This window comes from Microbacterium sp. NPDC087868 (assembly GCF_044900755.1).
Taxonomy (GTDB): Bacteria; Actinomycetota; Actinomycetes; order Actinomycetales; family Microbacteriaceae; genus Microbacterium; species Microbacterium galbinum.
Genome location: NZ_JBJDNO010000002.1, coordinates 44,951 through 99,833, shown reverse-complemented (window position 1 = coordinate 99,833; position 54,883 = coordinate 44,951). Strand labels below are relative to the sequence as shown.

General features: G+C 69.9%; 53 protein-coding genes (1 of these 53 only partly in view). 27 read left to right on the top strand and 26 right to left on the bottom strand.

The window, feature by feature from the left end:
• Positions 1–1,243, bottom strand: partial view of an alpha-galactosidase gene (locus ACI2JZ_RS05960; protein WP_404596861.1) — the 5' portion only. 911 nt of this gene lie to the left of the window's left edge; the window shows 1,243 of its 2,154 coding nt (coding positions 1–1,243); the start codon lies at positions 1,241–1,243; its stop codon lies beyond the left edge, outside the window.
• Between the two features lie 51 nt (positions 1,244–1,294).
• Between ACI2JZ_RS05960 and ACI2JZ_RS05955 the strand changes: the two genes are divergently transcribed.
• Entirely contained in the window at positions 1,295–1,825 is a 531-nt protein-coding gene (locus ACI2JZ_RS05955; protein WP_336641294.1) for a cytochrome C5, read from the top strand.
• A 97-nt stretch (positions 1,826–1,922) separates the two neighbouring features.
• Here ACI2JZ_RS05955 and ACI2JZ_RS05950 read toward each other — a convergent pair whose 3' ends face one another.
• From ACI2JZ_RS05950 to ACI2JZ_RS05930, 5 genes are all read right to left on the bottom strand, one after another.
• Positions 1,923–2,651 (bottom strand): SGNH/GDSL hydrolase family protein, encoded by a 729-nt coding sequence (locus tag ACI2JZ_RS05950; protein WP_404596860.1) that lies wholly within the window; start codon positions 2,649–2,651, stop codon positions 1,923–1,925.
• Between the two features lie 138 nt (positions 2,652–2,789).
• The gene (locus ACI2JZ_RS05945) at positions 2,790–3,791 is read right to left on the bottom strand and encodes a magnesium and cobalt transport protein CorA (RefSeq protein WP_404596859.1); all 1,002 of its coding nucleotides are present in this window, start codon (positions 3,789–3,791) and stop codon (positions 2,790–2,792) included.
• A gap of 542 nt (positions 3,792–4,333) precedes the next feature.
• On the bottom strand, positions 4,334–5,350 hold the full coding sequence (locus ACI2JZ_RS05940; RefSeq protein WP_404596858.1) for a Gfo/Idh/MocA family protein: 1,017 nt from the start codon (positions 5,348–5,350) through the stop codon (positions 4,334–4,336).
• Positions 5,347–6,351, bottom strand: a complete 1,005-nt coding sequence (locus tag ACI2JZ_RS05935) for a Gfo/Idh/MocA family protein (protein WP_404596857.1) — start codon at positions 6,349–6,351, stop codon at positions 5,347–5,349. Before ACI2JZ_RS05935 ends, ACI2JZ_RS05940 begins: the two co-directional genes overlap by 4 nt.
• Positions 6,348–7,514: an ROK family protein gene (locus tag ACI2JZ_RS05930; protein ID WP_404596856.1), complete on the bottom strand. Its 1,167-nt coding sequence runs from the start codon at positions 7,512–7,514 to the stop codon at positions 6,348–6,350. The genes ACI2JZ_RS05935 and ACI2JZ_RS05930 overlap by 4 nt, the downstream gene beginning before the upstream one ends.
• Positions 7,515–7,704: 190 nt before the next feature.
• Here ACI2JZ_RS05930 and ACI2JZ_RS05925 point away from each other — a divergent pair, with 190 nt between their 5' ends.
• The 7 genes from ACI2JZ_RS05925 to ACI2JZ_RS05895 all read left to right on the top strand — a co-directional run bounded on the left by ACI2JZ_RS05925 (position 7,705) and on the right by ACI2JZ_RS05895 (position 16,235).
• Positions 7,705–8,940 carry an ABC transporter substrate-binding protein gene (locus ACI2JZ_RS05925; RefSeq protein WP_247633276.1) on the top strand — a complete coding sequence of 412 codons (1,236 nt, stop codon included), beginning with the start codon at positions 7,705–7,707 and terminating at the stop codon, positions 8,938–8,940.
• 69 nt (positions 8,941–9,009) lie between these two features.
• A complete protein-coding gene (locus ACI2JZ_RS05920; RefSeq protein WP_247633275.1) occupies positions 9,010–9,915 on the top strand; it encodes a carbohydrate ABC transporter permease in 906 nt (301 codons plus the stop codon).
• Entirely contained in the window at positions 9,912–10,826 is a 915-nt protein-coding gene (locus ACI2JZ_RS05915) for a carbohydrate ABC transporter permease (protein ID WP_247623874.1), read from the top strand. Before ACI2JZ_RS05920 ends, ACI2JZ_RS05915 begins: the two co-directional genes overlap by 4 nt.
• 32 nt (positions 10,827–10,858) lie before the next feature.
• Positions 10,859–11,893 (top strand): NAD(P)-dependent oxidoreductase, encoded by a 1,035-nt coding sequence (locus ACI2JZ_RS05910; protein ID WP_247633273.1) that lies wholly within the window; start codon positions 10,859–10,861, stop codon positions 11,891–11,893.
• A complete protein-coding gene (locus tag ACI2JZ_RS05905) occupies positions 11,893–12,978 on the top strand; it encodes a dihydrodipicolinate synthase family protein (RefSeq protein WP_404596855.1) in 1,086 nt (361 codons plus the stop codon). Before ACI2JZ_RS05910 ends, ACI2JZ_RS05905 begins: the two co-directional genes overlap by 1 nt.
• Entirely contained in the window at positions 12,975–13,970 is a 996-nt protein-coding gene (locus ACI2JZ_RS05900; RefSeq protein WP_404596854.1) for a hydroxyacid dehydrogenase, read from the top strand. Before ACI2JZ_RS05905 ends, ACI2JZ_RS05900 begins: the two co-directional genes overlap by 4 nt.
• A 102-nt stretch (positions 13,971–14,072) precedes the next feature.
• Positions 14,073–16,235 carry a peptidase C14 gene (locus ACI2JZ_RS05895; protein ID WP_404596853.1) on the top strand — a complete coding sequence of 721 codons (2,163 nt, stop codon included), beginning with the start codon at positions 14,073–14,075 and terminating at the stop codon, positions 16,233–16,235.
• Positions 16,236–16,338: 103 nt separating this feature from the next.
• On the opposite strand, the gene ACI2JZ_RS05890 is transcribed toward ACI2JZ_RS05895, so the two are convergent.
• The 3 genes from ACI2JZ_RS05890 to ACI2JZ_RS05880 are packed head-to-tail and all read right to left on the bottom strand — an operon-like array spanning position 16,339 to position 18,524.
• On the bottom strand, positions 16,339–17,004 hold the full coding sequence (locus ACI2JZ_RS05890) for an SDR family oxidoreductase (protein ID WP_247623869.1): 666 nt from the start codon (positions 17,002–17,004) through the stop codon (positions 16,339–16,341).
• Between the two features lie 30 nt (positions 17,005–17,034).
• The gene (locus ACI2JZ_RS05885; protein WP_404596852.1) at positions 17,035–17,868 is read right to left on the bottom strand and encodes an SDR family NAD(P)-dependent oxidoreductase; all 834 of its coding nucleotides are present in this window, start codon (positions 17,866–17,868) and stop codon (positions 17,035–17,037) included.
• Entirely contained in the window at positions 17,865–18,524 is a 660-nt protein-coding gene (locus ACI2JZ_RS05880; protein WP_404596851.1) for a GntR family transcriptional regulator, read from the bottom strand. The genes ACI2JZ_RS05885 and ACI2JZ_RS05880 overlap by 4 nt, the downstream gene beginning before the upstream one ends.
• Positions 18,525–18,641: 117 nt before the next feature.
• Between ACI2JZ_RS05880 and ACI2JZ_RS05875 the strand changes: the two genes are divergently transcribed.
• Genes ACI2JZ_RS05875 through ACI2JZ_RS05860 form a run of 4 tightly spaced genes read left to right on the top strand, consistent with a single transcriptional unit; the run spans position 18,642 to position 22,699 of the window.
• Entirely contained in the window at positions 18,642–20,060 is a 1,419-nt protein-coding gene (locus ACI2JZ_RS05875; RefSeq protein ID WP_404596850.1) for a hypothetical protein, read from the top strand.
• The gene (locus ACI2JZ_RS05870; protein WP_247623865.1) at positions 20,057–20,812 is read left to right on the top strand and encodes an SDR family NAD(P)-dependent oxidoreductase; all 756 of its coding nucleotides are present in this window, start codon (positions 20,057–20,059) and stop codon (positions 20,810–20,812) included. Before ACI2JZ_RS05875 ends, ACI2JZ_RS05870 begins: the two co-directional genes overlap by 4 nt.
• Positions 20,809–21,906 (top strand): mandelate racemase/muconate lactonizing enzyme family protein, encoded by a 1,098-nt coding sequence (locus tag ACI2JZ_RS05865; protein ID WP_404596849.1) that lies wholly within the window; start codon positions 20,809–20,811, stop codon positions 21,904–21,906. Before ACI2JZ_RS05870 ends, ACI2JZ_RS05865 begins: the two co-directional genes overlap by 4 nt.
• On the top strand, positions 21,899–22,699 hold the full coding sequence (locus tag ACI2JZ_RS05860) for an SDR family NAD(P)-dependent oxidoreductase (protein ID WP_404596848.1): 801 nt from the start codon (positions 21,899–21,901) through the stop codon (positions 22,697–22,699). Before ACI2JZ_RS05865 ends, ACI2JZ_RS05860 begins: the two co-directional genes overlap by 8 nt.
• Positions 22,700–22,810: 111 nt before the next feature.
• Here the strand turns inward: ACI2JZ_RS05860 and ACI2JZ_RS05855 are convergent, their stop codons facing one another.
• From ACI2JZ_RS05855 to ACI2JZ_RS05840, 4 genes are all read right to left on the bottom strand, one after another.
• Positions 22,811–23,158, bottom strand: coding sequence for a nuclear transport factor 2 family protein (locus ACI2JZ_RS05855; protein ID WP_404596847.1), 348 nt, complete (start codon positions 23,156–23,158; stop codon positions 22,811–22,813).
• On the bottom strand, positions 23,151–23,900 hold the full coding sequence (locus ACI2JZ_RS05850; RefSeq protein ID WP_404596846.1) for an SDR family NAD(P)-dependent oxidoreductase: 750 nt from the start codon (positions 23,898–23,900) through the stop codon (positions 23,151–23,153). The genes ACI2JZ_RS05855 and ACI2JZ_RS05850 overlap by 8 nt, the downstream gene beginning before the upstream one ends.
• A 40-nt stretch (positions 23,901–23,940) precedes the next feature.
• A complete protein-coding gene (locus ACI2JZ_RS05845; protein ID WP_404596845.1) occupies positions 23,941–25,572 on the bottom strand; it encodes an amidohydrolase in 1,632 nt (543 codons plus the stop codon).
• Between the two features lie 78 nt (positions 25,573–25,650).
• Complete coding sequence (locus ACI2JZ_RS05840; RefSeq protein ID WP_404596844.1) at positions 25,651–26,937, bottom strand: MFS transporter; 1,287 nt, start codon at positions 26,935–26,937, stop codon at positions 25,651–25,653.
• 162 nt (positions 26,938–27,099) lie between these two features.
• Between ACI2JZ_RS05840 and ACI2JZ_RS05835 the strand changes: the two genes are divergently transcribed.
• The gene (locus ACI2JZ_RS05835) at positions 27,100–27,984 is read left to right on the top strand and encodes a LysR family transcriptional regulator (RefSeq protein WP_404596843.1); all 885 of its coding nucleotides are present in this window, start codon (positions 27,100–27,102) and stop codon (positions 27,982–27,984) included.
• A gap of 26 nt (positions 27,985–28,010) precedes the next feature.
• Positions 28,011–28,979: a C-terminal binding protein gene (locus tag ACI2JZ_RS05830; protein ID WP_404596842.1), complete on the top strand. Its 969-nt coding sequence runs from the start codon at positions 28,011–28,013 to the stop codon at positions 28,977–28,979.
• A 284-nt stretch (positions 28,980–29,263) separates the two neighbouring features.
• On the opposite strand, the gene ACI2JZ_RS05825 is transcribed toward ACI2JZ_RS05830, so the two are convergent.
• Both ACI2JZ_RS05825 and ACI2JZ_RS05820 read right to left on the bottom strand, forming a co-directional pair.
• Complete coding sequence (locus ACI2JZ_RS05825; RefSeq protein ID WP_404596841.1) at positions 29,264–30,109, bottom strand: SMP-30/gluconolactonase/LRE family protein; 846 nt, start codon at positions 30,107–30,109, stop codon at positions 29,264–29,266.
• On the bottom strand, positions 30,106–30,936 hold the full coding sequence (locus tag ACI2JZ_RS05820) for a hypothetical protein (RefSeq protein ID WP_404596840.1): 831 nt from the start codon (positions 30,934–30,936) through the stop codon (positions 30,106–30,108). Before ACI2JZ_RS05820 ends, ACI2JZ_RS05825 begins: the two co-directional genes overlap by 4 nt.
• Before the next feature lie 63 nt (positions 30,937–30,999).
• Here ACI2JZ_RS05820 and ACI2JZ_RS05815 point away from each other — a divergent pair, with 63 nt between their 5' ends.
• Both ACI2JZ_RS05815 and ACI2JZ_RS05810 read left to right on the top strand, forming a co-directional pair.
• On the top strand, positions 31,000–31,839 hold the full coding sequence (locus ACI2JZ_RS05815; RefSeq protein ID WP_404596839.1) for a Gfo/Idh/MocA family protein: 840 nt from the start codon (positions 31,000–31,002) through the stop codon (positions 31,837–31,839).
• Positions 31,840–31,909: 70 nt separating this feature from the next.
• On the top strand, positions 31,910–32,494 hold the full coding sequence (locus ACI2JZ_RS05810; RefSeq protein ID WP_247623848.1) for a TetR/AcrR family transcriptional regulator: 585 nt from the start codon (positions 31,910–31,912) through the stop codon (positions 32,492–32,494).
• 20 nt (positions 32,495–32,514) lie between these two features.
• Here the strand turns inward: ACI2JZ_RS05810 and ACI2JZ_RS05805 are convergent, their stop codons facing one another.
• From ACI2JZ_RS05805 to ACI2JZ_RS05795, 3 genes are all read right to left on the bottom strand, one after another.
• Complete coding sequence (locus tag ACI2JZ_RS05805; protein WP_404596838.1) at positions 32,515–32,952, bottom strand: VOC family protein; 438 nt, start codon at positions 32,950–32,952, stop codon at positions 32,515–32,517.
• Between the two features lie 32 nt (positions 32,953–32,984).
• Positions 32,985–33,344, bottom strand: a complete 360-nt coding sequence (locus tag ACI2JZ_RS05800) for a TraR/DksA C4-type zinc finger protein (protein ID WP_247623846.1) — start codon at positions 33,342–33,344, stop codon at positions 32,985–32,987.
• 98 nt (positions 33,345–33,442) lie between these two features.
• A complete protein-coding gene (locus tag ACI2JZ_RS05795) occupies positions 33,443–36,001 on the bottom strand; it encodes an MMPL family transporter (protein ID WP_404596837.1) in 2,559 nt (852 codons plus the stop codon).
• A 69-nt stretch (positions 36,002–36,070) separates the two neighbouring features.
• Here ACI2JZ_RS05795 and ACI2JZ_RS05790 point away from each other — a divergent pair, with 69 nt between their 5' ends.
• The gene (locus ACI2JZ_RS05790) at positions 36,071–36,643 is read left to right on the top strand and encodes a TetR/AcrR family transcriptional regulator (RefSeq protein ID WP_404596836.1); all 573 of its coding nucleotides are present in this window, start codon (positions 36,071–36,073) and stop codon (positions 36,641–36,643) included.
• A 342-nt stretch (positions 36,644–36,985) separates the two neighbouring features.
• Here the strand turns inward: ACI2JZ_RS05790 and ACI2JZ_RS05785 are convergent, their stop codons facing one another.
• From ACI2JZ_RS05785 to ACI2JZ_RS05775, 3 genes are all read right to left on the bottom strand, one after another.
• Complete coding sequence (locus tag ACI2JZ_RS05785; RefSeq protein WP_404596835.1) at positions 36,986–37,180, bottom strand: hypothetical protein; 195 nt, start codon at positions 37,178–37,180, stop codon at positions 36,986–36,988.
• Complete coding sequence (purL, locus tag ACI2JZ_RS05780; protein WP_404596834.1) at positions 37,180–39,507, bottom strand: phosphoribosylformylglycinamidine synthase subunit PurL; 2,328 nt, start codon at positions 39,505–39,507, stop codon at positions 37,180–37,182. Before purL ends, ACI2JZ_RS05785 begins: the two co-directional genes overlap by 1 nt.
• Positions 39,508–39,758: 251 nt before the next feature.
• The gene (locus ACI2JZ_RS05775; protein ID WP_404596833.1) at positions 39,759–40,712 is read right to left on the bottom strand and encodes a helix-turn-helix transcriptional regulator; all 954 of its coding nucleotides are present in this window, start codon (positions 40,710–40,712) and stop codon (positions 39,759–39,761) included.
• A 99-nt stretch (positions 40,713–40,811) separates the two neighbouring features.
• Here ACI2JZ_RS05775 and ACI2JZ_RS05770 point away from each other — a divergent pair, with 99 nt between their 5' ends.
• On the top strand, positions 40,812–41,249 hold the full coding sequence (locus ACI2JZ_RS05770) for a VOC family protein (protein WP_404596832.1): 438 nt from the start codon (positions 40,812–40,814) through the stop codon (positions 41,247–41,249).
• 216 nt (positions 41,250–41,465) lie between these two features.
• Here the strand turns inward: ACI2JZ_RS05770 and ACI2JZ_RS05765 are convergent, their stop codons facing one another.
• Positions 41,466–41,759 carry a hypothetical protein gene (locus ACI2JZ_RS05765; RefSeq protein ID WP_404596831.1) on the bottom strand — a complete coding sequence of 98 codons (294 nt, stop codon included), beginning with the start codon at positions 41,757–41,759 and terminating at the stop codon, positions 41,466–41,468.
• 104 nt (positions 41,760–41,863) lie between these two features.
• Complete coding sequence (locus tag ACI2JZ_RS05760) at positions 41,864–42,454, bottom strand: biotin transporter BioY (RefSeq protein ID WP_247623838.1); 591 nt, start codon at positions 42,452–42,454, stop codon at positions 41,864–41,866.
• Positions 42,455–42,508: 54 nt separating this feature from the next.
• On the opposite strand from ACI2JZ_RS05760, the gene ACI2JZ_RS05755 reads away from it, so the two are divergent.
• Positions 42,509–43,138, top strand: a complete 630-nt coding sequence (locus ACI2JZ_RS05755; RefSeq protein WP_404596830.1) for a TetR family transcriptional regulator — start codon at positions 42,509–42,511, stop codon at positions 43,136–43,138.
• Positions 43,139–43,405: 267 nt separating this feature from the next.
• Here the strand turns inward: ACI2JZ_RS05755 and ACI2JZ_RS05750 are convergent, their stop codons facing one another.
• Positions 43,406–45,856 carry a M1 family metallopeptidase gene (locus ACI2JZ_RS05750; RefSeq protein WP_404596829.1) on the bottom strand — a complete coding sequence of 817 codons (2,451 nt, stop codon included), beginning with the start codon at positions 45,854–45,856 and terminating at the stop codon, positions 43,406–43,408.
• Positions 45,857–46,111: 255 nt separating this feature from the next.
• On the opposite strand from ACI2JZ_RS05750, the gene ACI2JZ_RS05745 reads away from it, so the two are divergent.
• The 3 genes from ACI2JZ_RS05745 to ACI2JZ_RS05735 all read left to right on the top strand — a co-directional run bounded on the left by ACI2JZ_RS05745 (position 46,112) and on the right by ACI2JZ_RS05735 (position 47,181).
• A complete protein-coding gene (locus ACI2JZ_RS05745; protein ID WP_404596828.1) occupies positions 46,112–46,354 on the top strand; it encodes a hypothetical protein in 243 nt (80 codons plus the stop codon).
• A 228-nt stretch (positions 46,355–46,582) separates the two neighbouring features.
• Positions 46,583–46,738, top strand: coding sequence for a hypothetical protein (locus tag ACI2JZ_RS05740; RefSeq protein WP_247623834.1), 156 nt, complete (start codon positions 46,583–46,585; stop codon positions 46,736–46,738).
• A complete protein-coding gene (locus ACI2JZ_RS05735; RefSeq protein WP_404596827.1) occupies positions 46,735–47,181 on the top strand; it encodes an NUDIX domain-containing protein in 447 nt (148 codons plus the stop codon). Before ACI2JZ_RS05740 ends, ACI2JZ_RS05735 begins: the two co-directional genes overlap by 4 nt.
• A 10-nt stretch (positions 47,182–47,191) precedes the next feature.
• Here ACI2JZ_RS05735 and ACI2JZ_RS05730 read toward each other — a convergent pair whose 3' ends face one another.
• A complete protein-coding gene (locus tag ACI2JZ_RS05730) occupies positions 47,192–47,485 on the bottom strand; it encodes a hypothetical protein (protein WP_404596826.1) in 294 nt (97 codons plus the stop codon).
• Positions 47,486–47,633: 148 nt separating this feature from the next.
• Positions 47,634–48,626: an SDR family NAD(P)-dependent oxidoreductase gene (locus ACI2JZ_RS05725; RefSeq protein ID WP_404596825.1), complete on the bottom strand. Its 993-nt coding sequence runs from the start codon at positions 48,624–48,626 to the stop codon at positions 47,634–47,636.
• 84 nt (positions 48,627–48,710) lie between these two features.
• On the opposite strand from ACI2JZ_RS05725, the gene ACI2JZ_RS05720 reads away from it, so the two are divergent.
• The 5 genes from ACI2JZ_RS05720 (at position 48,711) to ACI2JZ_RS05700 (ending at position 54,747) form a co-directional block, all read left to right on the top strand.
• Complete coding sequence (locus ACI2JZ_RS05720) at positions 48,711–49,283, top strand: TetR/AcrR family transcriptional regulator (RefSeq protein WP_404596824.1); 573 nt, start codon at positions 48,711–48,713, stop codon at positions 49,281–49,283.
• 263 nt (positions 49,284–49,546) lie between these two features.
• On the top strand, positions 49,547–49,951 hold the full coding sequence (locus ACI2JZ_RS05715) for a VOC family protein (protein WP_247623829.1): 405 nt from the start codon (positions 49,547–49,549) through the stop codon (positions 49,949–49,951).
• Positions 49,948–50,247: a winged helix-turn-helix transcriptional regulator gene (locus ACI2JZ_RS05710; protein ID WP_404596823.1), complete on the top strand. Its 300-nt coding sequence runs from the start codon at positions 49,948–49,950 to the stop codon at positions 50,245–50,247. Before ACI2JZ_RS05715 ends, ACI2JZ_RS05710 begins: the two co-directional genes overlap by 4 nt.
• 103 nt (positions 50,248–50,350) lie before the next feature.
• Positions 50,351–51,901: a hypothetical protein gene (locus ACI2JZ_RS05705; protein ID WP_404596822.1), complete on the top strand. Its 1,551-nt coding sequence runs from the start codon at positions 50,351–50,353 to the stop codon at positions 51,899–51,901.
• Positions 51,902–51,939: 38 nt separating this feature from the next.
• Positions 51,940–54,747: a LamG-like jellyroll fold domain-containing protein gene (locus ACI2JZ_RS05700; RefSeq protein WP_404596821.1), complete on the top strand. Its 2,808-nt coding sequence runs from the start codon at positions 51,940–51,942 to the stop codon at positions 54,745–54,747.
• Positions 54,748–54,883 lie beyond the last annotated feature (136 nt).

Below are 54,883 nucleotides of genomic sequence, written 5' to 3'. Positions count from 1 at the left end.
GGTTCTCGCCGAGCAGCCAGTCCGGATGCTGTCGCGCCAGGTCGGAGTCGGGGTTCACCATCTCGGGCTCGAACCACAGGCCGAACTCGAGGCCGAGGTCGTGCACGCGCGCCGAGAGCGGTGCGAGCCCCTCGGGCCACACGTCGTCGTCGATGAACCAGTCGCCGAGGCCCGCATGGTCGTCTCGGCGTCCGCGGAACCAGCCGTCGTCGAGCACGAACCGCTCCACGCCCAGCTCGGCGGCGGTCGTCGCGAGCGCGGTGAGGGTGTCGAGGTCGTGGTCGAAGTACACGGCCTCCCACGTGTTGAGCAGCAGCGGCCGCGGCGTCTTCGGGTGGCTCGGGCGCGACCGGATCGACGCGTGGAACCGGGCGGTCACGCCGTCGATCCCCTCGTCGCTCCAGGTCGAGAGCAGCTCGGGCGAGCCGTACGTCTCGCCGGGCTGCAGACGCACCTCGCCCGCATCGACGAGTTCGCCGCCGCCGAGCACCGAGCGGTGGGCTCCGGCGCCCTCGGGCAGACGCTCGACCAGCATCTCCTGGTTGCCGCCCCACGCGAGGTGCGCGGCCCAGACCTCGCCCGAGCGGAAGCGGAAGCCCTCGGTGCCGGTCAGGGTCAGGAACGAGGAGTCGTGGCCGGGGCGTCCGCGACGCGACGATCGCAGCCAGGTGCCGTCGTGGATCGCGGCGCGCTGCGACACCTTCTCGTTCGTCCAGCGGCCCGTGAAGTCGACGACCTCGGCGGCGCGGGCGGGCAGCGGCAGCAGCGAGCGCACGGCGCCGACGTCGACCGGATGCTCGGCGCCGATGTTCTCGAGAACCACGGAGGAGTGCAGCACGCCGGCGTCGTCGAGCACGAACGTGAACGTCGCCTCGACGGTGGCGCGCGCATCCACCAGCACGAAGCTCGCGCTCGCGGCATCCGTCTGCACCGTCCGCGTCAGCGCGAACCCGTCGATCACGGCATCCGCTGCGGTCGCCTCGATCGCCGGGGTGCCCGACCATCCGTGCGCGCGGCCGGGCGCGATCGAGAACGAACGGGCGACGTCGAGGGAGCTGTTCATCACGGCGGGGGTGGCGGTCGCGAGGAGGCCGGGGATATCGGCATCCGTCAGCGGCGCACCCCAGTGCGCGATGGTCGGGGCGCCGAACAGGTCGGTCGTGACGACGAGGCTCACGCCTCCGTTGCGCAGGTGCGTGGCTTCCGGAACGGCGCTGTCCGGAACGGGGTTACTTGACGACATGAATTAATCATAGCCAGACCGGAGCGAGGAGTTGTCGGCAAGGATGGGAACATGACCACTGCACTCGACGAACTCCTGGCCGCCGTCATCGAGAGCGGCCACCTCGACGAACCGGTCGCCGAGGACGGCATCGTGCACGGCCGCGCCCACCTCGAGGCCGCCGGCACCGACGTCACCGTCAACATCGACCCCGAGATCGAAGACGGCGATGCGGATGCCGAGGCCGACGTCGAGGAGCTGGTCGCGGGAGTCGAGCGCATCCTCTCGATCACCGAGAAGCGCTGGCGGGCCATCGTCGACGAGGCCGCGTCCGACATCGAGGAGGCCGTCGGCGAGTCCGAGGTCAGCGAGCGCATCGACCTGCGCGATGACATGGAGGCTGCGTCGGTCGTGGTCTTCGCGGATGCCGTGCTCGTGTCGTTCGATGCCCCGCGGCAGTTCCCCGACTCGCGCATCCTCGTGCAGCTCGACGAGGAGCTCGAGGTCGACGGCGTCGAGGTCGCCGAAGACGACGGGGTCGAGACGATCTCCTTCGCCTCGGGCGACGCGCTGCTCGACCACATCAGCCGCGACGACGCCTGAGGTTCTTGCCGCGGGACGCTTCGACAGGCTCAGCGACCCGGTTTCTTCCGGATCACGGGGTCCCTGAGCCTGTCGAAGGGCCGCCCCGCGCGACCGCTCAGCTGTAGATGCGCGCCGCGCCGACCTGCGCCTCGAGCAGCGGCAGCGTGCGTGAGCGCTCCGGCTTCGGGCGGATGCCGAGCACTGTTGCGATCTCGAGCGCGAGGGCGGCGTGCCCGGCCGCGTTCGGGTGGAACGGGTCGCCCATCAGCCCCCACGGGACTCCGCCGGCGCCGAGCTCGATGAGCCGGGCGTACTGATCCACGAGGATGACGTCCTCGCCCGCGGCGACCTGCCGCACGGCATCCGCGAATTCGGCGACACGGGCCCGCTCCGGAGCGTTGGCGACGTCGATCGGCGGCGGGGTCTGCAGCACCGCGATCGCGCCGAGCGCCCGCACCCGTGCGACGAACTCGCGCAGCGAGGCGGCGTACTCCTCGGGCGAGATGACCGGCTGCGGTCCACCGGTCGAGAGGTCGTTCGTGCCGATCATCAGCGTCACGACGTCGGGCCGCCACGACGACACCCGGCGCTCGAAGTCTCCGAGGATGTCGACGATCCGGTGCCCGCTGATCGCCGAGTTCACGACGATGTCGCGCACCCGCTCGAGCTCGCCGCGAACGAGTTCGTGCAGGTGCTCGGCGTAGCTGCGGCCGCCCTGCGTGAAGACGAGGCCGTGGGTGATCGAGTCTCCGGTGATCACCCAGGTCAGCGGGTCGCCGCCCGCGAGCAGGTCGGCGAGGCGGGCGAGATCGGATGCAGCGGTGGGGGCGGTGGTGTCGGACACGCCTCCGACCCTATCCACAGCATCCGACGTCGTGCACGCGGGCGCGCAACGGGAGGAGATCTCACGCTCCGCAGGATCGAAACAGCGGATGCCTCCTGCGGAAGCCGAGTTCTCCTCCCGGGGCGTGCGGCGCCGCGCTCAGAGCCAGCGCTTGTACTTGAAGATCCCGAAGAGACCGATCGCGAACGCCGCCATCGCGCCGAGAGCGAGCGGGTAGCCGAACGCCCAGTGCAGCTCGGGCATGACCTCGAAGTTCATGCCGTAGACGGTGCCGACGAGGGTGGGGGCGAAGATGATCGCCGCCCACGAGGAGATCTTCTTGATCTCGTCGTTCTGCGCGATGCTCGTGTCGGTCTGACGACGGGCGACGAGAGCGGAGTGCACACGCAGCGCGTTCTCGAGGATCGCGCGGAACGAGTCGACCCGCTCGTTCACGCGGATCGTGTGGTCGAGCACGTCGCGCAGCGACCGCTGCAGCTCCTCGTCGATGCGGTACTTGTCGGACCCTCGGCGCAGCCACTCGAGCATGCCGGTGAGCGGGTGCACCGCCCGCTGGAAGTTGATGACCTCGCGCGAGAGCTCGTAGATGCGCCGGGAGAGCGCGTCGTCGTCGCTGTCACCGAAGAGCTGGTCCTCGATCTCGTCGATGTCGTTCTCGAGCCCCGCGACGATCGGCTCGTACTCGTCGACGACCTCGTCGAGGATCGCGTAGAGCACCGCTTCGGGTCCCATCGCGAGCAGCTCGGGGTGCGCCTCCATCCGCCGCCGCACCGCCGCGAGGTCGGGCGACTCGGCATGGCGGATCGTCACCACGAAGTCGGGGCCGACGAACAGGTGCAGCTCGCCGAACTCGACGGACTCCTGCTCGTCGCGGTAGCGCGCCGGCCGCAGCACCGCGAAGAGCGTGTCGCCGTAGCGCTCGACCTTGGAGCGCTGGTGGCCCGAGAGCGCGTCTTCGACGGCGAGCGGATGCAGATCGAACTCGCGCGCGACCGAGGCGACCTCTTCGGAGCTCGGTCGGTAGAGGCCGATCCACGCGATGCCGCCGACGGAGTCGAGGATGCGGTAGGTCTCGTCGAGGTTCTGCGGGGTCTCCACGCGACGTCCGTGGACGTACACGCCGTTGTCGATCAGGGCCATGGGAGTGCTTCTTCTCTCGCAGGCGCGCACCGACCGGGGTCGGGCGCGCGCAATCGTCAGGATGCGGAGGACGCCACCCGGGACTGCGGAGATCGACGTGCGAACGCGGAGCGAATGCTCAACGCGCGAGCGCAGGGAGTCGCGACGCAGCGAGGGCGGCGTCGTTACTATCGTCGGACATCGCCATCACCGCCTTTCGGGACTCATCGGGTCACTCGACCCAAGGGGAGAGCATACTCCTCGGTTCTGGCAGGTTTCTGCGTGCTGAGCCTGTCGAAGCATCCCCGCCCGCGCGCTCGGGAGGAGTTCTCGCGCAACGGAGGAGTGTGTGCGGCATCCGCTCCTGTGCTGCGGGAGAACTCCTGCGTTGTGCGCGGGGGAGGGGCGACGTCTCGGGCGGAGAACTCGGCGTTGGGCGGAGGAATCTGGTGGATGCTTCCGCCCAACACGATGATCTCCGCCCGGAGCGGGGTGGGGGCCGCAGGAAAGGCTCAGGGACCCAGTTCAGCGAAGGGCCAGCCGGGGTACAGGGTCCAGCCGGGCTACAGGGTGACGACCTCGCCCGCGCGAGCGGCGGACGCCTGGGCGGCCTTCACGATCTCGACGGTGCGGATGCCGACACCGGCGTCGGGCTGCGGCTGACGCCCGGCGTGCACGGACGCGACGAACTCCTCGAGTAGCAGGGCGTCGAGGTCGGCGCCGATCGGGTCCCAGGTCTCTCCCGCGGCGTCGTGACCGGCCACACCCTTCGCGAACGGGCTGACGGTGACGGTGCCGCGCTCGGCGACGACCTGCAGGGTGAGTCCGCCCCAGGTCGCCGAACTCATCGGCCAGCTCCACGAGCAGTCGATCGTGGCGATGACGCCGCTCGGGTACTGCAGGGTCACGAGCCCTCCGGTCTCGACGGCGAGGTCGCGCTGGCCGTGCAGGATGCCGTTCGACACGGCCCTCACCGACGCGGCGCGCTCACCCAGGAGGTCGTCGAGCAGATCGGCGCAGTGCACGACGTGGTCGACGAGAGCCCCGCCGCCGGCCAGCGACGGATCGGTGAACCACGCGCGATCCTGCGGCAGCTTGCCGTTGTTGATGCCGGTGACACCGAGCACCCGGCCGAGGCGCCCGCTGCGCAGCTCGGCGATCGCGTCGCGCACGGCGGGCGCGAAGCGCACGGGGTAGGCGACCATGAGGATCACTCCGGCGTCGTCGCAGGCGGTGCGCATCGCGACGGCATCCTCGACCGTCGTCGCGAGCGGCTTCTCGCACAGCACGTGCACTCCTTCGGCGGCGGCGCGCTCGACCAGCGCCCGGTGCCGGGAGTTCTCGGCCGCGACGACGACGGCATCCGGCTTCCAGGCGAACGCCTCGTCGTAGCTGTCGACGTACGCGACGCCGAGCTCGGCGGCCAGCGCGGCCCCGCGCGGCACGGCATCCGGCGCCGATGCCCCGTCGGGGTCGGTCGCGATCAGCTCGATGTCGGGCATCGCCGACAGGGCGTGCACGTAGCTGAGGGCGTGCGTATGAGCGAACGACAGCACGGCGATCCGCAGGGGCGTGGTCATCGGACGACCTCCTCGGTCGGCGAAGGAACAGGGGAGACGGGCGTCCCGGCGGCGATCGACGCGATCGCCGCCTCGGCGACGGCGACCGCGCGGATGCCGTCGGCCGGTGTCACCCGCGCCTCCCGCCCTTCGCGCAGCGCTGCCACGAAATCGGCGATCTCGGCGTAGTACGGGCTGTCCTGCGGTGACATCGGCGGCAGGTAGTCGGTGGCACCGGGGAGGGCTGCGGCATCCGTGCGCAGCGTGCGGTCCTCGGCGCTGTCGTATCGCAGGCGTCCTTCGGAGCCCGCGACCTCGACGCTCGTACGGAACGGGATGCCTGGGGCGACCCAACTGCCGTGGATGTGGCTGATGACCCCGTTCGCGTGCGTCAGCACGATGTGCGAGGTGACGGGAGCGGGCACGCGGTCGTCGATCGTCGGCGGGTTCTGCACCGCGAACACCTGCGACACGTCTCCCGCGAACCACAGGGCCTGGTCGATGTCGTGGATCATGAGGTCGCGGATCAACCCGCCTCCCGCGCTCTCGGAGAAGAACCACGGCGACTGCGGCGCGGCACCGGCCCGGCTGAACCGCTGCACGGCGAGAGTTCCGATGCGCCCCGCGTCGATGGCGGCCTTGATCTGCGCGTACTCGCTCATGTAACGCACGACGTGCGCGGGGAAGAGGCGCACACCCGCGGCGGCCGCGGCATCCGTCACCCGTGCGGCGTCGATCGACGTCGCCGCCAGCGGCTTCTCGCAGACGACGTCGCGGCCGGCGGCGATGGCGCGCAGCGCGAAGTCGGCGTGCGTGCTGCTGGGAGTCACGAGGTCGACGAGGTCGACCAGGTCGATCAGCGTGTCGACATCGGCGACGAGCTCGAACCCGTACTCCTCGGCGATCTCCTCGGCGCCCGCCAGCGAGGTCACGTAGCCCTGTGCGCCCAGCGCCCTCCAGGCGTCGGCGTGCACGCGCGAGATGCCGCCGGCTCCGATGAGTCCGACCTTCAGGGTGCTCACTTCGTCTCCTCGGGGGTGGGGGATGCCGTGTCGTGCGGCAGCGGGGTGATGGGCGGCACCGGCATGTCGTCGATGCCGTAGATGTCGGCGGCGTGCCGCTGGAAGGCGTGCACGACCGCGCCGTGCGCCGCGGCCTCGCCGCCGAGGCGCGCTTCGGCGAGGGGCACCTGGAACGGCAGTCCGAGATGCCGGGGGAGCGCCTGGCGCAGTGGATCGAGCAGCTGCTCGTGCGCCGCCGACAGACCGCCGCCGATCACGATCATGGCGGGGTCGACGGTCATCGTGAGGGTCGCGATGCCGTGCGCGAGTTCCTCGATGAAGGCGTCCAGCTCGTCCTGCGCGGCACCGTCCCCGGCCCGCGCGGCGGCGAACACCTCCGCGGCCGTCGGGGCGGTGCGCCACGAGATCTGCCCGGTCTCGGTGTTGAGGCCGCGGAAGGCGAGGCGGCCGATGTCGCCGGCGGCGTTGTGGATGCCGCGCCGCGGGCGCCCGCCGAGGATGAGTCCCATCGAGATGCGGTTACCCACCGAGAGGTAGATGACGTCGTCGACGAGCTGTGCCACCCCGAGGTGGTGCTCGGCGACCGCGGCGAGTCGGACGCCGTTGTCGACCGAGACGGGGCAGCCGAACGCCTGGCGCAGCTGCGCACCGATGTCGGCGCCCGACCACTCGGGGATCACGACCGAGAGCACCACGCGGCCAGCGTCGTCGACCAGGCCGGGGAGCGAGACGCCGATGGCCGGCACGCGGGACGAGGCGACGGATGCTCCGCCCAGTGTCTGCCGCACGTCGTCGATCACGGCCGCGAGCTTGGCGGCGCCGTCGGGGTGCGCTTCGACCCCGGGGAAGCTGCGCTGGGCGATCACGTGGCCGGCGAGGTCGGAGAGGAGCACGCGCACGCTCGCGACCCCGATGTCGACTCCGACGACGGTGCCCGCCTCGGCGTGGAACGAGTAGTGCCGCGCGGGGCGGCCGGCTCCGCCGACGCTCGCGACGGGGGCGTCGACGATCAGCCCGGAATCGCTCAGCACCGACACGGCGTTCTCGACCGAGGTGCGCGAGATCTCGAGCGACCGGGAGAGGTCGTTGACCGTCGAGGGCCCGCCATCGCGGAGCTGCAGCGCGGATCGCGCGACGATCGACAGCTGGCCTGACACGCCCATGTGCGGTCCTCTCTTCATCGACGTGGTCGGTGTGCGAACAAGTTAGCACACCGAATTCTCAGATCAGGCTCGGACGTTCTCGAGCCGGAAACACCGCGGAAACAACCGTCTGAGAACTTGTCCTTGACGAATTATCCCATCCCGATGTCATAATGAACCGTACTCAGCACGGTTCAAGCAAAGGAGCACCATGCGCGTCAGCAAGATCACCGGCGTCGTCGCGGGAGTCGCGACCGCCACCCTGTTGGCCGGATGTTCGGCCGGCGGAGGAAGCACCGCTGAAGGAGACCAGAGCATCACGGTCTGGCTCTACCCGGTCATCGCCGACGAGGCGGTGCACAAGGACTTCTGGGACTCGACGATCGAGGCCTTCGAAGCCGAGAACGACGGCATCGACGTGAACTACGAGATCTTCCCGTGGGCCAACCGCGACGAGTCCCTGCAGACGGCGATCGCCGCGGGCAAGGGTCCGGACGTCGTCTACCTCATCCCCGACCAGCTGTCGGCGTACCAGTCGTCGATCGCCCCGCTCAACGACCTGCTCAGCGAGCAGCGGCAGGACGACCTGCTCCCCAACGTCAAGGAGTCCGTCACGATCGACGGCGACATCCTCGGGGCGCCGATCCTGACCAGCGCCCAGCCGCTCATCTGCAACGCCGCCGCCTTCGAGGCCGCGGGCGTGACCGAGTACCCCGAGACCTGGGACGACATCATCGACATCGCGCCGGAGTTCACGGCGGCCGACATGTACGTGCTGAACTACCCGGCGTCGGCCGAGAACACCCTCAACCTCACCTTCTACCCGCTGCTCTGGCAGGCCGGGGGACAGGTGTACGACGACGGCGAAGTCGGCTTCGACAGCAAGGCCGGCGAAGAGGCGCTCACCTTCATCACCGATCTGGCCGAGGCGGGGGCCCTCGACCCCGAGGCGCTCACCACCAACGTGCCGCTCGAGCAGACCGCGATCGCTCAGGGCAAGGTCGCCTGCACCTGGAACAACGGCGTGACCGAGGTCGCTCCGTTCTGGGGCGAGGAGAACGTCAAGGTGCTCGCTCCGCTCACCGATGAGAAGTCGGTGGCCTACGGCACGGTCGGTTCGCTCTCGGTGCTCAAGGGATCGAAGGCGCAGGATGCCGCGGCGAAGTTCGCCGAGTACGCCACCAGCGCCGAGGTCGTCGAGCCCTACCTCACCGCCGCCGGGTACTTCTCGGCGCTCAGCACCACCGAGCCGCTCTACGCCGACGACCCGCTCCTCGGCGAGGTCGAGAAGTACGTGCCAGACACGACGGTGGGCGAGCTGAACGAGAGCTCGCGTGCGCTCATGGGCGTGCTCGCCCCCGAGATCCAGGCGGCGCTGCTGGGTCAGAAGTCCCCGGCCGACGCGCTGAAGGATGCCGCGACCGCCGCGGCCCCGCTCATCAAGTAGTGACCACGGGGGTGCGCCGCGGCATCCGCTTCGCACCCCCGTCCCTTCCCGACCCGACGTGAGGTTCTCATGACGACGGCAACCATGCCGAAGAAGCCGCAGGGCACGGTGACCCGCCTGCTCGCCCGGCGCGAGGCGCGGGTGGCGTTCCTCTTCGTGCTCCCCGCCTTCCTGCTCTTCATCGCGTTCCGCTTCGGCCCCAGTATCGCCGGCGTCGCGCTGAGCTTCTTCGACTACGACATCTCCGGTGAGATCGCCTGGCGGGGTCTCGACCACTTCCAGCGACTCGTCGCCGATCCGCTCTTCTGGCGGGCGATGGGCACGACGCTCGTCTACACCGTCTTCGCCGTGCCGATCTCCCTGGCGCTCTCGACGATCATGGCGCTGGGGGTGCGACGCGCGTTCCGCGGTGCGCGGTTCTTCCGGTCGATCTTCTTCCTCCCCGTCATCACCTCGCTCGTGCTCGCGGGCAGCATCTTCGTCTGGATCTTCTCGAGCAACGGGCCCTGGTCGCAGCTCATGGCTCCGCTCGGGCTCGGCGGCTCGTGGCTCGGCAGCACCGTGCTCGTCATCCCGGCGATCGTCGTCGTGGGCGTCTGGTCGCGGTTCGGCTACGGGATGATGATCATCATCGCGGCCCTGCAGGACGTCCCTCGCGAGCTCGAGGAGGCGGCGCTGGTCGACGGGGCAGGGGCGTGGAAACGCTTCCGCTACATCGTGCTGCCGTACCTGCGCCCGACGTTCTTCTTCCTCGCGGTGATCGAGACGACCGCCGCCTTCCAGGTCTTCGACGTCATCTACGTGATGACCCAGGGTGGGCCGGCGAACGCCAGCTACTCGCTCGTCTACCTGCTCTACGACCAGGGCTTCCGGTACTTCGACTACGGCTACGCGGCCGCGGTCGGTGTCGCCCTCTTCGTCATGACCCTCGTGGTCGCCCTCATCCAGCGCCTCGTGATCGGAAAGCAGAAATGACCGCCCTGATCCAGCCGCCCACGCAGACGCCGGTCTCGGCGCCGCCGCAGAAGCCGGCCGCCCCGCGCCGCCACCGCTCGTTCCGCGCCCTCGAACCCACCCGCATGGGCGTGGTCGTACGGTGGATCTGGCTGAGTCTCGCCGGCATCCTGAGCTTCTTCCCCTTCTACGCCATGGTCGTGCTGAGCCTCAAGCCCGGCATGGTGGTCGACCTTCCCGGATCGCTGATCCCCTGGACCGACATCTCCTTCGAGTCCTACGAGCAGGTGCTCGGCGGGCAGAACATCCTCGGCTGGCTGTTCAACACGCTCGTCTACTCGCTCGTCTCGGTCGTCGCCGTGCTGTTCCTGTCGGCGCTCGCCGGGTACGCGTTCGCCAAGAAGCGCTTCCGCGGCAAGGAGGTGATGTTCTGGTCGTTCCTCGCGATGGTGATGGTGCCGTTCCACGTCACCCTCATCCCGACGTTCATCCTGATGGCGAACCTCGGCGGCATCGACACCTACTGGGGCCTCATCCTGCCGACGCTCGCGAACGCGCAGGCCGTGTTCCTCATGCGCCAGTTCATCCAGGGGCTGCCCGACGAACTGTTCGAGGCCGCGCGGATCGACGGAGCGGGCGAGTTCCGCATCTTCCTGCGCATCGTCCTGCCGCTGTGCAAGCCGATCCTCGCGACCCTCGGCATCTTCGTGTTCCTGTGGCACTGGAACGACTTCCTGTGGCCGCTCATCATCGCCAAGTCGAACTCGATGTTCACCCTCACCGTCGGCATCTCGTCGCTGCAGCAGCAGAACGTCCCGTTGAGCACGATGCTCGCGGGGTCGGTCGTCGCGCTGCTGCCCATCTTCCTCGCGTACCTGATCGCTCAGCGCTACGTGCAGGAGGGCGTCACGGGCACCGGCATCAAGGGCTAGAGACACCAGCTGAGAAGAAGGGAAGGCACCACATGCCTCAGCGCCACTTCACCTCCGAGGCCGATCTCGAGGAGGCCCTCGCGACACCGAGCGACGCGCTCGTCGACGACCTCGCGAGCGGTTCGGGCGACCTCGTCATCCTCGGGGCCGGCGGAAAGATGGGCCCGACCCTCGCAATGCTGGCCCGTCGCGGGATGGATGCCGCGGGCCGTGAGGCCGATGCGGTCTACGCCGTCTCGCGGTTCGGCGACGCCGAGATCCGTGCGCGCCTCGAGAGGGCCGGCGTGCGCGTCGTGCCGTTCGATCTCATCGAGAACGACGACTTCTCGTCGCTGCCGGATGCCCCGAACGTGGTGTTCATGGTGGGGGCGAAGTTCGGGGCCGCGACCAACGCTTCGTGGGCGTGGGAGGTCAACGCGGCGCTGCCGGACCGGGTCGCCCGCCGCTACCGCGACAGCGCGATCTCGGTGCTGTCGACCGGGAACGTCTACCCCTTCGTGCCGGCGTCGTCGGGCGGAGCATCGGAAGAGCTCGCTCCCGCACCGATCGGCGAGTACGCGCAGTCGTGCCTCGGACGCGAGCGGGTCTTCGAGTTCGGTGCGCAGGAGCGCGGGACGAAGGTCGCGATCATCCGCCTCAACTACGCCGTCGATCTGCGCTACGGCGTGCTCGCCGACATCGGCAGCGCGGTGAACGCGGGTGAGCCGGTGTCGGTCGCCACCGCCAACGTCAACGTGATCTGGCAGGGGTACGCGAACGAGGTGGTGCTGCGCAGTCTGAACCACGCCTCCACCGACCCGTTCACGATCAACCTCACCGGCCCCGAGCTGCTGAGCGTCGAGTCGATCGCCCGCCGCTTCGGAGCGCTGTTCGACCGCGAGGTCGACCTCGTCGACGAGCCCCAGCCGACCGCGCTGCTCAGCGATGCGCGTCGGTGCATGGCGCTGTTCGGCTACCCGTCGGTGTCGGCCGAGACGCTCATCGCGATGCAGGCCGACTGGATCGCGGGCGGCCTGCCCATGATCGCCAAGCCCACCAAGTGGGCCGTGCGGGACGGGAAGTTCTGATGGCGACCTCCGCTGCGCGTGCCGCGACCGTGCCGTCGCTGCGTCCCGAAGCCGCGGCCACTCTGGCCCGCGGCGCGGTGATCCCCGCGCATCCGCTCGCACTGACCGCCGATCGCGCACTCGACGAGCGTCGCCAGCGCGCCCTGTCGCGCTACTACCTCGACGCCGGGGCCCGGGGCCTCGCCGTCGGCGTGCACACCACGCAGTTCGAGATCCGCGACCCCGAGCACGCACTCTTCGAGCCGGTGCTCGCGCTCGCGGCCGAGGAGATGGATGCCCGCTCCGATCCCGCCCTCGTGCGCATCGCGGGGGTGGCCGGCGACACCGCGCAGGCGGTCGCCGAAGCCGAGCTCGCACGCTCGCTCGGCTACGACGCGGTGCTCATCAGCCCGCGCGTCGCGGGTGCCGACGAGCGCGCGCTGCTCGACCGCGCCCGCGCCGTCGGCGAGGTGCTGCCGCTCGTGGGCTTCTACCTGCAGACCGCGATCGGCGGACCGGTTCTCGACCGCGACTTCTGGCGCGAGTTCGCGGCGATCCCCGCGGTCGTCGCCGTGAAGGCGGCGCCCTTCGATCGCTACCGCACCCTCGAACTGGTGCGCGGGGTCGCGGCATCCGGTCGTGCCGACGAGATCGCGCTGTACACCGGCAACGACGATGCGATCGTCGCCGACCTGCTCGCGGAGTTCCACGTCGAGTCGCCCGACGGGCCGCGCACGCTGCGCTTCGTCGGCGGACTGCTGGGCCAGTGGGCCGTCGGAACGCGCGCCGCGGTCGCGCTGCTCGAGAAGGCGCACCGCGCGATGGCGGGGGATGCCACGGCCTATCGCGAGCTGAGCCTCCTCGCCTCCGACATGGTCGACGTCAACCAGGCGGTGTTCGACCCGGGCAACGACTTCCACGGCGTGATCGCGGGAGTGCACGAGATGCTCCGACAGCAGGGTCTGCTCGAGGGCACCTGGTGCCTCGACCCCGCCGAGGGCCTCTCGCCCGGGCAGGCCGAGGAGATCGCCCGCGTACGCCGGGCCTACCCCGCGCTGAACGACGACGCGTTCATCGCCGCGCACCGCGAGGACTGGTTGCGATGAGCGCCCTCCCCGTCGTGGTCGCGGTGGTGCCCGAGGCGCTGTACGCGGAGTTCTTCTCACCCGACGATGCCGATCGCCTCGAGGGGGTCGCCGGGCGGCTGGGGGGATCGTTCGTGCGGGTGGACCGGCTGACGGATGCGCCGCTCGACGAGGTGCGCGTCGTGATCACGAGCTGGGGCATCGATCCGTTCGACGCCGCCGTGCTCGACCGGATGCCCCGACTCGAGCTCGTCGCGCACACGGGTGCCTCGATCAAGGCGTTCGCGACCGCGGAGCTGTTCGACCGGGGCGTCGTCGTCACTCAGGCGGGGGCGGGCATGGCGCGATCGGTCGCGGAGGTGTCGCTCGCCTTCACGCTCGCGCTGCTGCATCGCGTGCCCGAGATGCACAACGGGCTGCGCGGCGGCGGCTGGGACGCGGGCGTCCCGGCGCAGCACGAGATCCTCGACGCCCCGATCGCCGTGATCGGGGCATCGCGCACGGGTCGCGCCTACCTCGAACTCATCCGGCTGCTGGGCGCGCGTCCGCTGCTCGTCGACCCGACGCTCGATCGGGCCGCGGCATCCGCTCTGGGTGCCGAACTCGTCACGCTCGACGCCGCCATGGAGCGCGCGCGCATCGTCGCCGTGCACGCGCCGACGCTGCCCGAGACGCACCATCTCATCGGACGTCGCGAACTGGCGCTGATGCCCGACGGCGCCGGTCTCGTGAACACCGCGCGCTCCTGGCTCGTCGATGAGGAGGCGCTCGTCGACGAAGTGCGAGCGGGGCGTCTCAGCGCCGCGATCGACGTGTTCGACGAGGAGCCCCTCGGAGCGGAGCATCCGCTGCGCACGCTGACCGGCGCGCTGCTCACGCCGCACCGGGCGGCCGGCACGACCGAGGGCCGGCTGCGTCAGGGCCGCATCGTGTCCGACGAGCTCGATCGCTTCACTTCGGGCCGACCGCTCGCCCATGCCGTCGATCGCGCGCACTTGGCGTCGATGGCATGAACCCGAAGACCTCTGGGGGCTCTGGGGACTGAACCGGATGTTGCGTGACGACCGCGAGGCCGCACGCCCGACCGCGGCCACGCTGCCGCAAGGAGGTACGACATGACGATCACGCACGACACCGACAGCACCACCTCGACCGCCGCGCTGCGCAGCAGGCGCATGCTGCTCGCCGGATTCGGCGCCGCCGCCCTCGGCGGTGTGTCGGCGGTCGCGGTGCAGACACCCGCGCAGGCCGCCGGCCCGGTGGCGCCGATGAGCTCTTCGGGCTCGAAGGACGTCGGCAACGCCGGTCTCGCGACCGACCTGCCCTCGCTCAAGGGCAAGGCGGGCGACCTCGTACGCACGAGCGGTTACGCGGCGCCGGGTGACGGTGGCCACGGCCTCTACCGGTTCGTGAAGAAGGATGCCCCGGCCGTGAACGGCGGCACCGTCATCGCCGCGCGGAAGGAGGGCGCGTGGGTGCTCGTGCATCACGGCGTCGTCGACTTCCGCGCGTTCGGGATCATGGACGCGAGCGTGAACGCCGATGATGCGCTCGATGCGATGGTGAACGATCCGAGCATCTACCGCGTCGAGGCGCACAGCGACCTCAACTTCGTGCGTCGGCACATCTTCCGCCGCTCGGGCATCGCGTTCGATTTCGGCAACCACCTGATGACGACCGTCGGCATCGAGAACGCCGGCAAGGACGACCCGTTCGCCGCCGTGATGTTCTTCCAGGGCGAGGTGACGGGTGCGGCGCAGGAGGCGCGCCTGAACGAGGTCGTGCCCGACCTCGGCGACGTCTTCCCGGTCGCCGATTCGTCGTTCTTCACGGTCGGCGACTGGTACGCGGCCGAGGTGAACGCGCTCGCCGGCCGCTGGGAGCGCGAGCTGCAGAGACTGGTGCAGGTGACGCAGATCGTCGACGGCACGCACATCCGCATCAACTACAAGAACGGCTGGCCGCTCGCCGCCGACCGCACGATGACCTGGCGCCACGTGCTGCCCGTGCAGGACGTGACGGTCTCGAACCTGAAGTTCCTCGGCACCGGGACCGACGAGTACACCGGATCGCACCCCCTCGCCTTCGAGTACGCCGTGCGCTGCGACGTCGACCACATCGACGGAACCGGCACCTTCTGGCCGCTGATCCAGCGCCGCTGGAACACCTACTACTCGACCGTGAGCTGCACGCTCAAGAACCCCACCTCGGTGACCTGGGGCGGTGCCGGGTACCTGACGCAGCAGATCTACTGCCTCTACGGCTACGTCGCGAACTGCCATACGGCCAACGCGCGCCACCTCAACGACTTCACCGCGAGCGCCTACTGCCTCGTCGAGAACTGCCACGGCGACGGTGACGACCAGGGGCCGTTCGTCACCCACGGCCAGTACGAGCACGACCTCACCTACACCGGCAACTCGGGGCTCATGACCTTCGCGAACTCCGGCGCGGCGTGGGGTTCGGCGGCCAAGCGCATCACGGTGCGCAAGCACGTGTGCTCGTGGTTCGTCGCCCGCGTGCGCATCACCGACCTCACGCTCGAAGACGTGCAGGTCATCGGCAAGCCGTCGCTCGCGGGCTCCGGCATGCTGTGGATCAACGCCGACGGTGCGCAGCTGCGCGGGTGCACGGCATCCGACACGCTCATCATCACCCAGCAGTCGGATGCCTCGTCGCGGCCGAACCTCATCGAGGGCTCGCACGTCACCTTCGTCGCGGCCGGCGGCGAGCTGACGAGTGCGGCCGTCACCACCCCGGTCACCTTCGTCGACACGGTGCTCAGCGGGGTGGGCGGACTGAAGATCACGGGCCCGGGTGCCGTGACGTTCCGGGGGTCGACGCTCGTGGGAGCAGACGACGCCGCACCGATCGTGTCGCAGTCGGAGCGTCTGCGGTTCGAGGGCTCGACCCTGCGCAACGCCCGTGTGGCGGCGGCGCGGGGGGAGCGCCAGACCATCGAGGTCGCGGGGTCGGACGTCGTGAACGTCGGTGGCACCGGCCTGGCGCGCACCGGAGCGGGCGAGCTGCACGTGGCGCTGTCCGACAGCACGTTCCGCGCCGAGGGGGCGGCGACGCACGTGTCGATCACCACCGGCGCCACGCACTACCGCGCGGTCGGCAACCGCTTCGAGGGCGGCGCGATCGAACTCGGCGACGGGGCTTTCGGGTCGTCGTCGACGCTCGTGCACACCGCCAACGTCGAGTCCGGCGTGACGCGCACGGCCTTCCCCGCCGCGGGCGACCGCGTCATCGACACCGCGAACGTCACGGTCTGAGGTGCTCATGCGTGGGCCCTTCGTCTCGCTTCGCTCGCTCAGGAACCGGTTCCTGAGCGAGGAGCGCAGCGACGAGACGAAGGGCCGCCGCGCGGCATCCGCGTCAATAGCGGGCCGAGAAGCCGCCGTCGGTGTGCAGGAGCTGGCCGGAGATCCACCGACCCTCGGGCGAGAGCAGGAAGGCGGTGATGCCGGCGATGTCTCGCGGCGTGCCGGCACGGCCGAGCGGATGCATCGGGGTCAGCGCATCGCGGATCTCGTCGTCCATCCATCCGGTGTCGATCGGCCCCGGGTTGACGACGTTCGCCGAAATGCCCTGCGGGCCCAGCTCGCGGGCGGCCGAGATGACGATCCGGTCGAGTGCGCCCTTCGACGCCCCGTAGGGGAGGTTGCCGGTGGTGTGGTCGCTGGTGAAGGCCACGACCGCACCGCCGTCGGGCCCGACCTGACGCGCGAAGGCGGCGATGAGCAGCAGACTCGCGCGCGCATTGACCGCGACGTGCCGGTCGAAGCTCTCCGCGGTCGTGTCGAGGATGCCCGACTCCACGTCGTGGGCATGGCTCAGGACCAGGGCCGAGAGCTCGCCGTGGTCGCGACGCACACGGTCGATCAGGGCTTCGGGCGCGGCCGGGTCGGAGAGGTCGGCGGGGTGGTCGCCGCTGTCGAGGTCGCTGGTCACGACGGTCCAGCCGTCGGCGCGCAGACGGGGCACGATTCCCGCGGCGATGCTGTTCGACCGTGCGGCTCCGGTGACGAGTGCGAGAGGCATTCCGGAAGGGTATCGAAGTCGCCGGATCCTCTACACCCCGACGAGCTCGGCGCTGCGCTGCCAGAGGGCCTCGGCGAGGGCGGGGTCGTCGACCTGCGGGTTGGTCTTCGACGACAGCGTGCGCTCGTCGTAGTACGCCCCCGAGAACCACGTCTCATCGGGCGTGCCCTCGATGAACCAGCGCAGGATCGCGCCGCCCTCCTCAGTGCTCGTGAGCAGCAGCCTGCCGAGGAAACTCCGGTAGACGAGCCGCATCAGGCTCGACGAGTCCGAGGCGAAGTTCGTCTGCACGGTGCCGGGGTGGAAGGCCACCGAGCTCAGGCCGTCGGGGTGGAACTTCGTGTGCAGGCTCTTCGTGAAGAGCACGTTCGCGAGCTTCGCGTCGCCGTAGGCCTTGTTGGCGCTGAACTTCTTCGAGTTGTCGAGGTCGTCGACGTCGATGTGCCCGAAGAGCCGGTGCCCGACGCTCGACGTGTTGATCACCGCCGCCTTCGACGCCAGCAGCGTCGGCATCAGCAGGTTCGTCAGCAGGAACGGCGCGAGGTGGTTGACCTGGATGGTCTTCTCGAAACCGTCGACCGTGGGCGTGCGGTCACCGAAGATGCCGCCGGCGTTGTTCGCCAACACGTGGATGCCGTCGGCGCCCACGGCATCCGTCAGCTTCGCGGCCAGCTCGCGCACGTCGTCGAGGCGAGCGAAGTCGGCGAAGAAGTACTCGGCGCCGGTGTCGTCGGCCACGGCCTTCGTCTTCTCGGGCGAGCGACCCACGAGGATCAGCCGGTGATCGGTCGCGGCGAGCTGGCGGGCCGCGGCCGCGCCGATGCCGTCGGATGCTCCGGTGAGGACGATCGTTCTGGCGGTCATGCGTCTGCTCCTGTCGTCGGGGTGATGCGTTCGACCGCTCGGGTGATGTGCTCGGCGACGACGGTGCGCACGCGGTCGGGGTCGCCGCTCGCGAGCGCGTCGACGATCTCCTGGTGGCTGCGCACGTGCTCCTCCTGCTCGTCGACGTCGAGGGCGGCGTTCGCGGCGCGGATGAACCCGGCGATGCGTCCGCGCAGCTGCGCGCTGACCTCGTCGAGGAAGCGGTGCTCCGCCAGTTCCGCGAGCGTCTCGTGGAACAGCCGGTCCTGCCGCAGCACCTCGTCGACGTCGCCGGGGGCGGCGGCGCCCATCGCGGTGACGATCGTCTCGAGGCGCGCCGCGGCATCCGCGTTCCACCGCTCCTGCACCCGGATCGCCATGAACTGCTCGAGCACGATGCGCAGGCTCGAGATGTCGTCGAGATCGGATGCCGTCAACTCCGCGACCCGTGCACCCCGGCGGGGTTCGCGCACGATGAGCCGCTCCTCGGCGAGCCGCGTGAGGGCTTCGCGCACCGGGATGTGGCTGACGCCGAGGCGGTCGGCGAGCTTGCGCTCGACCAGGCGCTCCCCGGGGGCGAGCTCGCCGGAGTGGATCGCGGCGCGCAGCTCGTCGGCGACCTGCTCGGCGATGTTCTGGTCTGACACGGTGCGCATCGGGGGAGTCCTTCCGAACGGGCGGCGATCGGCGGAGCTCGGGGTTCCGAGGTCGCACGCTCGCACCGATGCTATGGCATCGGTCGATGAGACGGCCGAACGACGGGAGCACCCACGATGAACACCGCTCTGGGCGACAGCATCCGCATTCCGCGCAGCGCGCTGCGGGTCGGGGTGGCGCGCCGAGACATCACGCCACCCACCGGCATCCGCGCCAAGAACTGGGGGCCCGCCGACTGGGAGCGCTCCGAGGGCGCGCATCGGCCGTTTGAGCTGACGGCCCTCGCGATGATCGGCGACGACGACCGTCCGCGTGTTCTGCTCGCGGTCGACGGCACCTGGTGGCGGCGGGTCGCCGACGAGCAGGGGGTGCGCGGGTCGATCCTCGCGGGCCTCGGGCTCGCTCCCGACCAGCTCATGCTCTCGCTCTCGCACACGCACGCGGGCGCCGTGCTCTGCGCCGCCGACGCGCATCTGCCCGGCGGTGAGCTCATCCCCGGGTACCTCGATGCGCTCGCCGCCGCGGGCATCGCGGCCGGACGCGAGGCGCTGAGCACCGCCGAGGCCGGCCTGATCGAATGGACGACCGGACGCTGCAGCCTCGCCGCCGACCGCGAACTCGATCTCGACGGGCGTGCGCTCGTGGGTTTCCGCCCGGATGCCGTCGCCGACGACACGGTCGTGATCGGTCGGGTGAGCGTCGCGGGTCGGGTGCGCGCCACGCTCGTGAACTACGCCTGCCACCCGACGACGCTCGCGTGGCAGAGTCGCGCGGTGTCGCCCGACTACGTGGGCGCGATGCGCGAGGTCGTGGAGGCGGCGACCGGTGCCCCGTGCCTGTTCGTGCAGGGCGCGTCGGGCGAACTCGCCCCGCGCGAGCAGTACACGGGAGATGCGACGGTGGCCGATCGTCACGGCCGCTCGCTCGGGCACGCCGTGCTCGCGGCGGTGGACGCGCTGCCGGTTCCGGGCGAGGAGCTCACGCTCGATCGCATCGTCGAGTCGGGTGCGCCGCTGGCGGTGTGGGCGGGGCGCAAACCGGTCCCCGAGCGAGGAGCCGAGCGACGAGACGAAGGGCGCTCGGCCGGCGTCACGGCATCCGTCTCCCTCCCCCTGCGCGACCTGCCGACGCTCGACGATCTGGCGCGCGAGTGGGCCGACATCGATCCGCGCTCCCGCGAGGAGCGCCTCGGGCGCGCGCGCAATCTGCGCGAGGGGTACATCGACGGTCCGACCGTCGCGCACCCCGTGTGGGCATGGCGTCTCGGCGATGCGGTGATCGTCGGACACCCGGGCGAGGCGTACTCGCGGTTGCAGACGACCCTGCGCGCGAGGTTCCCCGAGAACCCGATCGTCGTGATGAATCTCACGAACGGACCCGGCTTCGTGTACCTCCCCACGCGCGACGCCTACGACCGCGGCGCCTACCAGGCCTGGCAGACCCCGCTCGCCCCCGGCGCTCTCGAGCTTCTCGAGAAGCACGCCACCGACCTCGTCGCCGCGCTTCTGGCGACCACGACCCCAGGAGAGAAATGACCCGTCTCGTCGCCATCGTCACCGGAGGTTCCGCCGGCATCGGCTGGGAGATCGGCCAGCGTCTCGCGGCCGACGGCTACCTCGTCGTCGCCGCCGATCGCGTGCCCGGACTCACCGCCGGTGAGAACCCCGCCGGCATCCTCTGGCGCGAGCTCGACGTCACCGATCACGACGGCGTCGATCGCGTGTTCGGCGACATCGAAGCCGAGCTCGGGCCCATCGAAGTGCTCGTGAACAACGCCGGGATCCAGCGGCATCGCGGGATCGAAGACCTCACGTGGAGCGAATGGCAGGCGGTGGTCGACGTGAACCTGCACGGCGTCTTCTCGGCGCTGCAGGCGGCCGGACGCCGGATGCTCGAGCGCGGGGACGGCCGCATCGTGAACATCTCGTCGATCTCGTCGCGCGGCTCGGCCGGACGCGCGCCGTACGCCACGACCAAGGCCGCCGTGATCGGTCTCACCGCGACCGCCGGTGCCGAGTGGGCCGCGCGCGGCGTGCGGGTCAACGCGGTCGCCCCGGGTTACGTCGACACCGGGGTGTTCCGTCAGGGCGTCGAGGCGGGCACGCTCAGCCTCGACACGATCCTGTCGCGCATCCCGGCCCGGCGGTTGGCCGAGGCGAGCGAGATCGCGGCGGCCGTGAGCTTCCTCGTGTCCGACGAATCGCGTTACATGAACGGGCAGACGCTGTACGTCGACGGCGGATTCCTCGTCGACTACGGCGTGCCGCTCGCGAAGAAGCCCGCATGACCGGCATCGCGCGCATCGACACGGCGACGGCGGTGCTGCCCCTTCCGGCGCCCCTGCACCTCGGGGCGATGACGGTGACCCGGCGCGAGTACAGCGCGGTGCGCGCATCCGACGCCGATGGTTTCTCGGGCGTCGCCTACTGCCTGTCGCGCGAGGCGCCGATGGCCGAGATCGTCGAGCGGCTCGTCTCGGGGCACGCGATCGGAGCGGATGCCGACGATCCGGCCGCGACATGGGACCGGATGCTGCGCGGCAGCGCGATCGTCGGGCGCGTCGGCCTCGTGCGCCGAGCGATCGGACTGGTCGACATCGCGCTGTGGGATGTCGCCGCGCGACGGGCGGAGATGCCCCTGTGGCGGATGCTCGGCACGGGGGACGCCCCGCGCGACGCGATGCTCGTGGCCGCCTACCCCTCGGCGGCGCGTGCGCCCCGAGAGGTCGCCGACGAGGTGCTCGCCCAGGCGGACGGGTGGTCGCAGGTGAAGATCTCGCGTATGCCCGATCCGGCATACATGCGCGAACTGCTGGCCCTGCTCGGCGATGATCTGCCGTCGGGGACCGGTCTCGTCGTCGACGTCGGCTTCGGCTGGCGCGATGCCGACGAGGCGCTGGCCGAGATCGCGCAGTGGGGAGACCCGCGCCTCGCCTGGCTCGAGGACCCGCTGCTCCCGGAGGACGCCGCGGGGTGCGCGCGCATCCGCCGCGAGAGCGGGCTGCGCGTGTCCGTCGGCGACGAGGTGACCGACCCCGCCGTGCTGCGCGCACTGGTCGAGGCCGAGGCCGTCGACGTGCTGCGCCTCGACGTGGTGGCGATCGGAGGAGTGACACCGGCACGCGAACTCATCGCCTGGGCGTCGGATCGTGGCGTTCCGGTGTCGGGCCACGTGTACCCCGAGGTCACGGCGCATCTCGGCATCGGCGTCGAGACCTTCGCGCGCGGCACGAACCCTTACGACCCGGCGCCGTCGTTCATCGTCGGAGGGCCGGTGTTCGACGGCACGGTCAGGCCGACGGATGCCGCGGGCCTCGGTTTCACGCTCGATCCGGGGGTCTTCGATCTCGGCGCGTCCTCGGGAGGAGACGGCGATGACTGATGCGATGCGCAGTGTCGTGGTGACCGGGAGCGGAAAGGGCATCGGCCGCGCGGTCGCCGAGCGGCTGACGGCCGACGGCTGGGTCGTGGTCGGGCTCGAGCGCTCGTCCGGCTCGGGGACGATCGAGGCGGGTGTCGTGGCCGAGGTGGTGCTCGGCGATGCGTCGGATCGCGCGGCGCACGAGCGGGCCGCCTCGGTCGCCCGCGGTCTCGCGCCGCTGGCCGGGTGGGTGAACAACGCGGGGATCACGAAGCGCACACCGCTGCACGAGCTCGACGAACGCGTCGTGCGCGAGATCCTCGACATCAACGGCTTCGGCTACCTCTGGGGGTGTTCCGCCGCCGTCTCGGCCTTCGTGGATCAGGGCATCGCCGGGGCGATCGTGAACATCGGCTCGATCCATGGGCGGGCGTCGTTCGTCGACCACGCCGCCTACGAGTTCACGAAGGGCGGCATCGATGCGCTCAGCCGCAGTGTGGCGGTGACCTACGGAGCACTCGGCATCCGTGCGAACACGGTCGCACCGGGCGGGGTGCGCACTCCGCACCTCGAGGCGCAGATCGCGGCATCCGTCGACCCGATAGCCGCCGAGTGCGCACTGTCCGAGGGGCCGCCCATGGGGCGCATCGCGCGAGCCGAGGAGGTCGCAGCGGTTACCGCGTTCCTGCTGTCGGACGCGGCGCCGTACCTCTCGGGGCAGTCGATCGCGGTCGACGGAGCGTGGACGGCATCCTTCGGCGACGTCGCCGTCGACCCCGCGCTGCGCGAGCGCTTCTCGGGTTCCGGCTCCTGAGCGCCCTTCGCTCAGGAACCGTAGCCTTCTCGCCGGTGCCTGAGCGAGCGAGGGGCCGTCCCGTGCTGCTTCGACGGGCTCAGCGACCCGGGTCGGGGAGGCTGGTCCTGCCTACGCCTTGAGCATCGAGGCGCGCGAGATCAGCCCGTCGACGACGTCGAAGGTGGCGATGGTCTCGGTTGCGGTGCCCGCGTTGACGACCTGCTCCTGTGCCACGACCCACCGGTCGCCGAAGAGCACGGTCTGCTCGATCACGCACGACAGCTCGGGGTTCTGCAGCCGCGGCTCGTAGAAGGCGCGGATCGCGGCGGTGCCGACGATCGGCTCCGGAGCGACGCCGGTGATGACGGCATCCGAGGCGTATGTCGCGACGAAAGCCTCGAGGTCGTGCGCGTTGAACGCGGCGAGCTGGTCCTGCACGGTCTGCTCCGCGGACCGGGAGTGGATGCCGTCAGTCAATGCGAACGCCTCCGTTGACGTCGTACGTGGCCCCGGTGATGAAACCCGCCCGCGGCGAGGCGAGTGAGGCGATGATCCAGGCGACGTCGGCCGGCTGTCCGAACGCCCCGAGCGGGATCGATGCCTCGAGCTTCGCGCGTCCCTCGCCCTGCAGCTGATCGGTGATCGCACTGGCCACGGGCCCCGGGGTGACGGCATTCACTCGGATGCCCTCGGCCGCGAGGTGGCGGGCGAAGCTGCGGGTCAATGCCAGGATCGCGCCCTTGCTCGCGGCGTAGTGCAGCCCGGTCTGCAGGGCGCCCACCTGTCCGGCGATCGACGACAGGTTGATGACGCTGCGATCGCCCGCGGCGGCGCGCAGCAGAGGTAGCGACCCACGCGTCAACAGGAACGTGCCGCGCACGTTCGTTTCGAGCACGCCGTCCCACTCCTCGATGTCGATCTCGTCGTAGGGCGTGTAGGGGCACACGCCGCCGTTGTTCACGAGCACGTGCAGTTCGCCCCAGGCATCCGCGATCTCCGCGACCAATGCATCGATCGAGGCGGGGTCGCGCAGGTCGAGTCGCGAGACCCGCACATCGGACGCGCCGGCCGCGCGGCAGTCCTCGGCGACACGAGCGGCCTCGGCCTCGCGCCCGGTGTAGGTGAGCCAGACGTCGAGCCCCTCGCGGGCGAGTTCGAGGGCGGCGGCCGTCCCGATGCCGGAGCTGGCCCCGGTGATGAGTGCGCGGCGAGTGTCCATCCCTAAACGCTATAGCAAAACGTCCGCCCGGCGAAAGCGCTCAGCGCTCGAAGACGACCTCGCCGCCGACCACCGTCGTCGTCACGTACTGGTCCGCGATGCGCTCGGGCTCGATCTCGTACAGGTCGTCGCTGAGGGCGATGAAGTCGGCCAGCATCCCGACCTTCAGCGTGCCGGTCGCGTGCTCCTGGCCGACCGCGTACGCCGACCCGTACGTGTAGGCGCGAACGGCCTCGTCGACCGTCACGCGCTCGCGCTCGCCCAGCACCTCGCCGCCGCTCGTGCGCCGCAGCACCATGTCGCGGATCGACACGAGAGGGTTGGCGTCGGAGATGGGCGAATCGGTCGAACCGTTGATCACGATGCCGGCATCCGCCAGTGACTTCACGCGGTAGATGTCGTCGCGCCGGTCGGCGGCCACTGCGGCGGCCATGCCGTCGCCGAAGTCCGACACGAACACGCCCTGCGGCACGGGGATGACCCCCAGCCGCGCAGCGCGGGCGATGTCGTCGTCGCTCGCGAGGGCGAAGTGCTCGATACGGTGCCGCACGTCGGGGCGCGGAGCGACGCTCTGCGCGTGCTCGATCGCGTCGAGCACGTGCGTGATCGCCCGGTCGCCGATCGCGTGGGTCGCGACCGTCCACCCGGCCCGGTGCGCGCCCACGATGTAGTCGCGCAGCGCCTCGGGCTCGTGCAGCAGCACGCCGAAGTTGTCGGCCTCGCCGTGGAAGCAGGCGTGCATCGCGGCCGAGCGGCCGATGAACGACCCGTCGGCGACGATCTTCACCGGTCCGACCCGCAGCATGTCGTCGCCGAGACCGGTGCGGATGCCGAGGTCGAGGCCGAGCACGTCCTTGTCGGGGAGGTCGGTGAAGGGGTGCAGCACCGTGATGTACGGCATGAGAGTGGTGCGCACCCGCAGCTGCCGCTGCTCGACGGCCGACTGGTAGGCGTGGTAGTCGAGCGGGCTGTTGCCCACCATCCGGATCTCGCCGATCCCCGGCTCGGTGACCGAGGTGAGGCCGTAGCTCAGGGCCTGATCGCTCGCGAGCCCGAGGTTGCGCTGCACCTCGTCGAGACTCATCGGCCGCACGAGCGCGAAGATCGGGGCCATCGCCGACTCCTGCAGCAGTCCCTGCGGCCGACCGTCGGCGTCGCGGGGGATGCCGCCGCCCGCGATCTCGGGGAACCCCTCGCGTCCGGTGTACCCCGCGAGCTCGAACGCCTTCGTGTTCGCGACCATCATGTGCCCCGAGACGTGCTCGAGGATCACGGGTCGCCCGCCCGCGACCCGGTCGAGCCCCTCGGCCGTCGGATGCGCCTCGAGGAAGTTCTGGTCGTAGCCGGAACCCCGCACCCAGGCATCCGGCGCCAGCCCCTCGGCGTGCACGCGCACCGCCTCGTACAGCTCGTCGAGCGAGTTCACCGCGCCGGGGCGCAGGTTCAGCGACGCGAGACGAAAGCCCGTGAGCGAGAGGTGGTGGTGCGCGTCGTGGAACCCGGGCAGCACGGGCTGACCGCCGAGGTCGACCACCCGGTCCGCTTCGACGCCGTGCAGGTCGTCGTCGAAGCCGACGATGCGGCCTCCCAGCACGCCGATGCTGTGCGCCGCGGGGCGGTCGGCATCGAGCGTGCGGATGCGGGCGTGGGTGAAGATGGTGTCGACGCGCATGGTCTCTCTCGGGTCTCGGGGGTCGCTCGGGTGGTCGCTCGGCCGGCGGGACGGATGCCGGTCGGGCCGGGGCTGCCGTCAGGCCACGGATGCCGTGGCCGTGGCCGTGGCCGCGGTCTCCGCCTCGACCGATCGGGCGATGCGTCGCTGGAGTCCCCAGACACCGGCGATCGTGATGAGGATCATCACCGCGTAGAACACGGCCACACCCCACACGCTGCCGCCGGTCGAGTTGAGGATCCACTGGGCCACCAGCGGGGTCGATCCGCCGAAGACGGTCGCGCACAGCTGGTAGGCCAGTGAGACGCCGGAGTAGCGGATGCGGGCCGGGAACGCCGAGGCGAGCAGCGTCGCGAGCAGTGCGTAGTACGCGGTGCTGCCGATGATCGTGGCGTAGAGGGTGACCGTGATCCACAGGGGGGAGGCGGCCTGGATGGCGAGGAAGTACGGCACCGTGAGCACGACGCTGAGGATGAGGCCCGCGAGCATCACCCGGGCGATGCCGAACCGCTCGGCGATCTTGGCGGCGATCGGCTGCCAGATGAACTGCAGGATCGCCATGCCGAGCAGGATGTTGAGCATGAGCTGCCGATCGATGCCCAGGGATCCGGTGGTCCAGGCGAGCAGGAACGTGTTCGAGAAGTAGGCGTTCGAGATGCCCATGACCGACGCGAGCACGCCGAGCCCGATCAGCAGCGGCGCGGTGCGGATCGCGACGAGCACCGGGGCGCTCACGACCTCCTTCGACTGCTTCGCCGCCTCGAAGTCGGGCGACTCCTCGACCTTCACGCGGATGACGAGGCCCACGATCACGAGGATCGCCGACACGAGGAACGGGATGCGCCAGCCCCAGGTGATGAACTGCTCGTCGGGCAGCAGGCCCACGATGAGGAACATCACGGTCGCGAGGATGGATCCGGCGGGCGAGCCCTGCTGCACCCAGGCTCCGGCGAGGCCCTTCTTCTTGGCCGTGGCGTTCTCGGTCGACAGCAGCACGGCGCCGCCCCACTCGCCGCCGACCGCGAAGCCCTGCAGGCCGCGCAGCACGACGAGCAGGATCGGCGCGAGGATGCCGATCTGGGCGTAGGTGGGCAGGAGGCCGATCAGCGTGGTGGCGGTCCCCATCAGGATGAGGGTGAGCACGAGCACGTTCTTGCGCCCGAACTTGTCGCCGAAGTGGCCGAAGACGAGTCCGCCGACCGGGCGCATCAGGAAGCCGACCCAGAAGGTGGCGAACGAGGCGAGCAGCGCGGCGCCGGGTGCGACGTCGGGGTAGAAGACGCGGCCGAAGACGAGGGCGGCGGCCGTGCCGAAGATGTAGAAGTCGTACCACTCGATCGCGGTGCCGACGAAGGCACCCACCATCGAGCGTCGTTGCCGGGCAGAACTGATATCAGTGCGGGAAGCAGCCATCGGGAGGGCTCTCTGTCTCGGGGAAGGAGGGGGAAGTTCGGGTTCTGCCCATCCTGCGGTGATCACCCCATGCTCGTCCAATGAGGAAAATGGGGTGAGGTATACGGTTTACGTATGTACGGGGAACGCGAACTCGAGGCATTCGTCGCGGTGCTCGACACCGGGTCGGTCAGTCTCGCGGCAGAACGCCTGATCAGGACGCAACCGACGGTATCGCGGCAGATCGCCTCGCTCGAGCGCCAGGTGGGAGCATCCCTGTTCCGACGGATGCCGCAGGGCATGGTCGCGACCTACGCCGGCGACCGTCTCGAACCGATGGCGCGCGACCTCGTGCGCCGGGGTCGGCGAGCGCGCGAGGTGATGAGCGGCATCGTGCTCAAGGAGCGCTCGTTCGTCGCCGCAGCCCCCGAGATGACGAGCGTCCTCGTGCTCGCGCCGTTCATCGCGGGCGGCGGACCCATCTCCGACGTCGTGGTCGCGACGCCGGTCGAGACCTACGACCGGCTGCGCTCCGGGGCCGATCTCGCCGTGACGACGAGTCCGCCGGACTCGCGGCTCAGCAGCATCCGCATCATGAACCTGCCCCTCTACTGCCAGCTGCCGGCGTCGCATCCGCTCGCTGCCGGGGAGCGTCTCGAGCTCGAGGATCTGCTGGCCGGCCCCTTCCTCACCTCGGGCACCGGATCGGCGGCGTGGACGCAGATCCAGAGGGCGGCCGAGAGCGAGGCGTGGTCGGTCGAGATGGCGAGCTTCGGCGCGGATGCCCCGATCATCCAGGCCCGGTCGGCCGCCGGCCACGGCCCCTGCGTGGTCGTCGAGCCGCCGCGCTTCGGGTTGATCTCGAAGCCGCTGCACCACCGCGGCATCCCGATGCAGTGCGCGCTGTACGCGAGTTGGGAGCGCACGCACTACGCGCGCGACGACATCCGCGGGGTGGCCGAGCAGCTCAGCGCCTTCGCCGCCGACCACGTGCTGAGCCTGTACGACGCGGAGGACTAAGTGCTAGATGCTATAGCATCGCACTCATGACAACGCCGTTCATCCTCGTCAGCGACTGCGACCTCCCCGGAACCGTCATCGAAGACACGCTCCGATCCGCCGGGCTCCACGCCGAACGGGCAGCGTCCCCGGCATCCGACGACCTCGCAACTCTCGGGGCGGATGTCACAGGGCTCGTCGTGCAATGGGCCCCGATCACGGCCGAGGTACTCGATCGGATGCCGAACCTGCGCATCATCAGCCGCGTCGGCATCGGGTACGACATGATCGACGTCGAAGCGGCCACCGCTCGCGGCATCGCGGTCGCGAACACCCCGAGCTACTGCATCGAGGAGGTCGCCGCGCACACCATCGCGATGATCATGACCCAGGCGCGCGGCCTGCCGGCCTACGACCGCGCGGTGCGCGCCGGCACCTGGAAGGCGGTGGACGCCCGGCCCCTCGCCGTGCGTCCGTCGACGACCACGGTGTCGGTGCTCGGCTTCGGCCGCATCGGATCGATCGTGGCCCGCGGATGCCGGGCGCTCGGTTTCCGGGTGCTCGTCGCCGACCCGTACGCGTCCGCCGACGGCATCCGCTCGGCCGGGTGCGAGCCCGTCGAGATCCCGGATGCCGTGGCGCAGGCCGACATCCTCACCCTGCACGTGCCGCTCACCGAGGCGACCCGGCACCTGATCGACGCCAAGTCGATCGCGACGATGAAGCCCGGAGCCGTGGTCGTGAACACGTGTCGCGGACCGCTCATCGACGAGGGAGCGCTGGCCGATGCGCTGCGCTCCGGGCGCCTGGGCGCGGCCGCGCTCGACGTCTTCGACGGTGAGCCGCTGGCCGACGGCTCCCCGTTGCGCGACCTCGATCAGGTGCTGCTCAGCCCGCACGCGGCGTGGTTCTCGCCCGAGGCGCTCGCCGACCTGCCCGTGCACGCCGCCGAGAACGTGATCCGCTTCCTCGCCGGGGAATCGGTGCCGATCGTGAACCCGGCGTACGCTGGCTGAGCCTCGGCCCAGTTCCTCACGCGACCCCCGGGTCGCCGTGCCCGTTCGGGAGGAGATCTCCGCGTTGGGCGGAGGAATCCGCTGTTCTTCTCCTCCTTTGGGCGAGTTCTCCTCCCGAACGGGTGCCGAGCGGATGCCGCGCACAACGACGAGGTCGCTGGGTCAGGGGCCCTTCGACAGGCTCAGGAACCCAGCTTCTGACTGAGTCGCTGAGCCAGCTTCTGACTGGGGCGCTGAGCCCGTCGAAGCGTCCCGCCCCGAGAAACCCGGTCCCCAGAGACCCGTCAGCCGGCGAACGCCGCCACGGGCATACCGCTCACGCCGGGCTGGACGGCGAAGAGTGAGCCCGCCTCGGTGCCGTGGTCCGCCCCGAGCCCCTGCGCCGAGGTCGTGATGAAGAGCGTGCCGAGGTCGTCTCCGCCGAACGTGCACGCGCTCACCTGGGGGACGGGCAGCTCGATCCGAGCGATGAGAGATCCGTCCGGCGAATACGCCTGCACCGCCGAACCGCCCCAGAGCGCGACCCACACCGATCCGTCGGCGGCGACGGTCAACCCGTCGGGCGACCCCTGCTCCTCGGGGATCGTCGCGAATCCGCGGCGTCCACGCAGCTCCCCCTCAGCCACATCGAACACGTCGACCCGCTGCGTGACCGTGTCGGCGTAGTATGCCCGGGATCCACCCGGGGCGAAGGCCACACCGTTCGAGATGGTCACGCTCGACAGCACCGTGGTGGAGCCGAGGTCGCCGCCGATCCTCAGCATCCGCCCCACGGCTCCGGCACCGCGGAGAGCCATCGACCCGGCGAGCAGCCGCCCGAGCGGGTCGACCGTGCCGTCGTTGAAGCGCGCATCGCCGAGGTCGAAGGTCGCGGCGACGCGGGCCGGTCCGTCTGGCGAATCCGAGAGGTGCAGCGAGCGCGCACCGAGGGCGACGAATCCGCCGCCGACGCGCGGGCGCACGAACGCCGCATACGTGTCATCGAGGTGCAGGCGATGGATGCCGTCGTCGCGCAGCGTCACGAGGTCGGCGGCGTCGCCGTCGACCCAGCGGACTCCGCCCCACGATGTCGACCAGACGGGCGCCTCGGCGTGCACGCAGATCGGGCCGGTGAGGTTCTCGGCCTTCACGACTGCTCGTCGGTGCGCCGCAGCGGCATCCGCTCGGGCTCGGGGGTGGAAGCCGTCTCCGGGGTCGACGCCGCACTCGGCGCAGAGGCGGGTGCGGCGGGAGCCGCGATCTCTCGCGCGACCTGCTTCTCGAGCACCTGCACGGCGTCGTCCGACAGCAGGATGAGACCGTCGAGCTCTTCGCGCACGCGCTTGTAAGCCACATTGCGCTCGGCCTGCGTGGCCGACTCGTCGACGGCGACCTTCAGCAGCTGCTGCGCGCGATCGAGGCGCTTCCGCTCGGCGTCGGTGAAGGTCGAATCGCGCAGGCGCCGGGCGTCCTTCTCGGCGATCTCGAACGCGACGGCGTATGCGCCCACCGCGTCGAGGTACTCCGACACCTGCTGCTCGGTGACTTTTTTGGCGTCGGCCGATGCCGGGCGCAGCGCGTCGGCGGTGCGCTTCGCGCGCAGGAACGCGGCCGTGAGCGGCTGGCGGCCATCGCTCATGGCGGGGAAGGCGATGAGCTTCGCGACGTCGAGCTCGTAGTCGAGCCAGCGCGCGGTGATCTCGTCGTGCTCGGCGAGCAGGCGCGCGAGCAGATCGTTCGGAACGGGGGATGCCGTGGTGTCGACGATCGTCGCACCGCGGTTCTTCGTCGGGTGGGTCAGCGCCCGCGCCTCGATCTGCGCGGTCTTGAGCTGCGCCTTCATGCGGAGCGTCTCGATCCGACGCTCGTGGCGGTTCTTGGCCGACCGTTCCCAGGCCTTCGCTGCGGCACCCGCCATGCCCATGATCGGGAAGACGAGCCACCAGTAGTGCTCTGCCCACCACATGATCTGATCCATGATGTGCCTAGCCTACTGGCGCGTGCCGACACCCGAGAGTGCCGTCTTCGAGAGGATGGGGGCATGGCAGCGCACCGCATCGGGATCGTCGGCATCGAGAACACCCACGCCGACGGCATCGTGCGCGCGCTCAACGTCGACGGCGTCGAGGATGCCCGGATCACGGCCCTCGTCGCCGGTCTCGCCGACCGCACGGAGCGGCTGGCCGAGCTCGGCGGCATCGAGCGCATCGTGACGGCATCCACCGACCTGATCGGCGAGGTCGACGCCCTGATCGTGGCCACTCGCGACGGGGCGACGCATCGCTCGCTCGCCGTGCCCTTCCTCGAGGCGGGCATACCGGTGTGGGTCGACAAGCCGCTCGCGCTCTCGGTCGCCGAGGCCGACGCGATCCTCGCCGCCGCCGGGTCGACGCCCGTCACGTCGTCGTCGACGCTGCGCTGGCTGCCCGACACGGATGCCGTCGCCGCCGCGCTCCCGTCGATCGGGGAGGTGCAGAGCCTCGCGATCACCGGACCGGCCGATCCCGACGGACCCTACGGCGGCCTCTTCTTCTACGGCATCCATCTCGCCGATCTCGCCCAGCGCCTGGTTCCCGGGGCGCCCGAAGAGGTCGAGGTGGAGCACTCCCCGGGGCGCGTGCGCGCCCGATACGCCGTCGGCAGGGTGGGGGTGACGCTCGATTTCGTGCGCCCGGAGGGCGAGGTGTCGGTGCCGTTCCGCGTGACCGCCGTCGGGAGCGGCGGGACGGAGAGCCGTGAGATCGTCGTCGGGTCCGACTACGTGCGTCCCGGTGTCGAGGCCTTCGTGCGCATGCTCGACACCGGTGAGCTCCCGGTACCGCCCGAGCAGATGACCGCGACGGTCGCCGTGCTGGCCGCGGTCGCGGCCGAGAGGTCGTGAGGCGCCCTCTTCGATGACGGCAGACGCAGGAAATGGGGTTCTGGGTGGCATTCGAACCTAGAATGTGCGCATGGTGGCGCGGGGAAGGTACGCGAAGGGTGTGGCGAAGCGGGAGGAGATCCTGCAGGTCGCGCTCGACGTGGTGGCGGAGGTCGGCTACCGCAAGGCGTCGAATCGTGAGATCGCCGCGCGGGTCGGTCTGACCCAGCCCGGGCTCATGCACTACTTCGGCTCGCGCGAAGAGCTCTACATGGAGGTTCTGCGCGCCCGCGACGAGCGCGACCTCGGCGAGTTCATGGACCCCGACCCCACGTTCGCCGGGTTCCTGTCGATCATCGAGCACAACGTCTCGGTCCCGGGTCTCGTGCGGCTCTTCGTCGAGTTCTCGGCCGAGGCCACGATGGTGGGCCACCCCGCGCACGAGTACTTCGTCGAACGCTACGCGTGGGCGCGCGGCGTGCTCACGGGCGTGATCGACCGCGCCCAGAAGTCCGGGGAGCTCGGGGCGACGCTCGACCCGAAGATCGCGGTCGACATCGTGCTCGCCGCCGCCGACGGGCTCCAGGTGCAGTGGCTCCTCGACCCCGAGGTCGACATGGTCGAGCGTCTCTCGCGGCTGTGGGACGGCATCCGCCTGGCCTCTCGCCGCGACTGACGCGCTGCTCTCGCTCGGGATCAGCCGCGAGTGAGGTCCTGCGCGAGCATCACGATGATGCCGCTCGGGCCGCGCACGTAGGCGAGGCGATAGATGTCCTGGTAGTTCGCGACCCCGCGCAGCGGGTGGCAGCCGTGACGGGCGGCGATCTCGAGGGATGCGTCGATGTCGTCGACCGAGAAGGCGACCCGGTGCATCCCGATCTCGTTCGGGAGGGTCGGCTCGGTCTCGATCGCGCCGGGATGGATGTACTCGAACAGCTCGAGTCGGCCGTGGCCGTCGGGCGTCTGCAGCATCGCGATGCGCGCGTGGTTGCCGTCGAGCCCCACCGCCGTGTCGGCCCAGTCGCCGCTGACGGTGTCGCGGCCGACGACCTCCAGGCCGAGGTCGGTGAAGAAGGCGATGGTGGCGTCGATGTCGCGCACCGCGATGCCGACGTTCTCGAGTGCGATGGGCATGCTCGGAATGCTAGCCCCGCGCGCCGGAGTTGTCAGTGCCCGAGCTTCTCGGCGCAGGCGACGCAGTACTCGGCGAACGGACGCACCTCGAGCCGGGCGGCCGGGATAGGTCGGCCGCAGTTCAGGCACACGCCGTAGGTGCCGGCATCCATGCGTGCGAGCGCATCGTCGACCTGCTGGAGTTCGGATGCCGCGGCCTCCGCGAGCCCGGTCAGCCGCGACCACTCCGACGACAGCGTGACCCCCTCGGGGTCGTGCTCGTCGTCGTCGTTCGAGCCCTCGCGGTCGTGGGTGAGTTCGGTGAGGATCGCCGCGGTCGCCCGGACACGGGCATCCGCCTGCGCACGCATGGCCGTGAGCAGCGCGCGCAACCGACCGTCGTCCTCCTCCATGCGGCCACCCTACTGTGCGGCCCATCGTCTCGTCGCTGCGCTCCTCGCTCAGGAACCGGGTTACTCGGTCCCTGAGCGAGCGGAGCGAGACGAAGGGCTCAGCCCCGCCGCTTGCGCTCGGCGCGCGTCTTCGGCTCGGGCGTCTCTACCGTCGGGATGCTGTCGGTGTGCACGGCGGGGTGGTCGCGCTCGAGCGCGGCACCCTCCATGTCGACGTCGGGCAGCAGGCGGTCGAGCCAGCGCGGCAGCCACCAGGCCGACTTCCCGAGCAGGTGCATGAGCGCGGGCATGAGCAGCATCCGCACGACGAACGCGTCGAGCAGCACACCGAACGCGAGGCCGAAGCCGATCGAGCGGATGATCGTCGACTCCGAGAAGATGAACCCGCCGAACACCGACACCATGATGAGGGCGGCGGCGATCACGACCGAGCGGCCGGCGCGGAAGCCCTGCGCCACGGCATCCCGGGCCGACGCCCCGTGCACGTACGCCTCGCGCATGCCGGAGGCGAGGAAGAGTTGATAGTCCATCGCGAGTCCGAACAGGATGCCGACGAGGATCACCGGCAGGAAGCTGAGGATCGGTCCGGTGCTGTGCAGCCCGATGATCTCGGCGCCCCAGCCGAACTGGAACACCGCGACGATCAGGCCGTACGTCGCGAAGAGCGACAGCACGAAGCCTCCGGTGGCGATGATCGGCACGAGTAGCGAGCGGAACACGACGATCATGATCAGCAGCGAGAGGCCGACGACGACCACGAGGTACAGCGGCAGGACTCCGGCGAGTGCCTCGGAGATGTCGATGTTGACGGCCGCCTGACCGGCGACGCCGAGCGTGATGCCGCCGTCGAGTTCGGGCAGCGAACGGATGCTCTGCACGAGCTGTTCCGTCGACGCGCTGTTGGGGCCTTCGGCCGGCAGCACCTGGAAGGCGAGGAGTGTGTTGTCGTCGGAGGTCGCGACGGGCGCGACGGCGACCACGTCGTCCTGATCGGCGAGCTTCTGCGCGACCTCCACCTGCGTGGCGAGCAGGTCGTCGTCGCTGACCGCCTCGTCGAGGGTGGCCGTGACGAGGAGCGGGCCGTTGGCTCCCTCGCCGAACTGCTCGTTCACGGCGTGGAAGGCGCGGTAGCTGGTGGAGTCGCTGGGCTCGCTGCCGCCGTCGGGCAGGCCGAGGCGCATCGACATCGAGGGGATCGCGATGATGAGCAGGCCCACGATGCTGACGAGCACGGTGACGATGGCGCGCAGCGTGGACATGCGCTTCACGGGCTTGCCGGTGGCGTGCGGCTTGCCGACGGTCGCACGGGCCTTCTTGCCGAGCAGACGGTCGCCGATGAGGCCGAGGATCGCGGGGGCGAGGGTGATCGCGACGAGCACGGCGACGGCGACGCACACGGCGCCGACGGTGCCCATGAGGCCGAGGAACGGCACGCCCGTGACGTTGAGGGCGAGCAGCGCGACGATCACGGTCGCGCCGGCGAAGACGACCGCGGTGCCCGAGGTTCCGGTGGCGAGCCCGATCGATTCGCGCACGGGGGATCCGGCGAGCAGCTGCTTGCGGTGGCGGTTGACGATGAAGAGCGAGTAGTCGATGCCGACCGCGAGCCCGAGCATCACGCCGAGCACGGGGGTGACGGATGCCATGTCGACGACGCCCGAGAAGGCCAGCGACGAGGTCACGCCGACGCCCACGCCCACGATCGCGGTGATGATCGGGAGTGCCGCGCCGATCAGCGAGCCGAGCATGACGATGAGCACGACCGCCGCGAAGGCGAGTCCGATCGCCTCGCCGATGCCGAAGATCTCGGGAACGCCCTGGGCGATGTCGGTGCCGAAGTCGACCGTGGTGCCCTCGACGGCGGTGTCGTCGAAGTGCGAGATCGTTCCCTGCTTGACCTCTTCGGAGAGCTCGAGGCGCGGGTCGACGAACGAGACGTTGACGATGGCTGTCGAGCCGTCATCCGAGACGACGCCGATGCCGTTCGTGAGGTCGAGGAGGGTCGTACCGAGGTCGAGCTGCTCGGCGTTGGCGTCGAGGTCGTCTCGGTTCTGGTCGATCGTCTGCTGCTGGGCATCGAGGGCGGCGAGCTGAGAGGTGAGCGCGGCCTTCTGCCCCTCGAGCACGGTGATCTGCTGTGCCGGGGCTCCGGCCGCCTGGGCCTGGGCGATGCCGGCGTCGATCTGCGCGATGCCGTCTTCGAGCTGGGTGCGTCCGCTGTCGAGCTGGGCCTGACCGGCATCCAGCTGCGTGCGGCCATCCGCGATCTGTGCGGCGCCGTCGGCGAGCTCCTTCTCCTGGTCGGCCTGCTGCTGCTGGGCGTCGAAGGGGTCGATGACCCGGGCGACTCCGTCGAGGTCCTCGGCGCTCGCCGCGAGGGCCGAGATCTCCTTCTTCTGCTCGTCGGTGAAGGGCTCGCCGTTCTCGGTCTGGTAGACCACGGTGCCCGTGCCTCCGGCGGTGTCGGGCAGCTTGTCGGCGAGCTCGTCGATGACCTCGCCCGAGGCGGTGCCGGGGATGTCGAAGCTGTTGCTCAGCGTGCCGCCGAGCGTGAGGAACGCGCCGACCCCGAGGCCGAGGATCACGACCCACGAGATGACCACCGTCCATGCCTTGCGCGTAGCGAAAGAACCCAGACGGAAAAGCAGTGAGGCCAAGACGATCTCCTTCAGACTCGTTGAGCATACGGCACGTCTCGTCTAGAGATCTGTGGCTATCCTGAACGGATGGCGAACGAGCATCGAAGCGGACCCGTGCGCAGCACCGCCGCGCGCGAGGCGATCCTCGACGCCACCGCCCGGCTGTTCCACAACCAGGGCTACGACCGGCTGACGATCGAGGGCATCGCGAAAGAGGCCGGGGTCGGCAAGCAGACCATCTACCGGTGGTGGCCGTCGCGCGGAGCCCTGATCGGGGAGTGCCTCGCCGAGGGGCGGCTCATCCCCGTCGACTTCGTCGTGCCGTACACGGGCGAGCTCTCCGTCGACGTCGAGGCGTGGTTGCGCAGCGTGCTCGCGATCCTCGACGAACCCCAGGGCGGCGCGCTGCTGCGCTCGCTGGTCGCGGCGGCGACCGAAGACGCCGGAGTCGGCCAGCACCTCGGCGAGAGTCTGGGCGTCGAGGAGCATCTCGGCTCGCGGCTGCGCGCCGGCATCCGGGACGGCCAGTTGGCCGAGGATGCCCCCGTCGCGCAGATCGGCCGGGCGATCCTCGGCGCCATCATCGTCGAGTCGCTGGGGCGCGAGAAGCGCGACTCCGAGGGCGTCGTTCGGTTGGCGCGGTTCCTGTTCGCGCGCTGAGCGCCCTTCGTCTCGCTGCGCTCGCTCAGGGGCCGGGCTTTCCCTCCTGGGCCGCTGAGCCAAGACGCCGGGTCGCTGAGCCAAGACGCCGGGTCGCTGAGCCAAGACGCTGGGTCGCTGAGCTTGTCGAAGCGTCCCCTACGCAGAACGGGAGGAGATCTCGCGTATCGCAGGAGCATCCGCGGTATTCGGTCCTGCAGAAGGCGAGATCTCCTGCGTTGCGATGCGCGGGGTGGGCCCCTTCGACAGGCTCAGGGACCGAGTTTCAACGCTGGGTCGCTGAGCCGACCGCCCTGGGTCGCTGAGCTTGTCGAAGCGTCGCAGGCCCGGAAAGCGGATGCCTCAGAAACCGGGGAGCAGGGTGAACAGCGTCGCGCCGCCACCACCGAGGATCAGCGCGATGATGACCGTCCACGCGATCACCCGGATGCGCCGGTTGCGGCGCTCGCCGAGGTCGCCGTAGTCCTCGCTGAGCTCGGGACGGGCGCTCTCGCGCCGGGCCGGCTCGTTCGGCTCGCGCCGGCTGAGGTCGCTCATCAGGAAACCTGTTCGGTGACGGTCGGACCGAAGTGCGACGGCAGCGTGGCGGCCGAGCGCTCGCGCAGCTCGGCGACGGGGATCGTGAAGACGTCCTGCACCTCGAGCTGCGGCTCGCTGTCGGTCACGCCGATACGCATGACCGGGTAGCCGCGTCCCTCGCAGAGGCCGCGGAACTTCACGTCGTCCTCGCGCGGCACGGTCACGATGACGCGACCGGTCGACTCGGAGAACAGGGCGGATGCCGCATCCACACCGTCGCGGTCGATGATCTCGGTGAGCCACACGCGGGCGCCGACGCCGAAGCGCATGACCCCCTCGGCGAGGGCCTGGCCGAGGCCGCCCTCGGAGACATCGTGCGCCGACGAGATCAGCCACTCGTCGCGCGCGGCGGCGAGCAGGCCCGCGAGGCGCTTCTCGCCCGCGAGGTCGACCTTCGGGGGGAGTCCGCCGAGGTGCTGGTGCACGACCTCGGCCCACGCCGAACCCGAGAGCTCGGTCGAGGTGGTGCCGAGCAGGTAGATGTTCTGGCCCTCGTCCTGCCATCCCGAGGGGATGCGGCGCGAGACGTCGTCGATGATGCCGAGCACTCCCACGAGCGGGGTCGGGTGGATCGGCACGTCGCCGGTCTGGTTGTAGAACGAGACGTTGCCGCCGGTGACCGGGGTGCCCAGTTCGAAGCATCCGTCGGCGAGGCCGTCGACCGTCTGGCCGAACTGCCACATGACTTCGGGGTTCTCGGGAGAACCGAAGTTGAGGCAGTCGGTGATCGCGGTGGGCACGGCGCCGGTGACGGCGACGTTGCGGTACGCCTCGGCCAGCGCGAGCTGTGCACCCGCGTAGGGGTCGAGCTGGCAGTAGCGGCCGTTGGCGTCGGTGGAGATCGAGAATCCGAGTCCCGACTCCTCGTCTACGCGGATCATGCCGGCGTCGTCGGGGAAGCTCAGGGCCGTGTTGCCGAGCACGTAGTAGTCGTACTGGTTGGTGATCCAGCTCGTGTCGGCCAGGTTCGGCGAGCCGACCAGCGCGAGGAACTGCTCGCGCAGGGTGTCGGCGTCGTTCGCGCGGGGCAGCAGCTCGGCGGCATCCGCCTGCAGCGCGTCGATCCACGTCGGGTAGGCGACCGGGCGGTCGTAGACCGGGCCGTCGACCGCGACCGTCGAGGGGTCGACGTCGACGATGCGCTCGCCCTGCCAGTCGATGACGAGGCGTCCGTCGCCGGTGACCTCGCCGAGCACGGAGGTCTCGACCTCCCACTTGTTCACCACGGCGAGGAACGCGTCGAGCTTCTCGGGCGCGACGATCGCCATCATGCGCTCCTGCGACTCCGACATGAGGATCTCTTCGGCGGTCAGCGAGGGGTCGCGCAGCAGCACGTTGTCGAGCGACACCTTCATGCCGCTGTTGCCGTTGGCGGCGAGCTCGCTGGTCGCGCACGAGATGCCCGCGGCGCCGAGGTCTTGAATCGCCTCGACGAGCTCGTCGCGGTAGAGCTCGAGGCAGCACTCGATGAGCACCTTCTCGGCGAAGGGGTCGCCGACCTGCACCGCGGGACGCTTGGTCGGGCCGCCGTCGGCGAACGTGTCGGAGGCGAGGATGCTCGCGCCGCCGATGCCGTCGCCACCCGTGCGGGCGCCGAACAGCACGACCTTGTTGCCGACGCCGGTCGCGTTGGCGAGCTTGAGGTCCTCGTGGCGCAGCACGCCCACCGCGAGCGCGTTGACGAGCGGGTTGGCCTGGTAGACCGAGTCGAAGACCGTCTCGCCGCCGATGTTCGGCAGGCCGAGGCAGTTGCCGTAGAAGCTGATGCCGCTGGTCACGCCGTGCACGACGCGGGCGGTGTCGGGGTGGTCGATCGCACCGAAGCGCAGGGCGTCCATGACCGCGACCGGGCGGGCGCCCATCGAGATGATGTCGCGCACGATGCCACCGACGCCGGTCGCCGCGCCCTGGAAGGGCTCGATGAAGCTCGGGTGGTTGTGGCTCTCGGCCTTGAAGGTGACGGCCCAGCCCTCGCCGACGTCGATGACGCCCGCGTTCTGGCCCATGCCCACCATGAGGCGTTCCTTCATCTCGTCGGAGACCTTCTGGCCGAAGCGGCGCAGGTAGTTCTTGCTGCTCTTGTACGAGCAGTGCTCCGACCACATGACCGAGTACATCGCCAGCTCGCCCGAGGTGGGGCGGCGTCCGAGGATCTCGCGGATCTTCGCGTACTCGTCGGGCTTGAGTCCGAGCGCCGCGTAGGGCTGCTCCTTCTCGGGCGTCGCGATCGCGTTCGAGACGGAGTCGGGGACGTGCTTGCGGGCAGGTGCAGGGGCGGTGGTCACGCACACTCCAAGAGGAAGGGGCCGGCGGGGCAGTGCCAGTCTACCGGGGCGCGGTCGGGTGGCCGGCCGGGTGTCGTGGGGGGAGTGGATCGGCGGTTCGGGTGCGTGGATCGGTGGTTCGGGTGCGTGGATCGGTGGTTCGGGTGCACCGATCGGTGCGAAATGCCGGTTCTGGGACCGCATTCCCGACGTTTCGCACCGATCCGTGCAGTCGCCCGCGATTCGCACCGATCGGTGCAGTCGCGCGCGAGTCAGGGGGCGGATGCCGCGGCCAGGCGTGCCGAGAGAGCGGCGGATGCCTCGGCGAACGCCGCGGGTCCCTCGATCGTGAAGGGGGCGTCGAAGCGGGCGACCGCGGCGACCAGACCGGTCCACGACCAGGACCCGAGCGTGAGGCGGCAGCGTCCGTCGGGGAGCTGCTCGAGATCGCCGTCGTCGAGGTACGGAGTGATCTTGCGGGCGGGCAGGTCGATCACGACGGTGCCGATGCAGGGCCAGCGGTCGGCGGCATCCGATCCCTTCGACCGCGCCGCGAGGAAGGTGCGGGCGTCGACGCCGCCGGGCAGCGGGCGCGGGGAGAAGGCCGGACCGGTCGGGATGCGCGGGTGCAGGCGGTCGAGGCGGAAGATGCGCCAGTCGTCGCGGTCGAGATCCCACGCGATCAGGTACCAGCGGCCCTGGCGCGACACGACATCATGCGGCTCGACGCGGCGGCGCGGGGCATCCGACTCGGTCGCTCCGTAGTCGAAGCGCAGCACGTGCCGGTCGCGCACCGCGGCCGTCACCGCTTCGAGCGTGGCGGGGTCGACGCGGTCGGCGGCCGTCGATCCCTGGAAGCGGATGCCGTCGATCCGATGCCGCAAGCGCGAGGGCATGACCTGGCGTACCGTCGCGAGCGCCCGCTCGGCTCCCTCGTCGATGTCGATGCCGCTCGCCGGGATGCTCTGCAGGGCGACCGCGACGGCGACGGCCTGTTCGTCGTCGAAGAGGAGGGGTGGGAGCTCCGACCCGGCGGCGAGTCGGTACCCACCGTCGGGTCCCTTGATCGCGCCGATCCGGTAACCGAGTTCGCGGAGCCGGTCGACGTCGCGGCGCACCGTGCGCGGGCTCACCTCGAGACGCTCGGCGAGCACGGCGCCGGGCCAATCGCGCTGCGTCTGAAGAAGAGAGAGCAGCGCGAGCATCCGTGATGAGCTTCCGGCCATGTCTCCATTGTGCTCCGAGAAGCGGACCGAAACTGACCTCTTCTGTCGAGAGAGTGGGCGCACGGGCATCCGCTCGGCTCATCTCTCACAGGAGGAATCATGACCGTCACCACCACGACCCACCTCAACTTCGCCGGCACCGCACGCGCGGCGCTCGACTTCTACGCCGAGGTCTTCGGCGGCACCGTCACGGCGGCGACCTACGGGGACTTCGGAATGCCGGCCGACGTGCCCGGTGCCGACAAGGTCGTCTTCGGGCAGATCGCCGGGGGCGCGATCGCGCTGATGGCCTACGACATCCCCGGGGCGACGGATGCTCCGGTCGGCGTCACCCGTCGGGAGAATGGCGTGACGATCACGGACCGTCCGTTCTTCCAGTCGCTGCGGGCCTCGTCGCTCGACGAGCTCACCGGGTACTGGGAGGCGCTCGCCGTGGGTGCGACCGTCGTCGAGCCGCTCGCCGCCTCGGCCTGGTCGGCCGGATTCGGCATGCTCACCGATCGGTTCGGGGTGACCTGGGTGCTCGACGTGGCGTGAGGCCGGTCGGTGCTGTACCCAACTCAGGAAGAACTGGCCGAATCGGGCCGGAATGGGGGTTCTGGGGCCGATTCGGCCGACTTTTCCTGAGTTGGGTACGGGGTGCGGGCGAGCCGGTGTGCGTAACTCCGGACTTTCGACGCCGAAGGGCCCCCAATCGGTGGATTCGGGGCCCTTCGTGCACATTCTTCCGGAGTCATGAACCGCCGGCGTGCGTCACTCGGGCCGCTGCAGGCGCTGCGCCCGCAACGCGAAGTCGAGGTGCTGCTGCGCGATCGAGCGGATGCCGACGAGCAGCAGGCCGATGAACAGCGACACCGCTCCGAACCAGAAGATGACGGTGCCGAGCTGTGTCTGGAAGATCGCCCAGTCGACGTCGCGATCCGCGTTGATCGTGCCGAGGAACGCGCCGATCGGCAGGAACAGCGCGGCGACGACGAACAGCGTCGGCGCGAGCGCGGGCAGGGCGATCCGGTTCGGACGCACGTGGGGTGCGGGGGAGTTCGTCATGCCGCCGAGTCTAGGAGTCACCACCGCACCGACCGGTGCGAAATGTCGGTTATCCGGCGGTAGAACCGACATCTCGCACCGATCGGTGCACGTGCAGGGGCGACTCAGTCGCGGCGAGTGCGATCGATCAGGCGCCAGGTGGCGGGGAGGAGTCCGGCCATCGCGACGATCTTGATCGCGTCGCCGATGAGGAACGGCACGACGCCGAGGCCGATCGCGGTGGGGATGTCGACCCCGGCGAAGGCCGCGAGCCACGGCACACCGCACGCGTAGATCGCGAGCGAGCCGAGGCCGGCGAGTCCGAGCGTCGAGAGCACGGAACGGTCGGCTCGGCGGCGTGCCAGAGTGCCGACCAGCAGGGCGGCGACCACGTAGCCGACGATGTATCCGAACGACGAGAACGCCCAGCCCGCATTGCCGCCGGCGAACAGCGGCACGCCGATCACGCCGAGAGCCAGGTAGAGGAGTGCGCTCGCGCTTCCGCGCAGGGGTCCGAGCGAGGCGCCCGTCAGCAGCACGGCGAAGGTCGCGAGCGACAGCGGCACCGGCGTGAACGGAAGCGGAATGGCGATGTATCCGGCAACCGTGATGAACGCGGTGCCGGCGAGCGTGAGTGCGATATCCCGCACCCGTGCGCCGGGAACGAGGTCGGCGAGCACCAGAGCGGAGCGCGGGGAGACGGCGGATGCTGACATGGGAAGTTCCTCCTGAACACTGTTCACCTGAACACTGTTCGGTACAGTAGCACCATGAACGCGGCATCCGCAGATCAACCCGCCCCGAGGCGCAGCAAGCCCGACGTCGTCGACGCGGCCATGAGCGTCCTCGCCGAGAACGGCATCGCGGGGCTCTCGATGCGCCGCATCGCCGATGAACTCGACGTGCAGGTGAGCGCGCTGTACTGGCACTTCCCGAACAAGCAGGCGCTTCTGGCCGCGGTCAGCGCCCGCATGGTCACCGGCGAATCGGACGCCGAATCGGATGCCGAATCGGATGCCCCCGACCTCACCGCCACGGCCACCGCGCTGCGCGACCGTCTCCTCGCCCACCGCGACGGCGCCGAGGTCGTGTCGAGCTCGCTCGCGCTCGGGCTGCTCGACCTGCCCGCTCGGCAGCGGCTCGTCGAGGCGGCGCTCGCCGCGGGGCTTACGGATGCCGCGGCCGAGGTCGCCGCCGATACCCTGGTGCACTACGTGATCGGGTTCACGTTCCACGAGCAGCAGCGGGTGCACGCGGCTGTCATCGGCGCCGCGGATGCCTCCGTCGACCTCTCGCCCGCGCGGCTCGCCTCCCCGGGCGCCAACCCGGACGACGACTTCACCGCGGGGCTCGCGCTCATCGTCTCCGGCATCCGCTCGGCCGCCGTCGCGGGGCGCTGATCTCTCGCGGGGCGGGACGCTTCGACAGGCTCAGCGACCCGGGTTCCTCGGCCGCACCTGCAACTGGGTTCCTGAGCTTGTCGAAGGGCCCCGTCCAAGTCGCCGAGGGGTCACAACGCGCCCTGCCGCGGCATCCGTCTACGGCGTGTCTTGACCCCTCACCTCGGCAACGCACCGCCACCGCCGCGCCGCCGACCGCACGCGAAAGCGCCCGCCCCCGGAATCCCGGGGACGGGCGCTCGCGTGCGTCAGCCGATCAGACTTCGATCAGACCTCGAGCTTGCGGCGCCGAGCGGCGACGAACATGCCTCCGCCGACGAGCAGCACGAGGGCCAGCAGGCCGAGTGCCGTGGGCAGTTCGCCCCCGGTCTGGCTGAGTTCGCCCGAGCCGTCGGGGTCGCCGGGGGTGACCGCCCCGCCGCCACCCGTGCCGCCGCCGGTGCCGCCGCCGTTGTCGGGGTCTTCGCCTCCGCCGGGAACCTCGGCCGCGGCGACCGCGACGGTCGCCTCGCTCGTGACCGATCCGCTGCGGAAGCCCTCGAGGGTTCCCGTGACCGTGACCGTGATGCGGGCGCCGAGGGCGGATGCCGGGATCACGAAGCTCGGTCCGGCATCGACGGCGCGAGCGGCCATCAGCCCGGCGGGCTCGTCGACCGGCTCTTCCTCGTCCTCCGCGGGGACCTCGACCGGAACACCGTCGATCGCCCACTCGTAGGTGAGCTCGGTGCCCTCGGGCCAGCCCTCGGAGGTCGCGGTCAGCGTCTCGCCGACGACGGCCTCACCCGTGATGGTGGGCAGCTCGGTCGGGGCGACGATCTCGACGACCGAGGTGTCGACCGCGCACGTCTCGGTGCAGCTTCCACCGAGGGTGAGGGGCTTCACGGCCAGCGCGAACGAGCCGCCGGCCGATTTCTCGCTGATCGTCGCGTCGATGGTCAGCGACGCGCTCGTGCCGACCGCCGTGCCGACCGGGATCGGCCAGCTGAGCGTGGTGCCGTCGAGCGTGGCACCCTCGGGCACGACCAGGTCGGCGTTCGCGAGCAGCGCGCTCACGTCGACCGACACGACCGACGAGGCCAGCGGCACGCGACCGGTGTTGAGCGCCGTGACGGTGTACGACACGGTCTCGCCCGGGTAGAGCGCGACCTCGGGGCTGCCGCCGCTGAGTGTGACCGAGTACTTGTCGGGCCAGGCGGGCTTGCCGGGCTCGAGGATCCAGTCGGTCCAGAACGCGGTGAGGTCGAAGCCCGAGAGCTCCTCGGCCAGGGCCTTGAGGTCGGCGCCGGCGAGGCTCTTGCCCGCGTTGTCGACCTGCCACTGCTTGATCAGGGTGAAGAACGCCTCATCGCCGATCGCGACGCGCAGGGCCGCCCAGAAGTGCGAGCTGCGGGTGTACGTCTGGTAGCCGTAGAGGTTCGCGGAGTTCGTCTGCGCGCCCGGTGCGATGTTCCAGTTGGGGCTGGTCGGAGAGGCGTTGTTCCAGGCGTTGAAGTACGTCTGCTCCGAGAGGGCGCCGGTGCCGAACGCCTCCGAGGAGTTGTAGTAGGTCGGACCCCAGGTCGCCATGCCCTCGCCCATCCAGATGTCGGTCCACGTCGACGGGGCGACGTTGTTGCCGTACCACTGGTGCACGAGTTCGTGGATGAGCGTGTTGCCGTTGACCGAGTTCACGCTCGGGAAGAACGAGCGGTCCTGCGTCTCGAGTGCGTAGTTGATCGCGCTCGGAACGGTCTTCACGATCACGCCGGTGCTGTTGCCCGGGTAGGGACCGTAGATGCGCTCGAGGTTCTGCGTGATGGTCTGCAGCTGCGTGATGCGGTTGCGCACCGTGGTCTTGTTCGCGTCGCTGAGACCGAAGTCGATGAACGACCACGACGGGATCGTGCGGCCGTCGAGCAGCGTGATGCTGCCCTCGACGACCTCGTAGCGGCCGATGCCGATGACGACGAGCTCCGACGCCATCTGCTTCTGCTGGCGCCAGGTCCACGTGGTGCGCTCGCCGGACTGGCTGACGACCTTCGACTGCAGCTCGCCGTTGCTCGCGACAGCGCCCGGGGCGCTCACGCCCGCGGTGTTGGTGAGGGTCGACGGGGCATCCACCGTGATCGTGTAGGTGGCCTTGTCGCCGGGGGTGTTGTTGTGCGGGAAGCCGGTCATCATGCCGATGGGCTGGCCCAGCAGCATCGCACCGTCGTTCGTTCCGCTCCAGCCTTCCTGGCTGTCGTCGGCGTCGGTGTGGAACACCGGGACGCCGCTGTAGTTCACGGTGACGGTGAACTCGCCGGTGACGGGGGTCGCCGGGGTCACGATGAGCTTGTACTTGATGGCTGCCGCGTCGATGTCGCGGCTCCAGGCGGCGGGCTGGCCGTTCACGAACACGCTGTCGACGGTCAGGCCCTCGAAGTCGAGCGAGAACGAGCGCAGCGGCGCGAGGGCGCGGGCCGTCATGGTGGTGGAGGCCGAGTCGAACTGACCGGTGATGACGTTGTTCGCGACGCCGGTCGGGCTCCACGCGATGTCGATGTCGTAGTCGAGGGCGTCGTATCCGCCGTTGCCGACGTTGGGGAACATGGCGTCGCCCGAGGTGCGGGCTCCGTCGATCGGGTCGTCGGCGGCGGATGCCGGAACGGCGGTGGCGAGGAGGGAGCCGGCGAACAGCGCGGTGACCATGGTGGTCGCGAGCAGCCGCCGACGTCGGAGAGGAGTCAGTCGGGTCATGAGTGCTTTCGGGTAGGCAGGAACGAAAGGCGACCGGTCACGTCGTCGTGGTGCAGGGGTGGCTTGTGGCCGGGGTCGCGAATGCGGGTTGATCGCAACCTAGGGAAGTCCTGTGTCGGCAATATATCGCCATTGTGTCGGGCAGATTGCAGGAATTTTTCCTGTCCCGTTACCTGCCGTCGAGGGATCCGGCAAGGGGGTTCTGCGGGGCGGTGCCGTCGCGTAGACAGGGGGCAGATCGAAGGAGAGATAGGCATGGCTGCCGGCGACATAGTGACGTTTCACCGCAACGGAATCTGGTTCAACCGCATCGAAGGAGAGGCGGGGGTGATCGGGTCGGGATACTTCACCGAAGCGGATGCCGTCGTCGCGGGCCGCGGTTCGGCCGCTGCGCGCCAGGTCGAGCACCTCATCCACGACGAGGAGCCCCCCGCCGACGCCGACGACCCGTACGCGCGGCATCCGCGCGATCGTGTCGGGGTGTCGATGCAGGGCTGAGCCTCGGCATCCGAATCTTCCGGTCGCGTCCGCGCGCCCGGGCAAGGATCGAGAGCGCACCGTCACCACCCCTGGGCGGTGCGTTCTCGTGCGCGCGGGTGACGTCTCGTCGCCGCAGTGGCCACCGACCGGTCGGAAATGACGGTTCTGAGCGTCGATAGGCAGCATTTCGCACCGATCGGGTGCGGCACGCCGCTCCACTCTGGCCCGCGGCCCTAGCGTGGGGGCATGTTCGCTCCGACCTTCGTCATCGGCCTGCTCATCTACGTCGCGATCGTGCTGATCGGGCTACTCGTGCTGTGGTTCGTGATCTACACGGCCGTGCGCGCGGCGCTGACCTCGCATCGCCAAGCACTGGCGGAGGAGCGACTCGGGCGCTCGTGATCTCCGACTACGTCCGTGCGATGCGCGACCGCATCGGACACGACCTGCTGATGCTCCCGGGCGTCACCGCCGTGATCCGTGACGGCGAGCGCTTCCTGCTCGCGCGCAGCGCTGGGTCGGATGTATGGAGCCTGATCGGTGGCGGAGTCGAACCCGGCGAGCAACCGACGGATGCCGTTGCCCGAGAGGTGCGCGAAGAGCTCGGCGCCGGCATCCGCATCACCGGGATCGTCGGTGCCTACGGGGGTGAGTCGCTCGTCGTCGACTACCCGAACGGTGATCGGGCCGCTTACGTGACGACCGCCTACGCGTGTGAGGTGGTCGACAAGATCGAGCCCGACGGCGATGAGATCGTCGAGGTCGGGTGGTTCACGGCATCCGAGATCGCGGGCCTCGATCGCGAGCCGTGGATCGACCGGGTGCTGGCGGATGCGGTGCGCTGAGGCGCCGGAGTCAGATCCGCTCCTGAACCCCGGCATCCGCACCGTGTTCGTCCTCGAACGCCCGAGTATCGCGGCGCGCCTTGCCGAGTGAGACCATGCACGCGATCGCGACGAGGAGGAAGACGATCGCGGCGATCCACGGCCAGGGCTTGGCGCCCCTGTCGGTGATGAGCACCACGACCCATCCGGCGGCCAGGACGAGCGAGATGACGAGTTGGCCCATCGCCCACCGGCTCTTCCGTTCGAGCGCCATCCGCTGCTGGATCAGCGACGGCTGCGGTGTAGAGGCGTCTGATTCAGTCATCCGGCGAGCCTAGGCGATCGCCCGCTCCTTGTGGGGTGAGGTTCCGATGCTCCCGCGGCCCGCCGCTGATCGGTCAGTAATGTCGGTTCTCCGGGTCGAGAACCGACATTTCCGACCGATCGGTGCACTCCGGCGCGCGGCGAGACGCCTACTGCACCGACCAGCCGCCGTCCGAGGCGAGGATCGCGCCGTTGATGTTCACGCCGTCGTCCGACAGCAGGAAGGTGATCGAGGCGGCGAGCTGCTCGGCGGTCGCGACGGTCGGGATCGCCTGCTGGAACGGGGAGAGGCGGGCCGAGCCGTACTCCGACATGTGCGGGGGCATCGGGATGCCGGTCGCCACCCCGCCGGGAGCGACCGAGTTCACGCGGATGCCCTTCGGGCCGTACATGAACGCCGCCGACTTCGTGACGCCGATGATGCCGTGCTTGCTGGCGGTGTAGGCGTTGCCCGAGGCGTTTCCGCGCAGACCCGCCTCGCTCGAGACGTTGAGGATCGACCCGCGGCCGGCCTTCTCCATGATCGGCAGCACCGCGCGCATGAGCTTGAAGGGGGCGGTGAGGTTGATCGCGATGACGCGGTCCCACACGGCATCCGGCGTCTCACCTGCGGGCGAGAAGTCGTCGTTGATGCCGGCGACGTTCGCGAGTCCGTCGATCGTGTCACCCGCGGCGGCGATGACGGCGTCGATCGCGTCCTGCTTCGTGAGGTCGCCGGCGACGGTGACGATGTCGGCATCCGGGTTGTCGGCCTTGAGGGCGTCGAGCTTCTCGGCGGCGATGTCGCTGGCGATCACGCGTCCACCTTCGCGGGCGATGCGCTCGGCGGTCGCCCGCCCGATGCCGGATGCCGCGCCCGTGACGATCACGGTCTTGCCGGCGAACCGGGCGCCGGCCTCGACGACCGGCTCGGCCTCCTCGACCGGCAGGACGCCGCCGTTGGCCGCGCGCACGAGGTCGTCGACGACCGACTGCGGCATCGCGCCCTGGCTCATCGCGACGAGCTGCTGCAGCGGCAGGCCCAGCACGGGGGTGAGGAGCGACGGGTCGGCGCCGGTCTGCTCGAAGAGTCCGCGGATGAGCGGGCCGCCGGTCGAGTCATCGAGCCATTCGCCGATGGTGGAGTGGGCGGTGAGGGCCATGTCGTGCTCCTTGTTCGGGTTCCTGCGAGTTTCGCAACGGTGCGTCTACTTATGGATCAGTGTACGCCCGAGTAGCCTCTGATGGTGCCCCGTCCTCGCAGTGAGAAAGCGCGCCGGTCCGTTCTGGACGCGATGCGCACCGCGGTGTCGACGGGCGCCTACGAATCGGTGACGATCGAGGGGCTCGCCGAGGCCGCCGAGGTCTCGAAGCAGACCATCTACCGCTGGTGGCCGTCGAAGGCTGCGATCCTCGGTGAGGCGCTGCTCGAGGGGTCGGTGCCCGGCGCCGCGGTCTGGGTGCCGTTCACTTCTGATCTGGGGGCGGATCTGCGGGCCTGGTTCTCGGCCATGAGCCTGTCGCTGGGTGACGCCGAGGGCGTCGCGATCGCGCGGGCGCTGATCGTCGTGACGGCGTCGGATGCCGCGCTCGGGCTCGCGTTGAACGAACGGCTGGCCGCGCCGATCCGCCAGTGGGTGCGCGAGCGGTTGACGCTCGCGGTCGCCGACGGCGAGGTGCGATCGGATGCTGACGCCGAGGTCATCGCGGATCAGTTCGTCGCGATGGCGAGCTATGCCGCCCTGCTGGGCCGGCCGCTCAGCGACGAGCGGGTCGAGGCGACGGTGCGGGTGCTGCTGCGGGGGATCTCGGCGGTTTGATAGGGGTGGGCCCTTCGTCTCGCTTCGCTCGCTCAGGAACCGGCACCCGGCCCCTGAGCGAGGAGCGAAGCGACGAGACGAAGGGCCCACCCCGCAACACCTGCAGGGAGATGTCACGCCTGCAGGGAGCATCCGCCCGTTTCTCCCTGCAGATGTGATTCGTCCCTGCAGATGAGCGGGCAGATGAGCCTGCAGACGAGGGGCAGATGAGCGGATGCCGAACACCCCTTGACCCCGCACTTGCATTTTGCAAGTATCTTCGCATGAGCCTCTTCATCACCTGTCCCGTGGCTGACGTCGAACGAGCCACCGCCTTCTACACCGCCCTCGGGTGGACCCTCAACGCCGAGATGTCGGACCACAACGTGTCGTGCTTCCAGATCGCGCCCGAGCAGTACGTGATGCTCGGCAGCCGCGAGATGTACGCGAGCGTCGGTGGCACCGAAGACCTGATCGGCGGCCCCGACACCCCGTCGAAGGTCACGGTCTCGTTCGACCTCGACAGCCGCGAGGCGGTCGACGAACTCGTCGCGCGCGCCGAAGCCGCGGGCGGTCGCGTCGGAGACATCGACGACTACCCCTTCATGTATCAGCGCCAGTTCGACGACCCCGATGGCTACCACTACTCGCCGTTCTGGATGAAGCCGGCGACCGACCAGACCGCGTGAGCGACCTCTCCGCCGCCCTCGACATCGTCGGTGCGCGCTGGGCGCTGCTCATCGTGGAGCAGCTGCTCGCCGGTGCGCAACGCTACGGCGATTTGCAGCGCGAGCTCGGGGCGCCGACGAACATGCTCGCGACCCGGTTGCGCGAGTTGGAAGAAGCCGGCGTGCTGAGGCGGTTGCCGCTGACGCACAACACCCGCGCCTACGTGCTGACCGAGCGCGGGGAAGCGTTGCGCGGCGCGATCGATGCGTTGGGCGCGTGGGGTGCCGCGGGGCACCCAAACGCCTCACCCCATTAACTTTTCGTTCACTCCCGCGCCGCCTGCCGGCATCCGCGATCCCTAGGTTCGGAGTCGGCGCGGCGAGACCCCTGCTCGTGCGCGCTCCGAAAGGACCCCCCGCATGAGAACCCTCTCTCGTCGTGCCCGTCGGCGTGCCCTCGCGACCGTGAGCGTGGCCGCCCTCACCTCCCTCGCCCTGCTGCCCTCGATCGCGGTCGCCGAGGCCGATCCCGATCCCGCGCTGCTCGGTGAGCCGACCCCGTTCCTGATCGAGAGCCTCAGCGCTCCCGGCAAGGTGATCGAGATCGGCAATCCAAACGCGCAGACCACCGTGCCCGACAGCACGCGTGCCGCCGCGGCGGTGTTCCCGTTCGCCAAGACCCCCGCCGAGCTCAGCGCCCAGGCCGTGCTCGCCTACCCGGTCGAGGGCGCGAGCAACACCTTCGTGCTCGCGAACGACGACGGCCAGGTGCTCGCCCGCCGCGCGAACGACGACCCGAACTTCCGCTACCTCACCCTCCCCGGCGTGACGCTCGACGAGGCCGCGGCGAACCCCCTCGCGCAGTGGACCGTGAGCGACGCGGGCAACGGATACAGCTACCTGCGCGGCGTCCAGGCCTACGGCAACGGCGCGATCGCCGGCCTTGACATGTACAACTGGGCCACGGCGGCGGGAAGCGAGGTGCAGACCTACGATGCGGGCGGCGCGAACGTGCAGAAGTGGCGGATGCATCCGCTCACCGCCACCGTCGAGACCCACCAGCAGCGCGTCGACACGGGCACGACGCCCGCGTTCCCGACGGCGCTGACCGGGAAGTACTCGTGGGGCCTCACCGCTCCGCTCGCGAACATCGCGTGGAACGCGCCGGCATCCGACGTCTGGAACACCGACGGCACCGTGACCGTCGAGGGCACCGGCACCGGATACTTCGGCGAGACCGTGCCCGTGACCGCCGAGTACCTCGTCGGTTCGCTGGGCGGCGCGGCCGACGCGACGATGTCGGGCTACGTGGGCCAGACGCTCAAGGAGCTGCAGATGCACGCGCCGACCCACGTCGAGCGCACGGTCTCGGGCTCGACGACCACGGTGCGCGCGAAGGTCACGTGGGACTGGGCGTCCGTGGCCGCCGATGCGACGGCATCCGCCGGCACCATCGAGGTCCCCGCCACCGCGGCCACCGGCTTCGACGCCCGCCTCGTCATCACGATCGCGCCCGCCGAGAGCGTGAACATCCTGCGCGGCGCCGGCATCCACTACGACTACACGCACATGAACGGCACGAACTTCCGACTGACCGACGGCAACCGCACGGTCACCGGCTTCGACGACTGGCGCAGCGGCGGGGCCGCGAACCGCGTCAACCCGAACACGGTGAGCTTCTACTTCGACCAGCCGCGCCAGCTCACGGGCGCCGGGGTCTTCGACCTCAACGGCCTGAAGAACGTCGGCGGGGTGACGGTGCAGTACCGCGATCTCATCGGCGGCTGGATCGACATGCCCACGGATGCCGTCGCCTGGCCGTACGTGAACCAGACGCCCGACCTGAGCCTCGAGTTCGAGAGCACCCCCGTGCTCGCCACCGGCCTGCGTGTGATCTTCACGAACAAGTCGAGCGGCAACTGGATGAGCCTGTCCGAGATCGAGGCCTACGGCCCCGAGCTCGCCGGCTGACCCCTCTCCCTTCTTTCCCCTTCTCCCTGAGGAAGACCATGACCTCCCCCACTTCGCGCCGCCCGTGGCGCGCCCTGTCCGCCGCGGTCGTCACCGCCGGCCTTCTCGCCGTGCCCGTCGTTCCGGCGGCTGCGGCCGATTCGACCGATTCGATCGGGGATGCGCTGGCGCAGGCATCCGCTGTCATCGCCGATGAGCTGCGCTCGAGCTTCGTGCTGCCGGTGCTGCCCGATACGCAGTTCTATTCGCGGTACAGCGCCTCGCAGTTCTACCCGAAGTACGACACGAACCCGTTCGAGGTGCAGACCGACTGGATCGTCGAGCACCAGGATGACCTCAATGTGCCGTTCGTCGTGCACGTCGGCGACGTCGTCGACCAGCAGTGGGTGACGGGCGAGTGGGATGCCGCGGCCAGGGCCATGCAGAAGCTCACCGACGGGGGCGTGCCGTACTCGGTCGTTCCCGGCAACCACGACGTCGCCGACATGAACGCGCGGTCGTCGGAGGCGAACTCGTGGCAGTACCTGCAGCGGTTCGACGCGGGGCGCATGGCCGCGCAGGGCGGCGAGACGTTCGTCGACAGCTTCCAGAACGGGCTCTCGACCGCCTACATCTTCGAGGCCGAGGGGCATGAGTGGATGTCGCTCGCGCTCGCGTGGAACGCCTCGGCCGACACGTTCGCGTGGGCGCAGCGCGTGATCGACGCGAACCCGGGCATTCCGGTGATCCTGTCGTCGCACGCGGTGATCAACATCGCGCTCGACCAGACGTCACCCGCGGACTGGTGGTGGGGCGAGGAGCTGTGGAACCAGCTGATCCGCTCGAACGACGAGATCATCATGACGGTCAACGGGCACTTCCACGGCACCACGATGCGCGAGCGCACGAACGACTTCGGTCACCCCGTGTACCAGGTGCTCACCGACTACCAGATGGCTGCCGACGGCGGCAATGGATACATGACGCTGTTCGAGTTCGACCTGACGAACGACCGCATCGACGTCGAGTCGGTGTCGCCGTGGGTGACGGTGAAGGACAAGGAGTCTCTGACCGCGAACGACACTCCGGTGCTGGATGGGAAGTGGCAGTCGTTCTCTATGGACTTGGACTTCGAGGCGCGGTTCGGGTACTCGCCGGTCGCCGGTTCTGAGACGAAGGGCGACCTGTCGGAGCGGGCCAAGGAGATCGTCCTGGAGGGCTGGGACGGCACCGGCGTCGGCGAGCAGTGGGCTGCGGCGGGTCGGGCGGATGACTACGTCGGCGTCGATGGCACGGTGGCGCACTGGCGGTTCGGTTCGGTGGCAGAAGGCGTCGTGGATTCGTCCACTGAGATCCCGGATGTCGCCGGTGACAGCCCGATGTATCGCAGCGCGATCGAGAACACGGATGCTCCCGAGAAGCTCGAAGACGTGCAGGTATCCCACTCGAACGTGCCGTTCTACTCCTCGGATCGCGGAGCCGTGTGCTTCGCTGACGTGCACCGCAACGCGAGTGGTCCCGACAACATGTCGTACATCTCGACCGAGTACGGGGCGCCAGCGACGTTCGCCGATCTCTCGTCGTCGTCGGGGTACACGGTCGAGGCGTTCCTGCAGCTCGACGAGGAATGGACCGAGGCCGCGAACCGGTGGAGCGCCGCGCTGACGCGTGGAGGCGCGCGCCAGTGGATCGGGATCAACGACTCGTCCGACCCGGGTGCCGGCGCCGCGTGGCTCGGCATCTCGAGCCTGCGCGAGTACCAGTTCTCGGCGGGCGACACTGACACTCGTAACTCGTACACGCTGTGGTCGGGCGAGATCATGCAGGGGTCGTGGCACCACGTCGCGATCGTGAACGACCCTCGCGCGGACACGGCCATCATGTACGTCGACGGCGTGCCGGTGCTGCGCAACGCGTCGGGTGTGGGCGGCATGATGGCCGCGGACTTCATGCCGTGGATCATCGGCGCCTCGACGTGGAACACCGAGGTCGAGCACGGCTGGCATGGATGTGTCGGCGAGGTGCGCGTGGTGGACCATGCGCTGTCTTCGCGTGAGTTCCTGTATCAGCGGGCCGATCTTGGTTCTGTTTTCTCGGTTTCCGGTGACTTCGATGCGGTGCTGCCGTCGGATGCTGTGGTGTCGTCGTTCTCCGGGGGCGGGTTTGCCGGGTCTTCGGTGAGTGTGGTGGTCGACGGGGTGTCGGTCGGGTCTTCGGTCGTTGCGGCTGACGGGTCGTGGACGGTTGCGCTGTCGTCACCCATCTCGGGGTCTGGCGCGCGCGCGGTGTCGTTCGTTCCGTCGATCGGGACGCGGAGTGCTGCGGCAGTGTCTGTGTCCGTGGTGATCGGTGAGGGTTCGTCGCCGTGGACGCCGGTGGAGTCGGATCTGACCGACGCGCTGGAAGGCGTGATCTCGGTCGACCCGTCGCGCTTCGCGCCGGGGTCTACGGTTTCGGTTTCGCTGCCTGACGGGTTCGAGGGGGCGACTGTTTACGGGTTCCTGTTCTCTTCGCCGGTGTCGGCTGGGTCGGGGGTCGTGTCGGATGGTGCGGTCTCGCTGACCGTGCCGGAGACGGTGCCGTTCGGTGAGCACCGGTTCGCGCTTTACGCCGCGGATGGTGAGGTGATCGGGTGGGATTCGGTGACGGTTGTGGATCCGGCTGGTGGTTCGGATGGTGGCCCTGGCCCTGGCCCTGGCCCTGGCGGTGGCTCGGCCGGTGGTGGAGCGGATGCCGGGGCCGGTGGGTCGGATGACTCGCTCGCGACGACCGGTCTCGACGGATCGTGGATGCTGCTCTGGATCGCGCTCGGGGCGGGTGCGCTCGCCGCGGGGATCACGCTGGCTCTCCGCCTGCGGCGGTCCTAGCCCGAGGGTGAGGGAGGGAGCGGGGGGGGGGGGGGGGGGGCAACGGGCCCCACCCGCACACACCGGGGCCCGGTGCCGGTGGAAGGGTCCCACCCCCCGGCCGAACATGGGTCCCTGTGCCTGTCGAAGGGTCCCC

Excerpts from the sequence above, each read along its gene's own strand:
- ACI2JZ_RS05790 (WP_404596836.1), top strand. The coding sequence starts at position 36,071 with ATGGCGAACGAGCATCGAAGCGGACCCGTGCGCAGCACCGCCGCGCGC.
- ACI2JZ_RS05755 (WP_404596830.1), top strand. The coding sequence starts at position 42,509 with ATGAACGCGGCATCCGCAGATCAACCCGCCCCGAGGCGCAGCAAGCCC.
- ACI2JZ_RS05860 (WP_404596848.1), top strand. The coding sequence starts at position 21,899 with ATGACTGATGCGATGCGCAGTGTCGTGGTGACCGGGAGCGGAAAGGGC.
- ACI2JZ_RS05885 (WP_404596852.1), bottom strand. The coding sequence starts at position 17,868 with ATGACCGCCAGAACGATCGTCCTCACCGGAGCATCCGACGGCATCGGC.
- ACI2JZ_RS05880 (WP_404596851.1), bottom strand. The coding sequence starts at position 18,524 with ATGCGCACCGTGTCAGACCAGAACATCGCCGAGCAGGTCGCCGACGAG.
- ACI2JZ_RS05945 (WP_404596859.1), bottom strand. The coding sequence starts at position 3,791 with ATGGCCCTGATCGACAACGGCGTGTACGTCCACGGACGTCGCGTGGAG.
- ACI2JZ_RS05730 (WP_404596826.1), bottom strand. The coding sequence starts at position 47,485 with ATGACTGAATCAGACGCCTCTACACCGCAGCCGTCGCTGATCCAGCAG.
- ACI2JZ_RS05835 (WP_404596843.1), top strand. The coding sequence starts at position 27,100 with ATGTACGGGGAACGCGAACTCGAGGCATTCGTCGCGGTGCTCGACACC.
- ACI2JZ_RS05895 (WP_404596853.1), top strand. The coding sequence starts at position 14,073 with ATGACGATCACGCACGACACCGACAGCACCACCTCGACCGCCGCGCTG.
- ACI2JZ_RS05765 (WP_404596831.1), bottom strand. The coding sequence starts at position 41,759 with ATGACGAACTCCCCCGCACCCCACGTGCGTCCGAACCGGATCGCCCTG.
- ACI2JZ_RS05725 (WP_404596825.1), bottom strand. The coding sequence starts at position 48,626 with ATGGCCCTCACCGCCCACTCCACCATCGGCGAATGGCTCGATGACTCG.
- ACI2JZ_RS05740 (WP_247623834.1), top strand. The coding sequence starts at position 46,583 with ATGTTCGCTCCGACCTTCGTCATCGGCCTGCTCATCTACGTCGCGATC.
- ACI2JZ_RS05850 (WP_404596846.1), bottom strand. The coding sequence starts at position 23,900 with ATGGACACTCGCCGCGCACTCATCACCGGGGCCAGCTCCGGCATCGGG.
- ACI2JZ_RS05760 (WP_247623838.1), bottom strand. The coding sequence starts at position 42,454 with ATGTCAGCATCCGCCGTCTCCCCGCGCTCCGCTCTGGTGCTCGCCGAC.
- ACI2JZ_RS05840 (WP_404596844.1), bottom strand. The coding sequence starts at position 26,937 with ATGGTGGGTGCCTTCGTCGGCACCGCGATCGAGTGGTACGACTTCTAC.
- ACI2JZ_RS05940 (WP_404596858.1), bottom strand. The coding sequence starts at position 5,350 with ATGACCACGCCCCTGCGGATCGCCGTGCTGTCGTTCGCTCATACGCAC.
- ACI2JZ_RS05870 (WP_247623865.1), top strand. The coding sequence starts at position 20,057 with ATGACCCGTCTCGTCGCCATCGTCACCGGAGGTTCCGCCGGCATCGGC.
- ACI2JZ_RS05810 (WP_247623848.1), top strand. The coding sequence starts at position 31,910 with ATGGTGGCGCGGGGAAGGTACGCGAAGGGTGTGGCGAAGCGGGAGGAG.
- ACI2JZ_RS05715 (WP_247623829.1), top strand. The coding sequence starts at position 49,547 with ATGAGCCTCTTCATCACCTGTCCCGTGGCTGACGTCGAACGAGCCACC.
- ACI2JZ_RS05890 (WP_247623869.1), bottom strand. The coding sequence starts at position 17,004 with ATGCCTCTCGCACTCGTCACCGGAGCCGCACGGTCGAACAGCATCGCC.
- ACI2JZ_RS05845 (WP_404596845.1), bottom strand. The coding sequence starts at position 25,572 with ATGCGCGTCGACACCATCTTCACCCACGCCCGCATCCGCACGCTCGAT.
- ACI2JZ_RS05915 (WP_247623874.1), top strand. The coding sequence starts at position 9,912 with ATGACCGCCCTGATCCAGCCGCCCACGCAGACGCCGGTCTCGGCGCCG.
- ACI2JZ_RS05785 (WP_404596835.1), bottom strand. The coding sequence starts at position 37,180 with ATGAGCGACCTCAGCCGGCGCGAGCCGAACGAGCCGGCCCGGCGCGAG.
- ACI2JZ_RS05875 (WP_404596850.1), top strand. The coding sequence starts at position 18,642 with ATGAACACCGCTCTGGGCGACAGCATCCGCATTCCGCGCAGCGCGCTG.
- ACI2JZ_RS05955 (WP_336641294.1), top strand. The coding sequence starts at position 1,295 with ATGACCACTGCACTCGACGAACTCCTGGCCGCCGTCATCGAGAGCGGC.
- ACI2JZ_RS05770 (WP_404596832.1), top strand. The coding sequence starts at position 40,812 with ATGACCGTCACCACCACGACCCACCTCAACTTCGCCGGCACCGCACGC.
- ACI2JZ_RS05820 (WP_404596840.1), bottom strand. The coding sequence starts at position 30,936 with ATGGATCAGATCATGTGGTGGGCAGAGCACTACTGGTGGCTCGTCTTC.
- ACI2JZ_RS05930 (WP_404596856.1), bottom strand. The coding sequence starts at position 7,514 with ATGGGCGTGTCAGGCCAGCTGTCGATCGTCGCGCGATCCGCGCTGCAG.
- ACI2JZ_RS05775 (WP_404596833.1), bottom strand. The coding sequence starts at position 40,712 with ATGGCCGGAAGCTCATCACGGATGCTCGCGCTGCTCTCTCTTCTTCAG.
- ACI2JZ_RS05920 (WP_247633275.1), top strand. The coding sequence starts at position 9,010 with ATGACGACGGCAACCATGCCGAAGAAGCCGCAGGGCACGGTGACCCGC.
- ACI2JZ_RS05745 (WP_404596828.1), top strand. The coding sequence starts at position 46,112 with ATGGCTGCCGGCGACATAGTGACGTTTCACCGCAACGGAATCTGGTTC.
- ACI2JZ_RS05705 (WP_404596822.1), top strand. The coding sequence starts at position 50,351 with ATGAGAACCCTCTCTCGTCGTGCCCGTCGGCGTGCCCTCGCGACCGTG.
- ACI2JZ_RS05700 (WP_404596821.1), top strand. The coding sequence starts at position 51,940 with ATGACCTCCCCCACTTCGCGCCGCCCGTGGCGCGCCCTGTCCGCCGCG.
- ACI2JZ_RS05830 (WP_404596842.1), top strand. The coding sequence starts at position 28,011 with ATGACAACGCCGTTCATCCTCGTCAGCGACTGCGACCTCCCCGGAACC.
- ACI2JZ_RS05905 (WP_404596855.1), top strand. The coding sequence starts at position 11,893 with ATGGCGACCTCCGCTGCGCGTGCCGCGACCGTGCCGTCGCTGCGTCCC.
- ACI2JZ_RS05900 (WP_404596854.1), top strand. The coding sequence starts at position 12,975 with ATGAGCGCCCTCCCCGTCGTGGTCGCGGTGGTGCCCGAGGCGCTGTAC.
- ACI2JZ_RS05910 (WP_247633273.1), top strand. The coding sequence starts at position 10,859 with ATGCCTCAGCGCCACTTCACCTCCGAGGCCGATCTCGAGGAGGCCCTC.
- ACI2JZ_RS05750 (WP_404596829.1), bottom strand. The coding sequence starts at position 45,856 with ATGACCCGACTGACTCCTCTCCGACGTCGGCGGCTGCTCGCGACCACC.
- ACI2JZ_RS05865 (WP_404596849.1), top strand. The coding sequence starts at position 20,809 with ATGACCGGCATCGCGCGCATCGACACGGCGACGGCGGTGCTGCCCCTT.
- ACI2JZ_RS05805 (WP_404596838.1), bottom strand. The coding sequence starts at position 32,952 with ATGCCCATCGCACTCGAGAACGTCGGCATCGCGGTGCGCGACATCGAC.
- ACI2JZ_RS05815 (WP_404596839.1), top strand. The coding sequence starts at position 31,000 with ATGGCAGCGCACCGCATCGGGATCGTCGGCATCGAGAACACCCACGCC.
- ACI2JZ_RS05925 (WP_247633276.1), top strand. The coding sequence starts at position 7,705 with ATGCGCGTCAGCAAGATCACCGGCGTCGTCGCGGGAGTCGCGACCGCC.
- ACI2JZ_RS05800 (WP_247623846.1), bottom strand. The coding sequence starts at position 33,344 with ATGGAGGAGGACGACGGTCGGTTGCGCGCGCTGCTCACGGCCATGCGT.